The sequence below is a fragment of the Mesotoga sp. B105.6.4 genome (assembly GCF_002896535.1).
GTDB lineage: Bacteria > Thermotogota > Thermotogae > Petrotogales > Kosmotogaceae > Mesotoga.
Genome location: NZ_JWIM01000066.1, coordinates 1 through 57,671 on the forward strand (window position 1 = coordinate 1; position 57,671 = coordinate 57,671).

The following is a 57,671-nucleotide window of genomic DNA, read 5'->3' on the forward strand; positions in this document are numbered from 1 at the left end:
GTTTCGTATCATCAGGTTTATACCAGTTCCACCTCTTCCTACAACTGTGGCACTGTGAACGATACCGATAAATATCAAATCGCCAATTGGTGGATAATTCACAGATAAGAACAGTCGTGTCTTGAACAGATGGCCAGTCAAAAGCAGATAGTATCTGATAAATCGCAGGAGCCTTCCGGTATTTTGCTGACGGCAGTGTTCGGCAAAGCCCGGGGGTTCTTGCGATTGTTTTGTGACGACTATTTCTGCTGTCTCTGAAGGAACTCTCTTTCTTGTTGCTGGTTATGCAATAAGTTTCTCCGGGGTTTACTGTTCAACAAGGACCAACCAAAAGCCGGATAAAACAATAGAACCATCGAGAGAAGGAGCGGGCTTTTTTGATGCCCATGATCCACAGCCGCAAAAAGATTAAAATTCAAGTTACCCGGTGAGGAATGCTGGTCCGTTTGCTCACCTCAGCAAGTCCTTAGGGCTAATGACAGAGTATAGTCAGTTCAGGTAACGACAGTCTATACTCGCCTGCACGGCTTGATCTGAGGATGAGTTGATCGTTGTCGATGTCCCTGCTGTCTCCGAACGTTACCTTTCTTTCCTATTAACTGACACTACACTCATCAGAACTTCGTTCTTGCAGCCAAACTACTTATCCACTATACTGCTTTCAGATGGTTGAGGAATCTCGACTGATAGACCAGATAAGAGAGTTCACCATTTCATCACAACGAGAAGTGGTTTCATCGAGCGATTTCACGTTCCTTCCACTTATTGATTTCTATAATTGTTTTAGTTTCATATGGAGGTGACAAGAATGAAAAAGATACTGGTTGTTTCGGTAATGGTATTGATCTTCGGGGTCGTCGCTACTGCAGCTCCAAATTTCGGAAACAGAGTAGATAAAGATATTCTGAAACTGCAGCGCCAGATTCAGATAGCAAATGTGCTAAACGCAGTTGAACTTTCTCCTGAGCAGCTTCAGGAGATTTACGATCTTGCGAAATCCACTCGCGAGGAACTCGAAGGCCTCAAAGAGAGGATTACTAATACTCTTGAGAGCACTCTCGAGGAGGCAATTTCAGGTGAAATTGCTCCTCTTCCAGAAAGAGAAGCTTTTGCGACTAGAACGCAATCCATAATGGAGAATTATCTAACAGGTTTAAAATCAATAATCTCTATCAAGCAGGGTGAAAATCTTGCCGAGTACTTGCAGCAACGGGTAGCTTCGAACCGCGTAGGCACAAGCAGAGTAAATGAAATGAGAGAAAGAATTGAGGAGAAGCTTCCCGATGTAGCGGAACAGATGAGACATCGTCTGGAGAATCTCCCGCCCGAAGCTCAGAAGCGATTGAAGAATCTTGATGTTCAGGAAAGAATGAAAGTTGTCAAAGAGCAGGTTTCTGAAAGAATTACCGACAGGAGACCTGAGACACTGCAGAATAATTTGCAGAACAGAATCACACCTCAAAGATTGGCCATGATTCTACTTTCTGACGAGGCACTTGAAGTAATGGAGAAGATGTTAGCCAAGTAGTTGTCTTCGAAAACCGCTTACTTAAGCCGGAGAGTGAACTTGACTCCGGCTTCTTGCTTTCTTGCAAATGAATGAGAAGGATAACGGCAGTTGGGCTGCCAGTAACACTTACAGTAGTCGGGTTCATTGCGATTAAGGCCGGCGTAGTGATTACTAGTTATCGGAGGCGAACATATTTGTAGTGAGATTACCGGCTCTTTGTAAACACCATAGCGCTCGTCAAGTATGCGAAGCCCTTCTGTCTGTTAAGAGTGAACGAAAAAAAAGGTATCGACCTCAAGCAAGAGATATTCTTCGGCTTGGACTATCATTGCAGTTCAATAATGTAAAGCTAATAAGTTTTCCGGTAATGATCCCTCTGTTCCTGAAATGCATCAGTTGTACTGTTTTGTCTTTTATTTAGGAAGTAGGCGAACCATCTGATTTCGGTGCTGTTATTCGTCCAACCATAGGAGCTGGTCCACTGATTGCGATAAATTTCACCTTGTCTCTTCGCGAAAGTCTTTTCTTGCTTCAGAATACTCAAGTCATAGTTGTTGACAACAACATTTTTCTCGGTAAAGATGGAATTCGTTTTCTTAGATAATCCCCTGCAAATAAACCTAACGAAACGCAGGCAGCTATAGTACGTCTGAAGTATTCAATGGTTGAGGTAATAAAATATGATTAATAACTTGTCTGGTGAGTAGACAACAAATCAAGTTGAGGTAGGTCAATTGGCTATGAAAGCAAGAAGACGAACCGCGACAGATGTAGTAAACAAGCTCAAGAAAATGATAGTCCTCGAGGATCTAGAGAGACTTCCGGGGGAACTCGAACTTACTGAACGATTGGGCGTAAGTCGAACCGTTGTGCGTGAAGCGCTCAGGGTTCTCGAATATGAAGGCATAACCAGAACCGTTCACGGAAGCGGAACTTTTGTTCTAAAGAGAACGAAGTTAAGAATTCAGTTCAATGTCAATTTTGAGATTGAGACAGACAGCGCAAGAGATATATTTGACTTGATAGAAGTCAGAAGCACTTTAGAGAAATCTGCGATAGCTCTCGCAATATCCAATTCAAGTCAGAGTGATATTGAAGAGTTTTCTCGCTGTATGGAAAAACTTCTAGAGGCTATAAGAGACAAGCATGACCTCGCAAATACAGACGCTGCCTTCCACAAGAAGATATTTGAGATCTCTCACAATCGATTCCTCAAGGAGGTTTTCGACGTGGTCTTTGATGGACTTGAGATCTTGTGGAAGTCGCCACTCGGATTGGATACTTTCGGAGATGCCGGACTGCCTCTTCATGAGGACCTCTATGAGGCAATAGCATCCAGAGATGTTAAGGGCGCACTGAGAGTCTACGATCAGATCATCGAGATTGACAAGAAGGACATAGTTGACCTAACTGGTTATGGTCGGGAACTGCTTCATAACTGCCAGGAAGTTGATAGGAGTGACTCATATGAAGATTGATGTACTGAAGATTCTTGAAAGAGATGACAAATGGTACTTAGGAGGGGGGAACAGGCTCCTATGGGCTCCTCCATTTCCGGTGTTTCTCGATAGTCCGGGAGCATGGGATTTTCTGAGTTACTTTGACATGAGAATTGATCCAGGTTATGCGATCAGCACAATGAAGAATGGAATCCCAATCGATTTCAGGTGCGTAGACAGGACATGGAACCCGGCGGTTCTTAAGAGCAGGTTTTCGGCTGAGAATATTGAGTTGATCGAAGAGAAAACTTTGCTAGAAGAGGACTTTCTTCTCTCAAAAGTAACGCTCAAGAACATGGGCGAGGAACTGATCGAGTTGGATGTTGTGGTTTGGACAGCCCAGCAGTGCTCTGAGAGTGATCTAGAGACAGATATAACGCATGCAGAACCTGCGAAAAACGGAATTCTCTTCGGAAAGAAACTCATCAAACCAAACAGAAGACCAATCGAGTCAGAGGTGATGTTAGTACTTGAAGCCATGGAGAACTACAACATCACCTTTTCAGAGAGAACGGCCAACATCCCGAATTTCAGATTGACTCCATTCTACGAGAAACTTAGCAAGAAAGGGCTCTTGGCCGGAATCGTTAATAATGGCATTAACAGAAACGGACTACTCTACATGGGCGTTCACAGAAGAATCACTATCGATCCGATGGACGAGTCTGTATTTGTCTGTGGTCTTGGTGCTGCGCAAAGTGGAGAAGAGGTTATTGAGAGAGGAGAAAGGCTGCTCAGTATAGATCCTGTTAAAAAGAGCACGGAAACCTGGGAACGGTATTTTGCATCGTTGCCTCAGTTTCGCGTTAGTGATCCATTCATGCAGACATATTACTACTACAGGTGGTATGGACTAAAACTGTTCACAAGCGAGGTTAGCGAGTCATTTATGAAGCATCCGGCAATTGCCGAAGGCCTCGACTACTTCAGAGCACTGATCACTTACAGCGCACAATGCCATATCCTGGAAACTCGCTGGTCCAACAGTCCGAGTATTGGTCAAGGGAGTCTGCTGAACTTCTTGGAGAATCAGAAAGAAGATGGGGCGTTCGTAGGTCATATCTATGTTAACCAGATTCAGGAGAACGGTTTCTACCACGCCGACTGGGGGAGGGCGATTCGGGATCTACATAGTGTTCACCCAGATATTGATTTCATAAGCAGGATTTATGAACCACTAAAGAAGTATCTAGCCTACTTCGATTCATCTAGAGATCAGGAGAACTCCGGACTCTATGATGTAGTCGATCAGTTCGAGACAGGACAGGAGTTTATGAGCAGATACACTGCCGTTGATCCAATGTCTGATAGGTACGGCTGGACAAATAATATAAGGCTTAAAGGCGTAGATGCAACAGTCTATGTATACAACCTCAAGAAGGCACTCTCCTGGATGGCGGGAATTCTCGGTCTTGATGAAGAAAGCAGCCGTTTCAAATTGAGCGCCGAGAAGACGAAGAAGGCCGTTCTTGAAACAATGTGGGATCCGGATTACGAAATCTTCTCAGATGTCAATCCAGCCAATTTCAAGAGAACCGGAGTGAAGGCAGCAGTATGCTTCTATCCCTATCTAACGGATATCGTAGATGAGTCTCACATTCCTGGTCTCAAGAAGCATCTGCTCAATCCAGCAGAGTTCTGGACCGAGTTCCCAGTACCAGCCACAAGTCTAGATGATCACTCCTTCAGTCAATGGGCCGAATGGAAAGGAAAAAGACACAACTGCCCCTGGAACGGAAGAGTATGGCCAATGACAAACAGCCATATCGTAGACGTTCTAGGAATATGTGCAAGAAGATTCAAAGACCCACTCCTTCGCGAAAAGACTGTTGAGATTATCGAGAAGTTCATCAAAATGATGTTCTTTGACGGTGATCCAAGAAGACCGAATTGCTTTGAACACTATAACCCTTTCAACGGAAGGCCGAGTATCTACAGAGGTGTCGATGATTACCAGCATTCATGGGTAATCGATCTTCTGATCAGATACGTTGTAGGCATTGATATCTCTGAGAATGGAATCGAATTTGATCCATTTCCCTTCGACCTTGATTTCGAGATCGATAATCTGGAGGTGGCAGGAAGGCAAGTTAGAGTTGTTTCGAATAGTGGCGCGGTTGAAGTTCAGCTTGCGGGAAAACAACTGTAATCAATTAATCGCCCGCATTCTAGCGGACAGGTAATCAAAATGGAGGTGGGAGTATGCAAAAGGTAAGATATCTGAAAGGTTCTCTTGTAATTGCTCTGATTTTGCTTTCTTCACTTGTACTGGGAGCAACCAAGCTCAGAGTCACGACCTGGGCAGGCGCTGAAGAAGCAGCTCTTGACGAGGCAATCATTGCCGAATTCATGAGGCTGAATCCGGAGTATGAGGTAGTCTACGAACCGGTTCCAGGCGACTATTACCAGAAAATCCTGACCGACATCGGAGCGGGAACTCCACCCGATGTCATTCTGCTTGATGCCGAGATGATTCCTGCATTTGTCGAAGGCAACTACTTGACAGACATCAATCCTTTCATCAGCAGGCTGAGCAGAGAAGGTGCAAGCGGCACCAACTTGGACGAGTATTTCCCAGTACTTGTCGACATCTTCAGATCAGGTAGGAGTCTGTACGCCCTTCCAAAGGACACGAGCCCAATTGGGATATTCTACAACAAGAAGGTCTTTGATGAACTTGGCGTGCCTTATCCTGCTCAAGATGGCTGGACAATGGAGGAATTTGCAGAGACCGCTCGTCTCTTGAGCAAGGACACTACTGGTGATGGAAAGAACGACGTTTGGGGCTTCGCTTTCCCGTCATGGGTCGGTGTTGTTGTACCACTCCTTTGGGCAGGCGGCGGAGAGGTCTTCAGCCCGGACTTCACTCAGACATCTGGTTATCTCAACAGCGATCTGAACGTGAATAATTACGGCTTCTACATCGACCTCCTCTCAAAGGGATATGCACCTTCTCCTCAGGAGGCTAGCTCTTTGGGCGGAACTTCTGCACTCTTCTATACAGGGAAAGTGGGGATGGTAATCACAGGTAGATGGTTCAACGTGTCAATCAGAGGTCAGATTGCCAAGGGGGCTGACCTGGTTGTTGGAGCTGCACCAATACCTTACGCAAGTCCTGAAAGCAAAGCAACCGTAACCTACGCTTCCGGTTGGGCGGTCCCTGTCAACGCTCCCGACAAAGCAGGCGCGACAAAGCTTGCTGCGTTTCTCTCAAGCGAATTTGCTCAAACCAAACGTTGTTTAGAAGGCGGACTGGCAATATCTGCAATAAAGGACATCGCAGAGCTACAGGCAGCTCAGGACGAACTCGACGCAGCTTTCATCAAAATGCTTGATTTTGCAAGAGTCCCGGTTGGTTCTCAGACGAAATACTATAGACCGCAGTTCGAAGACACATGGGCAGAGGCATTTGACAGGATGAACGTAGGTGGAGAGACCGTCAAGCAGGCAATGGATTGGGCTGCAGCAACAATGGACACGTATATCGAAAAGGGTGAAAACTAATTTCTTCATCTGAGGGGCAGTCTGCACTGCCCCTCGTTTTCCGGGAGGGATGACTTTGAGGCACTACAAGATCATTGTCGGGTTACTGGTGTTTGTTGGCCTTCTGATGATATCGGCATTTGCCATTTTGGGTTTCTATGCCAGAAATGCCCTCAATGACTTCTTGGTCGAGAGTGAGGCTTCTTTGCTAAGAAGCTTCAAACTCAACTACCAAAACCTGACGGCATACATCGACCTGGAGATGAATCCTTTGATTGAGAGGCCAGAATTAGTCACTGCCGTACTCGAGAGTTTTTCAGATGACGTTGTCTTTGCTGGCTTGTTCGATTACTCAGGCAACCTGATTGATGACTTTGGTTATTTTGCGCCGGATAGTCTATCTTCCTCTCTGTTTTTCGAAAATCTTACCTTTTCGATTGGATATCCGAAGACTGAGCTCGTCGTTTATGGTGATGAAACATACATTCAGACTGGGATACGCCTACTTGACGACAATATCCTTCTGGTTGTTCTCGACAGATTTGACGATCTTCTCGACAAAGCAAGTGAAACGTATGAAAGAGATTTCGTCGTTTACTTCGGTGACGAAAATGATTTCGCTGTTTCCAGAGATTCGCCCAGAATAGAAGACGACTTGATTCGTAGTCTCTTCAGAAAAACGATAAATAGCCAAAGACCAGAATCTGCGGAGATCTCATTTGAAGGAAGCAAAGCGTCGATAAACGCAATTGCGGTCTATGATTCCGACAACTGGGATGTAATTGGATTCTTCTCAACTCTCACAACCGATGCGGATTGGGAAGACAAATACACCTCTTTGTCGCTTTTTCTGTGGATCTCTGCTCTTGCTTCATTCGCTTTTGCCGTTTTCGTCTTGCTCTCATTCTACAGGAAGGCAGCATCCCACGCCGCTCTGAATAAGCGTACTCGTATGATATTTGGGCTGACAGCATATCTGCCTGCGATCGTACTGATCGCTTCATTCGCCTTCTTTGTCTTTGGTGAAGCTCTTGGAGAGATTAGCGAAGGCGTTGGGTTGAAGAGATCAAAGGCCTGGTTCAATGATGTTGAACATTTAGTATTGAAGGGGGACGAAGGATTCTTCGTTGATTTCGTTGACACATCGAGACGAAGTACGGGAGCAAACTTCATTGTCCAGCACGAAGGCGAAGTGGTCGCCTCTAATCTGACTGCCAGAAGAATCTCGAATCTCGAGATAGACACATCTTCTCAAGTAAATGGAATAGAAACCGGTTCTGCGAAAGTCAATGATGTGATTCACACATATGCAAGCCGGAATATTGGCGGATACGATTTCACTGTGTTGTTCGAGGAGACTCATAGAGAAAACTCTATCTTGTCTATTCAGTTTTTCTCCATAGGGGCAATTCTAGTACTTCTGGTAATGGTAATAGTAAGCGTCTTTATAGTGACAAACATTGAGTCTCACAAACTGATAAGACGAACTTTCATTGGTTATGGTTTTCTACTGCCGGCTCTTGTCCACCTTATCTGGTGGGCGGTCGGTCCTATGGGTTTTGCGCTGTTCCTCGCGTTCAGAAGATGGAGTATCGTTGATGCAGCTAAGCCGTTTGTTGGACTCGAGAACTTCATTGAGCTCTTCGGAGATCTGAAGTTCTGGAATGCAATGAAGAATACGGCAGTTTATTCGATTTACGTTCCAATAGGGATGTTCATTTCTCTCCTCCTGGCAATTGCCGTAAACAAGCTGGGAAAGCTATCTATTGTCTTGAGAGTTCTCTACTATCTTCCCGTTGTAACTGCAGGGGTCGCAACTACAATCGTGTGGCGCTGGATTTTCAATCGAGACTTCGGGGTCCTGAATTTCATTCTTGGCCTTGTCGGAATAAAGCCAATAGCCTGGCTTGAATCACCTCAGTTCGCACTGATATCAATGATGATAATCGGTATTTGGTCTGCTATTGGCAGTCAACTACTCATATTCCTGGCTGGGCTCCAGGGCATTCCAAAGGACTTCTATGACGCGGCTGCAGTTGATGGAGCGAGCAAACCAAGAATTTTTTGGAAGATAACGCTCCCACTGCTCAAACCGACGAGTCTCTTCGTTCTTGTGACCAGCGTCATTGGGTCATTCCAGGTCTTCACTCCAATTTATGTCTTGACCCAGGGAGGACCTCTTAGGTCAACAGATGTCGTCTTCTATCATATCTGGCAGTCTGCCTGGGTGGATATGAGAATGGGGTACGCCGCAGCACAATCGTGGATCTTGTTCCTGTTGCTGGCCGCGCTGACTCTGGTGGAGTTCAAGCTCTTTGGCAAAGAGAGCTGGCAGGCTTACTTCTAGAGAGGAGATGATGAGATGAATAACAGATTCTTCCCGATTTTCGTCAAAGTAATAATTATGGCTTTGCTAATTCTTCTCGGACTATCCACACTACTTCCTTATATTCTCATGATCTCTTTCTCATTCATGGCAGAGTTTGAAATGTACAGACTTCCACCAAAGCTGATCCCGGATGTTCTTCGTTGGGAGAACTACGTGGAAATGTGGCAATCGCAACCATGGGGAAGATATATCTTCAACACTTTATTCATAACAATTGCAGTGCTTATTGGCCAGATAATCCTGGTAGCGATGGGCGGTTACGCTCTCTCTCGCTTACACTTCCCGGGTCGAGATTTCATGTTTAAACTATTCATTACTTTCATGCTTCTCCCTGGAGTTGTTACTCTCATTCCGGGATTCATCATCCTGCACTCGATGAACTGGGTTGATACCTATTGGGCGATGATAGTTCCAGCGCTTGGAAATATCTGGGGAATGTTCCTCATGAGACAGTATATGCTTAGCCTTCCAAGCAGCATAGAAGATGCCGCGAGAATAGATGGAGCGTCTTCCTGGCAGATATTCTGGAAAGTAATCATGCCTCTTTGCAAACCGGTGATTGCAACAGTTGGGACCTTCACTTTTCTTTCACAGTGGAGATCTTTCTTCTGGCCATTGATAGTTACGAGAAGCAAAGAGATGCGAGTTATTGAAGTCGGCGTAGCGATGTTCTCCTCTCAATACGTAACAAACTACCCTGCACAGATGGCCGCTGCAGCTCTTTCGTCTATTCCGATGATATTGGTCTATATTTTCGCCCAGAAATGGATCGTTCAGGGAATAAGACTTACATCGGGCTACGACAAGTAGCCAGTCGCTGGCAGAATAGAAGAAAGGGGTGATCAACTTGTCATTCTTTGGTGACATATGTGAGATCAAAAACGAATGCTCACGATCGATTTCTGCGGAGAATCCCGACGGAAGTGTTTCCGGAGGAGCTCTTGAACGTCCTGAAGGGAAGGGGCCTGCAAGAAAGCTGGGACAGGGGTGGAAAGTCAGACCTTGTATCGAGCTTCCAGCAACGGGAAGAGTCGAACTGGCAAGAATTGAGGGACCCGGTACTATAAGGCACATCTGGATAACCGTTGACAGTAACGCATACAGAAGCTGCCTGATAAGGTTCTACTGGGATGGGGAACAATCTCCTTCAGTTGAAGCTCCGCTAGGAGACTTCTTTGGTTGCACTCACGGATTGAGATACAATATTAACTCGCTTCCTGTGGCGGTAAATCCATCAGGCGGATTCAACTGCTACTGGCCGATGCCTTTCGAAAACTGCGCGAGAATTGAAGTCGAGAACCTCTCTCCAAAGCCTTTTCAAAACTTTTTCTATCAGATTGACTACTCACTGGGGAGTATACCTGAATCAGCCGCATACTTCCATGCAGAATGGAGAAGATCGATGACCACTCGAGAGTGTCCGGAACACGTAATCCTGGACTGTGTTAGCGGCATAGGTCATTATGTGGGCACGGTTGCCTCCTGGACTCAGTTCTCAAATGGCTGGTGGGGAGAGGGAGAAGTCAAGTTCTTCATTGACGGTGAAGAAGACCCAAGTATCTGTACAACGGGAACCGAAGATTACTTTGGAGGTGCATGGTGTTTTGGTGAGTCCTTCTCCGCTCCTTTCTGCGGTTACCCCCTATGGAAAAGAGATGAGGGACAGGTTCCCAGGCACGGCCTCTATCGCTGGCATATTCCTGATCCCATACGGTTCAACAACTCAATCAGAGTAACAGTGCAAGCGCTTGGCTGGTATCCCGACGGGGCATTCCAGCCCTTGACGGACGATATTGCCACAGTAGCTTACTGGTATCAAAGGGAGCCTCACTTGGACTTTTCAAAGAGATATTCTCAGGATGAACTGTGGTCGAGGTAAGAAACTGCAGATGATCTGTGTCATTGAAGAGAAAGTGAACCACCTCGCTGAGATTATTCAGAAAGCTGGATACCAAACCAGTGCGAGAGTTGATTGCGATAAGAATGAACTGATAATGCTGAACAACATCGTACCGGATCTGAAATCTCTATTGCCCTCAATAGGCGCCAAACCCATAATTCTGATAGGAAAGGCCGTCAGAATGATTGAAACGATTGGGGTAGAGGATGCCGGCACTATTGAAGAGCGAAGAGTGTTTATGGACAGCTCCCCGTGGGACAAAAGGGGATTTCAATGCTATAAGAACCACCCTCTATTTGAAGGATTGTTTGGAGGCTTCTACAGCACCCATCTCAACGGCCTTGAAAAGATACCGAATGTCTTCTACTATCTTGGCAGTAGAGCAAAGGTAGTGGCCGTTGAGAAAAGATATATAAGCTATATTAGGGAGAGAAAACTGATTTGGCTTCATGATATTGGAGGCTTTCCAGTTCTCTCTATAGGAGGTTATCTTTCATTTGAGGAACCCGATAATCCGTATAATGCCGAAGCACGAAGGTTCATCGAGAACAGCATCCTCTGGCTGCTTTCTCCTAACAGACAAGGCAAATACTGGATAGAATCGGACTCGGTATTTGTTCAGACTTCAGAGACTTCAGATCAAAGACTTCCATCAGTCTTGTCAGTGACTAACTGGCCAGTTCCGTCTATGGAAATCGAAAACGCAAGAGGTTACATCAATTCCACAGGCCGACGCATTCTTGCAAATCTCTCTGTCCATAGAATTGAAGAAGTGTGGGTGCATCCCTTCCGAATCTTTAGATCCATGGAGTTCTCTATAGATGGAGAACACTTGTCAGAAGCGCTCAATAGGGTTCTCTACACACCCGAAAGAGTCGTATATAAGCTTTGCTGCGGAGAGATAACTGTCTTCTGTAGTCTAGAGAACCCCTATCTGTTCTTGCAGTTCGATTTCTACGACTACATAGAACACAGCATTGATATTCGTATCGAATCTGATCTCAGGATAATGTGGCCAATGGATGATGCTTTCAATGGAGAAAAACGGTTCACCAAACTTGATAACGGGTTCATTCTTAAGACCGAGGACGGCCAGATCAAGAGCCTGTTCATCTTCTCGAGTCCATCATCACTATCTTTGGATAGGATTGACAAAGAGATCTCAGTGACGATTGGTAGCAAAGTGACAGGAACGGCCGTGCTCTCGGTGATCTCATGTATCGAAGACGAAGAGCTCCCGAAGCAAATCGATATGCAAGATGAGATACTCAAGGCCAACGAATTCTACCTGAAGTACCTCGAGAAGGGGCGGATCATAACAGATGACTCAAGACTCAATGAGGCTCTTGACATGGCAAGAATTGGAGCAATCAAGTTCAGAGTGACCGTACCGAATCTTGGAACTGGCCTTGTAGCTGGATATGCTTCAAGTAGACCGGGCTGGTTCAGTGCGAGGCCCGGCTACGCCTGGTACTTCGGCCGAGACAGCCTCTGGTGCTCACTGGCATTTCTCGACAGTGGAGACTTCACCACCGTCAAAGAGAATCTAGAACTTCTAATGAAATTCCAGAGAATCGATGGAAAGATCTATCATGAACTCACTACCAGCAATGTTGTTCACTATGACGCTGCCGACTCCACTCCCCTCTATCTTTACGCGATGTATAGGTACTGCTTGCAGAGCGGCGACATAGAATTCGCAAGGAAAAACTGGGGCAGAATAGAGAAAGCTCTAGACTACTGCTCAGAAACCGATTCAGATGGTGACGGTCTTATTGAAAACACTATTGCTGGCCACGGCTGGGTCGAAGGGGGAAAACTGTACGGCGCAAAGGCCTCATTCTATTTGAACTGCATATGGATTGCAGCTCTCAGGGGCATAGAAATGCTTTCCAGTTATCTTGGAGAGGAAAGGGTTAAGTCTCATTTGTCAAATCTACAAGAACGATGCTTGATTGGCCTCGAAAAACTATACGATCCTGAGACGGGTTTTGTCCTGGGAATAGATGAAGCGGGAAAGCAAATGAAATTCAGAACGATTATGTCTTCAATGGGTTTGATCTTCAACTGTGTGCCTCACGAAAGAATCTCCGCCCAGATCGAAGATCTGGCTAGTGATGACTTTTCCACTGACTGGGGGGTAAGAATAATAGGAAAGAGCTCAGGGATATTCAATCCCAAAGGCTATCACGAGGGAAGCGTCTGGCCTCTATTTACCGGTTGGGCTGCTTTGGCTCAGTTCAGACTTGGGGCGGATCTTGACGCTCACAATCACATGCTTGCCAATCTATACACAAATAAGGACTTTTCATCAGGGTATATCCCGGAAGTTCTTCATGGAAATACCTACGAACTTTCCGGGATATGTCCTCATCAGGCCTGGTCTGAAACAATGGGATTTCAACCATTCTACGAAGGTGTGCTTGGCTTCGCTCCAAACATGATCGAGGGTATCATTGACTTTCAGCCTTCAATACCGGTGAACCTCAGGAGAGTAGAAGCTCCCTGTCTAGCATTGGGGAGCAACTGTCTGGCGTTGTCATATGAATGTACGACACTGATTAGTGACTGGATAGAAGTGACACAGCACTTTAGAATACATATGGAGAAGGAATTGTCTGTACGTTTCACACCGTGGATACCCAAACAATCAAGTGATGTTGGGATTTCTGTCAACAACGAACCGCTTCATGTAAGAACCCTCGACGGAATCACATCAAAGAGAGTTGAACTTGACACAAGTATATCGGGAAAGAAGCTGGACATTTTTATTACTTATACAGCCCCGTTCTTGATCCTTCCAGTTGAACCACAGCTCACCAAAGGCAAAAAGAGTTCACAACCCAGGATAATATCAATTAGGAGAATATCGGAATCTGACTGCTGGCAGCTGATTGTTAGATCACCGGGAAAGATTACTTCCATTCCTATTATGGTATCCAGGAAGATCGAAGCCGAGAACGCCGATATTATGGGCAACGAACTCATCGTGAAGGGTAATAAGAGCAATTCATACAAAACGGTGACTGTTCTTCTAAAGGCTTATTCACGAAATGCTTAGACTGTACCGTGAAAAGGCGACAACTGTAGATTCACCTCTGCTGAGAAAGAGAAGTCTGATAGTATGTAGTTGTGGCGTCGACAAGAAATCGACTATTTGCTGAAGTCTGCAGTGTTTTCAATTCATTTAATTCCCCACTAGATTTTCTTTTGGCGCATAGCCAGATACAATTTGCTTGATCATAGTTCTGAGATCTACCCGACAAGACGTTCTCGAATTGATGCACTCACTTGTTTGGCGTTGCTGTAGTTAGAATTTGGCCTGTGAAGTGAAGAGAGGCACTTCGTGAGTTGGCAACTGCCTCTTCCACAGGTTTGGCCTATCTCAGTACAAGCACTTCATGGAGGTGGAAACACAATGAAACTTAAACTGTTTTTCTTTGCCCTTTTCCTATCAATTGTACTTTCTTGACAACCTCATGCATCTTCAGGAGTAATCAACCACCTTTGATCGAGAAAGAATCCTCCGGACCTTCTGGCGACACTCTTGATGTCTGCATTACATTTGAGTGGATCGGTTATGACGACGATGGCAACGTCTCTGTGCATCAGTATAGGGCAGACGGCGGAGAATGGGTTGATCACGGTACAAAGACCAGTTATACATGGTGCGGTTATAAAGAAGGTGATCATACTTCTAGGCTAGGACCAAAGACGACAAAGGACTCGCTTCTGAACCGATAATCTGGACTTTCACTTTCCTCTCATTTGAATCCTATTTGGGAGACTTCGTCTTTGTGAGTGGGGGTTCTTTCACCATGGGAGATACCTGGGGAGACGGGTTCAACATGGAGAAACCAACCCATCAGGTCGAACTCACGTACGGTTTTTTTGTTGGGAAGCATCCAGTCACTTTCAACGAGTACAATGAGTTCTGTGTAGATAAGGGAGCCGTAATCCCCTCCGATGAAGGCTGGGGAATGGGCAGCAGGCCCGTAATCAATGTGCCATGGTGGATGGCAATAGAATACTGCAACTGGTTGAGTGAAAAGGATGGCCTGCCTCCTGCCTACATAAGACATTGCGAAGTCAACGAAGGTCAGTTGCTTGATTCTGAAGGAAAGCTAACAACGGACATTACAGAAGTACTGGGATACAGATTGTTGACAGAAGCCGAGTGGGAATATGTCGCACGGGGAGGCAAACACAACTCCGAATACAAGTGGTCTGGAAGCGACAATCCTTCACTGGTAGCCTGGTACGATTACAACTCCAACGATAAGACCCACCCGGTTGGCCAGCTCGAACCAAACGCTCTTGGTGTTTATGACATGAGCGGTACGTATTCGAGTGGTGCACCGACTTCTACTCTGAATATACCGCTTCTCAAAAAACAAATCCGTACGTTTCCAGCGGAACTCACCGGATTTGTCGAGGCGGTTGCTGGGCCTTCCCCGAAGAGAATATCCGTGTATCTTATCGGTTTGCTGCCCTTCCCACGGATTTCGCAAGCTTAGCCGGGTTCAGAATCGGTAGAATCGCTCAGTAGCGATACTTCTGAACTCACATTAGAAGATGATAGAGTAAAGAGAAACAATATGATGAGTATAATATGTTCTCAATCGATTACCGAAAGAAAAGGGGGTTAGGAAGAAATGAAGAGACTCTTGATACTACTGCTGATATTTGTGTTTGCAGTGATGCTTGCAGGGTGTAAGAAGCCCAGGGAAAACCAGCCGCCAGTTCTCCAGAAGATCGGTGGATCTGAAGGAGTAATAGATCATTCAGATAATATTCTCGAGTGGAGCGCATCGGATCCAGACGGCACGATTGCGAAGTACTACGTCAACGTCGATGAAGCAGGTTGGGATGACTATGGACTTGAAACAGAATACGTCTGGAATGATTACGGAACCGGGGTTCATTCATTTGAAGTGAAGGCCGAAGACAACGAAGGTACATTCTCAAATATCATCTCCTGGAATTTCGTTGCAATTGAAGAGATGATATTAGTTGAAGGCGGAAAGTTCACAATGGGAGACTCTTGGGGAGACGGATACGAGAATGAATTACCCCTCCACGAAGTAACTATAGATTACGACTACTTCATCGGGAAGTATGAGGTCACCTTTGATGAATTCGATGCTTTCTGCGACGACTTGGGCAGAACAAAACCCAAAGATTTCTCCTGGGGCAGAGAAAGGAGACCAGTGATTTCCGTTTCCTGGTATGACGCAATTGCCTACTGCAACTGGTTAAGCGACAAGGCGGGACTGGCAAGAGCGTATGACGACAACGGTAATCTGCTCGATCTTTCAGGCGGCATGGCAGATGACCCGTCTGAGGTAATTGGATTCCGCTTGCCCACGGAAGCTGAGTGGGAATTCGCCGCAAGAGGCGGAGATTCAGAGTCATTGTTTAAGTACTCGGGAAGCAACGACCCGGATGAAGTCGCATGGTACCGAGAGAATGCTCACAATGACATTGTGGATAGTATCTCAACATGGCCCGTCGGAGAGAAGGAGCCCAATGGGTTGGGAATACACGACATGAGTGGCAATGTGTTCGAGTGGTGTACTGAACCCTTCCAGGAATACACTGCTGACTCAACTACAAATCCCTACGTCCCAATAAACGGAAGCACGGACTTCATAATTAGAGGAGGCAGCTACTTCAATATTGCAAGACTTTTAAGGGTTCCTTATCGAGAGGAAGTAAGTGGGGAAATTGGAATATATGTTGTTGGTTTCAGGATCGTAAGAACCGACAAGTAACAAAGAAGCCCTCTGCGATCTATTCTCAACACAAGGCATCCGAATTTACAAATCAGCCAAAGGCGTTGCTCGCTTACCATGAGATTTTGAAATGGTAGGCAGCTATAATTCCCTGCTTCATGGGCATACTCTTGAAGAAGGTGGAATTATTGTGAAATGACATTGGGTCTTTAGTCTCAACAGAAGTCGGTAAGGCTTCAGGAGAAATTCATGACTCTTATTTCTTATTGGTTATTTCTCAAGAACGTCAGCTTCTTGACTTGGGGGACTTGGAATATCAGTTGATGGATTCACATCTCGTGGTTGGCAGAGCGATACGAACCCACGAACTTGAAGTAGCTGCAACGGTCACTGATTGCCTTGATTCCCTCTTTCACTCGTTTGTCAGCTGCCGTTCCTTCAAAGTCTACAAAGAATATATAGTGCCACATCTCCCTCTTGAAAGGCCTTGATTCGATTTTCGTCAGATTCAGATTGCGATCTGACAACTCTCCGAGGACACTGAACAAGGCTCCGGGCTTATGTTCCGTCGTGAATATAATAGATGTCTTGCATTTTCCAATACATGGCATGGACTCTCTACCCATTAAGAAGAATCTGGTTGTATTTGTATCGAGATCTTCAAAATTCCTCCTTAAGATATCAAGCCCATATGTTTTGGCCGCGAGTTCGCTAGCAATTGCAGCTGTTGACTCCATCTCGCAAACCGCCAGGTCCCTCGCTGCGCCAGCAGTGTCATAGTATTCTTTCGCCATAAGGCCCTCTTTTTCCAGGTGTTCCGAGCACTGTGCCAACGCCTGATGGTGAGAAATCACGTATTTTATGTCACAAATCGCTTTACCCTTGGGAGCCATAAGGCAGTGCTCAATTCGAAGCATAACCTCTGCCTGGACAAGAAGATCACTATCCATCAAAGCATCGTAGGCGGGAATCACTGTACCAGCCAGAGAGTTTTCCACGGGGAGAATTGCGTAGTCTGCTTTTCCATCCTGGAACAAGATTCAGCATCTCCTGGAACGACCTACACGGAATTGTGACAGGGGATTCTCCTAGAAGCTTTCTTATAGCCTGTTCTGAATAAGCACCGTGTTCACCTTGAAAAGCAACAACTTTCCCGTTCAAATAATCTCCCCACCCTTTCAGAAACTGCTTGGATCAATAGCGGTCAGTCCTTTCATCAGATCTGATCCGGACTCTGGCCCTAATAATATGCCGCTTACGAGAGACAACCATATAATTAGCTATGCATCTGAATTATAGCTTACCACAATGATGTCGATAACGACCGCTCCGGAAATCAGGACCGTCCACGACCGATAAGGAATAGCCAATTCAGTTGACCTGAGTCTTGGAGAGAATATCTGCAACTCAATGCGTCTAAACGCGAAAATGAATACAAGAAATAACTCCGGATTATGTGGAAAAAACTGCAGGTCCCAATTTCAGGACCTGTTCTAGGAAATCGCGCAATGTCCGTTTGGAATCTGACGATACTCAAATAGTCTTCGGCCTCAAAATCATCTAGTCTGAGTTTCTATTGCTCTCGACCGCTTTCAAGGCGCCGATCGGCGAATCTCTGCATTGCCCTGGAAAAAAACTCTGAAAGGCCGTCACCGAATTTATCTATGTTCACTTTGAACCGCTCATCTATCACGTACATCTGTCCCAAGGCGGCAAACGACTCAATGGTGTAGTAATGTCCAAAGCTTTCGTTGAACGTATTATACATCTTCTCGATTGCTTCCTGGGCGCGGGCTAAATCGGGATCTTCGTCCCTAATCTCCGCTAGCCCTCTAAATAGCTCATCTAGTGTCTTCTCCATGTCATTCCTCTCCCGATCGCTCTTCGATGCGATAAAATCGTTGCTTTTTTCGACTGTCTCGTCACCCCAAAGTTGTCTAGCTTCTTCTTCATATGGGTTGTAAGAGAAATCAAATCCTTTGAACTTTTCTCTTTGACTCATCGAATCTTCCCCTCTCATAGTTTTGAGCGTCCTTTCCAGTGTGATTAGCATAGCTTCGATTCTCTCTTTCTCAAGAATCAAGTTCTTCTTCTGAAGTTCTAAGGCCTTCTCTCTATCGAACCTTGGATTGCTAGAAGCTTCTCGATCCTCTCCAGAGAAAAGCTACACTGTTTGAAAAAGAGAATCTGCTGAAGTTTATCTAGATCTCCTTCGGAATACTCCCTGTATCCATTTGCCAAATTGCGCTTAGGACTTAGAAGTCCTATCTTGTCATAGTGCTGAAGCGCCCGAACGGAGAGACGGGTGAGCTCTGCAACTCCCTTCACATTGATGTGATCCTTCCAACATTCATCAAATATTATTACCGTGCGTTACAGTCAAGGGCGCATCTTCTGATCAGTGTAGAACGATGTTAGCTCAGCCAGAGCGAATGCTTCCCCTATCTCATTCGAGTCAAACCACACAGTTATGGACATAACTTGTATCACTTTCAGGGGGTAAAGCCAAAGCAATTAACAGTTGATTACTCCGATCTGTTACTTGCCCAAACAATTTCGTCCATTATACAGTCAGATAAGCGGGAGAATCTATGTCCCGTTTTCTGTATCTTATACAGGTATAATGTGATTAGCATAAAGTGATGTGAAAACAGACCATTCATAGAGCTCATAATCGTACTTGGTATGACCACTTCCATTTGCAACACCAGGTAGTTCACATGGGGGATTCGAAGATGGATCTTAAGAAGTTACTTACCCTGCTGTCTGTGGTTGTGTTCTTGTTCGCTTTCTTAGGCGCAGGATCGACTCCGGCAACGAACAACTGCGACGAAGCAAGGGAAATCGCACGACAGGCGTATATTTTCGCTTATCCAATGCTTGAGAATTTCCGAACAATGACTCTGCAGGCCGTGATACCAGATGCGTTCAACCGGTTCAAGCATAGCAAAGGGTTGCTTGGACCTGAATTCAGAGAGATTGTCCGCCCGAACAACGATACAGTGTTCTCGGCTGCATGGCTTGATTTGAGAGCTGAACCAATCATAATTCAGATACCTGCTATTTGCGAAAGATACTACTCCTTACAGTTTGTCGACATGTATACTCATAACTTCGCATATGCAGGAACGAGAACCACCGGTTGCGGGGCAAGGACTTTCTTGATCACCGGTCCGAAGTCATTAGTAGAAGTTCCCGAGAGCATTGATGAAGTATTCACCAGCGAAGGAAACTTTGTCTTGTGTCTAGCAAGGATTTCAATAAACCCAGAGATATCCGGTGAGCTTGATGCAATACGCAAAATTCAAAAAAGCTTTCTAATCCAGCCCCTGAGTTCCTTTCTTGGTTATGAAGCCCCTAAATCTGTAAGAACAGACACTTTTCCGGTCTTCAGACAGGAACGAGCCGAGTCGGCCGGTTTTATCTACTATCTGAACTTCCTTCTAGGCCAGCTAGAAATTCATCCATCTGAGAAAGCCTTGATCGAAAGATTCAGCCTTATTGGAATCGGACCGAATCTTCCGTTTGACGAAGCAGATCTTGATTCCGAAATACGGGTTGCAATTGAGCAAGGGATTGAAGATGCCATGGAAGTTATTCTCAGACCGGGTGAACTGCTGGGAACTACTAAGAATGGCTGGAGTCTCACAAAGCGAGTCTTCGGTAATCGAAACCAGATGCAGGGTAAGTATGAGATTCGAGCTTCGGCCGCTTACATGGGTCTCTATGGTAGCGATCTTGAGGAAACCTACTATCCAATAAGTTATGCAGATGCCGATGGAGAATCTTATGATGGCTCAAGGTACAATTACCTGATCCATTTTGAAAGCAACGAAATTCCACCCGTTGGACCGGGTGGATTCTGGTCCATCACAATCTACGATGAAGACCAGTTCATGGTGCCTAATCCAATTAACAGATACTCAATAGGTGATCGGTCGAGATTGTCATACAACGATGACGGGTCTCTTGACATCTATATCCAGCATGATTCGCCAGGCCCTGATCTCGGAAGCAACTGGCTCCCCGCGCCCAATGGACCTTTTTCTTTGTCCTTGAGAATGTACCTGCCTTCACCAAGAGCCCTTGATCCTCTATACTGTCCTCCTGGAGTAATAAAGTCAGAATATAGGGAATGAATGCCAGCCCGACTATCATAATTAGCTTTTGCTATTAAGTGAGCCAATCTCTGAGTTGAGACCGTACAAACGCAGTAATGATTTTTCGGAGCGTTAAACTAAATAGAATTATACGTGCTATCATTAATCAGTATGCTTCTAACATCTTATGTAGCGTTTTCAAAGCCCCGGGGCGAGTCAATTGGATAGAGCTGGACTTTGCATAGGCTCAAGTACTATTTCCTGGTATGATGGTCAAACTCCCAGAAGGCTTTTGCATGAAGGAAATCCGCTAAGAGTACTCAAAAGCTTTCTTCCAGAAATCCTTGAAAGAGGAGTAGTCGTAGTAACTGGAAAGAAAGGAAGAAGGCTGTTGAATCTTCCGCAAATCCCCGAAGTTGAAGCCACTGAATTTGCCTACAAAGAACTGAAAAGCAAGTACGGAGATCATGAGGCAATTGTGAGCGTGGGCGGAGAGAATTTCACGCTGTATAAGCTAAACGATAAGGGAAACATCACAGCCGTCTTCACAGGAAGCAAATGCGCTTCAGGAACTGGAGAGTTCTTTCTCCAGCAACTAAAGCGAATGGATGTCGAACTGGATACAGCAAACGCAGTGGAAACAAACGAGATTTACGAGCTTTCTTCCAGGTGTACCGTGTTTTGCAAGAGCGATTGTACTCATGCTCTTAACAAGGGAACACCTAAAGAATCGGTTCTCAATGGTCTTGGAAAGGTCATGTCCGACAAGATCGGTGAGCTCATGCACAGGGCTGGTGTAAAGAAGATACTTCTAGTTGGTGGAGTAACAAAAAACCGGCTTGTGCTGAATCACTTGAAAGAAATCGCGGAAATTACCATACCTGATGAGGCTCTCTTCTTTGAGGCCTTCGGCGCTTATCTACATGCCAGTGCTCTCGAAGAAATCGAGATAGATAAAGAGACTGTCTTCAAGGAAGGTATAATGACTTTCCCCAAGAATGAGCCCCTTTCAAAGTTTGTAGACATGGTCGATTTCAAGGAGATGCCTTTCGAGACAGCTGAAGACGGTGATTCTTGCATTCTCGGTATAGACGTTGGCTCAACTACAACCAAGGCGGTTGTTATGAGAACCAAGGACAATACCATTCTTGCTAGTTCATATCTCAGGACTATGGGAGATCCAATAAACGCTACACGCCAGTGTCTTGAAGAGATTCGTGCTTCGCTCGATGTTCCTGTCGAAATAATTGGTCTCGGGGTTACAGGTTCTGGAAGAAAGATAGTTGGCCTTTTCTGCGAGACGAGTGCTGTTTACAATGAGATCATGGCTCACGCAAGGGCTGCCTCATTCTTTGATAGAGAAGTCGACACGATATTTGAGATTGGCGGTCAGGATGCCAAATACACTTTCTTATCCAATGGCGTTGCCCTGGATTATGCAATGAACGAAGCCTGTTCTGCTGGTACAGGCTCATTTCTCGAAGAATCCGCAAAGGAATCTCTGAACATAGATTACAGAGAGATTGGAGACTATGCGCTTAAAGGTCAATCTCCGCCAAACTTCAGCGATCAGTGTGCGGCCTTTATCAGCAGCGATATAAAGACTGCGATCAACGAAGGCATCTCCAGAGAAGATATCTGCGCCGGCTTGGTTTACTCTATCTGTCTGAACTACACAAACAGAGTGAAAGCCATGAGACCGGTTGGGAAAAAGGTCTTTATGCAGGGAGGCGTATGTCTCAATCGTGCTGTCCCCGTGGCAATGGCGGCAGTTACTGGAAAGGAGATAATCGTTCCACCTCATCCCGGACTCATGGGCGCATTTGGTGTATCACTCATGGTTAAGGAAAAGCTTGAACAAGGCCAATTGGAAGAAGAACGCTTTGAGCTGGTTGACTTGATCTCAAAAGAAGTGCGCTATCTCAATACCTTCATTTGTGACGGTGGGGCAGAGAAATGCGACAGAAAGTGTCCGATCCGCATAATTGAAGTTGGAGGGAAGAAGTTTCCCTTCGGCGGTGCTTGCAACAAGTATGAAAATGTTCGTCTTAACCTTCCGATAAACAGAAACGAATACATATATACTACCGATAGAGAGAAGATAGTCTTTGAACGGTCAGACGAAAAGGGCATCGAGACTATAGGAATCAGCAAGTCTCTCTCTATGAATACTCTCTTCCCTCTCTTCTCAAATTTCTTCAGAAGTCTAGGGTTTAAAATCGTCGTACCGGAAAAGTCCGACCCCAGAGGCTGGGATAGAAAGAAATCGGAATTCTGTTTTCCAGTCGAACTGTCACATGGTTATATGTATGATCTTTTGGAGATGAATCCCGACTATTTCTTCATTCCAGCAGTCAAGGGTTTAGAGGTTGCGAACTCCGTTGAAAACTCGGTGTTCTGCCCATTTGTGCAGAGCGAACCGGACTGGCTAATGGGGAGTTTTGAGGAGCTCGGGTCGAAAAGAATTTTGACAGATTTCTTCGATTTTTCGCAGGGCTTCGAAAAAGAGAAAGAGAAGTTCGTCTTACTTGCGAAGTCACTGGGAAGGAACCGCGAAGAAGCTTTGACCGCTTTTTCCAATGGAGTAAAATCCTACGAAGATAGCGTTATAAGGATAAAGGAGATCGGGAACAGGTTTCTTGAAAACGTCGCGAGATCGGATTTCGGTGTCGTGATCTTCGGCCGATCATACAATGCCTTTTCCAGTGACGCCAACATGGGAATCCCGGAAAAACTTGCTTCACGCGGAATTCCTGTAGTGACTTTTGACGCTCTCCCTTATGAAAACGAAAGGTCACATGAGAAAATGTACTGGGCATGGGGTGAGATGAACCTAAAGGCGGCCAGATATGTAAAAAATAATCCAAAGCTCTTCGCACTCTACATAACCAACTTCAGCTGCGGACCTGACTCATTTTTGATCTCCTTCTTTAGAGACATTATGGGGAAAAAGCCATCCCTGATTCTGGAACTGGATAGTCATACATCGGATGCCGGAGTGGAGACCAGGATCGAAGCCTTCGCCGATGTAGTTAGAAGCTCCATAGAAAGGAAGACGGAGCCAGTAGAAAGCAAACGGGCGAAGAGACCGAAACTGATAACGAATAACGGGACATTCAGCATAGAGTTGCAGGACGGAAGACACATTCCCATTACAGATCCTTCGGTCAAAGTAATCGTCCCTACCATGGGCGAGTTTGCAGCTCAGCTCATGGCTGCTGCCTTCGAAAAGGTCGGCATCAACACTCACGTTCTCCCGAGACCGACAGAATTAGAGTTTCAGCTGGGAAAATCCAACTCATTATCCAAGGAATGTTTGCCTTTTCACCTGACTCTAGGAAGCCTTATTCGCTACCTTGAGGAAAACAAGGACGACAAAAGCGTAATAATGTACTTCATGCCTGATACTCGCGGCCCCTGCCGATTTGGTCAGTACAGTACTTACATAGATCTTTGGCTGGACAAGAACAATGCGAGCAATGTTCTACTGTTCTCCCTCAATTCTGAGAACGGTTATGCGGGCATGGGCCTGCAAACTAAACTGAGAATATGGACAAGCATGATCATGGCTGACGAGTTCTGTAATGTTGAAAATGCCCTTCTTACGCTAGCCTCAAATAGAGACGAGGCTATCGAAGCATCTAGAGAAGCTCGCGAGATTCTTCGTGAGAGCTTGAGACGCGATTCATATGGTGAAGTAATCAGAAAATTGGAGACAATCTGCGAGAAGATCTCAAGGATCCCTCTAAAGAGCGATTTCGAAACGACACCAAAAGTTCTGCTTTCAGGGGAGATATACGTTAGAAACGACGAGTTCTCCAGAAAATCACTCGAGTTGTTCTTTGCAGATAATGGAATAATTATGCATGCTTCACCAATTGAAGAGTGGATCTACTATCTGGACTACATATTGCTGAAGAAATATGTACCAACAGAGCTTGGACCGTTGAAGAGAGGGTTGAAACATGTTGAAATTGTTGTAAAGCGATCTATAGAAAAGCGAGTCAAAAAAGTCCTCGAAACAAGCGGGCTTTACAGAGCGCACTTAGTTGATATTGAAGGTATGGTAGATGTCTCAAAGGACTTTCTGAACCCCAAGCTTACAGGAGAAGCAGTCCTCACTCTAGGAGCCGTCTTGTTCGAATCGATAGACAGATATGACGGAGTCATTTCTATAGGCCCATTTGGATGTATGCCGACCAGGATTGCAGAAGCCATTGCAGAAAGAGGACTAGATCACCAAAGGAGAAACTCGAACAAGCTCAAAAGAGAGGTCTTTGATCTTGCCGGCAATATCCCGACACTCTTCTTTGAGTCTGACGGAAACCCATTCACTCCGACCGTCGAAAGCAGACTTGAGTCCTTCGTGGTTCAAGTGAAGAGGGTGAAATCGTTATTGCTTCGACTGAGGGAAGAAAAAGCCTCAACCCCAGATTAGACAGAGGATTCTTGGAGCAAGCAACTGCGATAAACGAAGACCTGTGAAGTACACAGAATCCGGCTCCCAAAATCCTTTCAATGATCAGGTCAGCTCTCAGTGAAGACTTGTTTTCAGAAACAGTCATAGTAAATAGGTGGCGTTTCTCAGCGTTTGTCTGTGGATTTGATCCAAACTATGTCGATTTTCCGGGTTCCACCTCCTTTTGTATTCTATCTATAACGAACAGAACGTGAAGTAAGTACAGAAGCACAGCTCCATTAGCCGCCAAGACCACGCCAATAACCAATCCCGGCAAGAGATGAGAAATCAGCATTGATAATCCAAATGTGATTGCAAGAACATTAAGAGTGAGCTGGGCGACGGTCAGCTTAACAAGTATACCGGGTATCTTACTGCCTCCTCCAACCGTTCCGCTCGCCTGCCGACCAAGGAACTTGCCTATTGAAATCGCCCCTCCCAAAATATTCAGGACACCGACAAGCAGGGTGAGCGGATAGACCAAGATCTCCGGGATAATGCACGATACGGTTCCAAGAGCTGCAAATACAAGACCGATAAGGATCACCGGCAGAGATCTTGGAAAGACTCCTATCGGGGTGCTTCCCGAGGCAATCATCTGGATTGCGAAAATCATCATCAGCAAACCAAGCTGGGCACTTCCCGAAAAAGGCAGAAGCCCGAGATTTACAGGAATCAACAGCACACCAAGAATTATCATGAAGACACTTGTGAATAGAATCATCGCCCTGTCCATAGGTAGTTCTACTTCTTTGTCTTTCCTTTTCTGTTCTTGTGGGTAAGTGCTGTATATCTTTCTCAGAACAAAAGAAAGATATACAATGGCGGCTCCATAGATCAGAACCAAGATCGCCGTCATCTGAACACTTAGAAGACTCTGGTTCCACAGGAGTATCGATATGAGAATTGATGAAACGTATGCCACCGTACATCCAGCTATCAAATGTCGGAAGATCCCCCCATATTCGGACCATGCTCTGAGCTTATCCTTTGACAGAACCATCTGAACAAGCAGAAAAGCTCCTCCGGGGCCAAAGAAAAGGAATAGCAGAAGCCTGGGAATATCGTTGAAGGCATCTGGAATGAAACAAGTTATCGTTCCAATTCCACCAATGATAATTCCTGCAGCCACGACGAGTTTTGATCGTTTCAAGTCTCCAAAGGGCGTTTTCCCCATTGAAATTATCTGCAGCGAGAACATCACCAACAGAAGACCGTAAAGACCATTCTCATAGTAGGGTAGGCCGCCTGTAGCAACAGGGAAGAGCAGCATGCCAGTAATAAGAAGAATGAGCCCGGCTATCATCAATATTACAACTTCCAGAGAAAGCTCCGATTCGCTAAATACTTTTGTCAGTTTCATGGGCACTCATCCCGATCAATAGTAGGTTCCTTTGGTTCTGTAGTTCTCAAGGCGTTCTGCGGCCATATCAAACGCGAGCTTGTCGAACTTCTCTCGGTCTGTTCTGTAGGCCAGTTCGGCATCTCGGATGCTCTGCGGGAAGACAATCAGCAAATCTCCCTTTTCCATCTTCTCAAATATGTAGTTCACCGCATCTTCAACGGACACTGAATCCGGCGGGGGAGTCAGCTCGCCAAATATAGCCGTACGCACATTTCCCGGGCATACAACACTGAATTTAAGACCCTCGTAAGAGAGCTCGTAATAAAGGCTTTCCGTCATGGTTTTCACTGCGCTCTTTGTACTTGCATACAGTGCTTGATATGGAAGCGGAACCAACCCTGCTATAGAAGCTGTGTTTACAATATGGCCGGATTTTTGTTCTCTCATGATCGGTATGGCATGGTAGGTCCCGTAGATCACTCCCCAGAGATTGATATCCACAACCTTTTTCCAGATTTCGAGAGTCACCATCTCGGTCGGGATTGTCATTCCGATCCCTGCGTTGTTGAAGACGAAGTCAAGATGTCCTGCATTCTTCTTGGCAGACATGATTAGCTTCTCAACTTGATCTTCCTTTGTGACGTCAGTAAGAAAAGGTACAGCTTCACCGGCGTATTTCGAATTCAATCTCTTAGCTTCTCTATCGAGATTGTCCTGATTAACGTCGGCCATAAAAACAGTCGTTGCCCCCCTGGAAAGCATCTCTTCGGTCATACCAAGCCCTATTCCTGAAGCCGCTCCGGTAACCACAGCCACTTTCTTCTCAAAGTATCCGTTCATTTCCTCCTCCTCTCATATCCTATGGAAGTATCCTGGAATCGCCAACATTCAACTTAATTATTCCTTTTGCCATTGCCGCGGATGTAACCCTTTTGATCGGCAAAGCCTTCAGTGACCTTATGATTCTTGACTGCAATGGGTGCTGCTCATATGTTAGGCCGATCCATTCGACCGTGCCGGTACCATTCCACATCTGTTTGAAAACGGCCTCCTGAGGATAGAGAGTTGCATGACTCAAGGTAGCTCCGCCCTTTCCGAGATTAGGCAAATACCTCCACCCAAAGAGATTGATCTTAGGATTCTTGTTCAACTCCGCCAAATCTTCTTCACTTACCTCATCGCCTCTCTGGAGGTCTATTTTCAGGAATGTAAACTGCTCGTAGCTGGCCGCCACAAACCAATGATTTTTTAGATGGCGCTCAGACGAGATATCTGCGAACACCTTCGGTACTCCGTCCTCTTCACGGCCCCCGATTATCGGGCAGGTCTTGTTCTCCCATACGACAAGCGCATAGACTCCTTCGAGACCATCTGAGTTTCCCACATACTTTACAGGTGCCGTTACCTGAATTAGCCTGTATTCTCCCCCAATCATCCAGTCTACATCCCGGCAATTGGTGTACTGAACGGTAACGATAGGTTCTTTGAGCTCGAAATCTTCAGGGATGTGGTTCAGTAGAGCTTCTTCGTCCGTCTCATACTCCACCGTAATAACGGTATTGTCTCCGTAGAGAACCCTTACCGGGTAGAAAGGATCGCCACCAAAGTGCACAGGCATCTTGTAGATAAAGTCATGGTTGAAAACGAATTTCCCTTTTTTCCCAGACACTTCATTTCCTCCTCTCTGCATCATGATGATTTAATTGGGGATTTTGATTAACGCCAAATCCTCCAGACTCGTAAAACTTCGTGTATGATTCTTGCAACTCTGCTTCCTTATTGATGTTTGAATGAATCCATAATTATCCAAAAAAGTCGGTAAGTCTCTTGAAAAAGTCAGGATGAATGAAGACTGTACGAGAAACCCGGCCTCTACTTCAAGATTATTAGAACACAAACCCTCATGAACTTCCAAGTAAAAATGAATCAGCAAGAACAGAAGGAATAAGCTTCATTTCTGCGCAGTATTTCCGTAAACTCTGTCGCCATACTCAACGCTGGGCTTGATTCTAGAGATGATCTCTTCCAAGTTCTATTCTTCTGAATTGACCTGGCCTGCAATTCTCTTATCGGTACGGCTTGGCTTATGTTATCCTGGAGCTCTTACTATTCAGAAACTGTCGAAAGACGCTCTTCAAAAGCATCCAATCCCTGTATAATTAGAATAAATTCTCGCTTCTGAGGAGATTTTGTAACCGACTTGCCAAAAGGCATGATGCTCTTGACGCGGAGTGGATAGAGAATGGCTAAACGCTTTCTAATTGTACTCTTGACAATCTCGATTGTTTTTCTTGCATCCGGATGCCTCTTTTTTGGACTACCCAACTTAAATGGCAGCTGGGATGTCATCATAATTTATTCCGGCGGGGCTTCTGAAACCGCAACTTTTAATATTGAGCAACACATAGTATACAACTACAGGGGAAGTTTCTGTCTTGATTCATCTTGCAGAGAACTTTTCGGAATGATCTCAAACGATCGCGAAGTACATATAAACACCTGGACTTCTGAAAGAAGAATAGATTTCGCTGGATCGGTAACCAAGGACACGATGTCGGGAACGTTCACGATCTTCGATCTGGACGAAGGAACCTGGGAGGCGACGAAACGTTAGTTCGTGACCTCTCCGATAATCCGTGAATCTTTCAGATTTATCAGTTGTAACTTGCTGAGAGTTAGGATCTAGATCCCTTGCATAGGCTGTAGAAGATTGTGTTCATTCAGGTAAGACAGAATAGATATTCTCCACAGGCGCAAAGGATCAGATTACAATAGATCATCGGATTCATCAAACACTATCTCTTGAAAGCAGGTTTTTGGAGGGCGGAATGACAACAATATATCTAATGCGGCATGGACAGAGTCAGGCAAATGTAGAGGGGATATTTGCAAATGGCGATAATGGTTTTCCCCTAACCGATGAGGGAAGGATACAAGCGAAAATGGCCGCGCGCTATTTGAAGCTTAGGAACATTCGCAAGATCTACACCTCACCGATTCTGAGAGCAAGGGAGACCTCACGCATAGTCTCATCTGATCTTGAAATCGAACCTCAACTACTTGATGAGATCCGTGAATTTCACGTTGGCGAGCTTGAGGGCGAGCTCATTGAAGGGGAAGCAGAAAGAGCGTTTCTTGAACTTGTAAGAAGTTGGATTGATGGCAAGGTAGATAAGAGAATCCCCAACGGAGAGAGCCACAGAGAAGTTATCGATCGATTTTGGAAGGCTATGAATACAGTTGTTAGTGAATGTCCCGAAGGAGAAGTCCTTGCGGTAAGTCACGGAGGCTTTCTGTCAATGACCCTTCCCTTCGTTTGCAACGGAATCGACCCGAAGAGATTCTTCTCGAGATCAGGCATTTCGATAAACAACTGCGCTATAACCACCGTGAAAGCCTACAGAGAAAACGACTCTTTTTCGCTCGAGCTTGTGGACTGGGCGAATACTTCGCATATGGAACTGGATTTCGAAAAGGAACCAGTAGAGACTATCTGGAACTCAGAAGATTGATGGAAAGATGATTTAGGAAGGAGGCAACAGTCGTGAAGATTGGAATAATCGCCTATTCGAAGACCGGAAATACACTGTACGTTGCCGAAAAACTGAGAGATGAGTTGATCTCTGCGGGAAAAGAAGCATCTGTGGTAAGGCTGAGATCGGAGACTCCCGATCTCGAAAGATATGAGGGACTGGTCTTCTGCACTCCGGTGAATGGCGGAGCACCCGCCGATACTATGAAGAGCTACCTTGCCAAAATGAAGTCCCTTGAAGGCAAGAAGGTTGCCCTTATGGCTACGGGTCTCTTTCCAGCCGCTTTGGGAAGGAGACAGACGCTTGCCTACATGAAGAAGATCTGTAGAGAGAAAGGGGCAGAGATCTGCGGGGAGGCCAGCGTTGGATGGTGGAGTTTTGGACGAGAGAGAAAGATAGAGAGGTTGGTAGATGATCTCGCTTCTTGTTTCAAGTGACGGATGATTACAGTCAGTGTGTGCAAATCAGAATTACAACTGCCGGCCAAATTCACCTTCATATCATTCACTAATGAGTTCAACCAGATTTCTACAGGCCGCTTTTTGAAGATATTCCTTGTTGCAGAGGCAGAAGGCATTGGTTTTGAGAAAATCATAATCTCCCGCTAAACCGGGACAAAGTCTGCCGAAAACGCATCAATTTCCACGTACGATACCCGACAGTGCTAACAGCTCGGGCCTTTCGGAAAGCTCTTCGCGTCTTCTCGACTGATATACTTGTTGCGAAAGCGAAATCATCGCTGATCTCGACAGTGATTTGTTTTTAGAGACTATCATCAAAGGAGGACTTTTCAATGCGCAAATTGCTTTCAATGACTGCAATAGTTCTTCTAGTTTCTTCACTCTTTGCTTCAACACCGGAAGAGATTCTCGTCAAAAGCGGGAGTTTTTTAATGGGAACCACCTGGAGAGAGGAAGGCGTGGATAATGAAGCGGTTCGACGGATCCATCTGAATTACGATTACTACATCGGAAAGTACGAAGTTACCTTCGACGAGTACGGTTTTTTCAGTGCGGAGACTGGAAGGAGCCTTCCAGACGATGCGGGTTGGGGAAGAGGGTCTAGACCTGTAATCAACGTGAGCTGGTGGGACGCAATTGATTACTGCAACTGGCTTAGCCTTAAGGAAGGGTTGACCCTTGCCTACGACTTTGAAGGCAATCTGCTTGACGCATTGGGCAACAAAACCACAGACCCCTCAGAAGTTGAAGGTTACCGGCTTCCGACAGACGCAGAGTGGGAATTTGCAGCGAGGGGCGGTAACTTGAGCAAGGGCTATACAAGATCAGGTGGAAACTCGGTTGACTCAATAGCCTGGTATAAGTCGAACTCCGAAAACATGACCCATCCTGTGGGAACTAAAGCACCGAACGAACTGGGAATATACGATATGTCTGGAAACGTCTGGGAATGGGTAAGCGACTATCACATCAACTACTCCGTCTCGGAAGAGATAAATCCCTATACAGACACCTTTTCAGCATATAGAGTGAAGCGTGGAGGGAGCTGGATAGACTGCGTAATGGGCGTATGCGTAGATGTCAGGACTAAGGGCTTGCCAGATCACACTATCACAAATCTCGGATTCAGAATCTGTAGATCAGCAAAGTAAAGGCTTCTGCAATAATCTTAATTCCATCATAGAACCGTGTCTGGAATCATCTGGTGTCAAAGCTAACCCAGAACTTAATCATCTCCTGCAGTAGAAAGCAACGGAAATTAACAGTAGAACAACTTTATTGGCCCAATCGCCGAAACCGATTTTCACTCCTATTCCTAATTGCTCACCCAAAAATCAAACTGCCAAATCATTTGCTTCAGTTTTGTTTTTCGGAAAGAATGTACTATAATCTAGGCACATATGTTCTGAACAAATGATAGGAGAGATGTTATGACGGGAAAATTGATTAGAATGAACCGGATACTTAAAGAAGACGGAAAGACGGTAATCGTAGCGATGGACCACGGACAGTTTCAGGGTCCGATAAACGGCATCAGGAATGTCAGGGAGACTCTGAGTAACATAATTATCGGCCGGCCCGATGCAATAATCCTTAATCCGGGCGTTATCGAAAAGAACGGAGATTTGCTTGGAGGAAAAGTTTCGATTCTATGCAGAATAACCGGTGCATCTACTAACTACTCCACTATGTTTGATTATCACAGAATTACTACTTCTGTTGAACATGCGCTATCAATAGGAGCAGACGGAGTCGTTGTTATGGGATTCATAGGAGGCGATGGCGAAAATGCGTCACTGGAGATTATTGGCAGGGTGGCTGAGCAATGCAGCAGACTGGGAATGCCACTGATTGCTGAAATGCTTCCGCAAGCCATGGATCACTTCACTGACCCCGAATATATTGCTCTCGGAGCCAGGGTCGCATATGAACTTGGCGCCGATCTGATAAAGGTGTATTACACTGGCTTAGAATCTTTTTCAAAGGTTCTGGAATCGGTCCCTGTGCCGGTTGTGATTGCCGGCGGGCCGAAGGGAAAGGATGCCTTTGAAATGGCGAGAGAGGCTCTTGAACTTGGCGCGATGGGAGTTGCTTATGGAAGAAATGTATTCCAGGCCGACGACCAGACCGAATACGTAAGAAAGCTGCTGAAAACGGTCCACGGCTAGTCCGAAATGAGGTGGCGTTTATGAAAAAAACACTCTTGTTGGTTTTCGTATTGCTTGTTGTTAGCTTGGTGATCGGAATTGAAGGGTATGTCTTTGTTGACCTTAATTCAAACGGAATACTCGACGCAGAGGATCAGGTTGTTCAGGGTTGTCTTATTTCAAATGGAATTGAGATAGTACCTTCAGACAGTGGCGGGTTCTACAACATCTCTGATTCAAATGGCTTCGTATTCCTGATCAAACCAGATGGTTATGTATGCAACGAGTGGTATGCTAGAGGAGTCGAGAATCACGACTTCTTGCTGACGCCGATTGTGGAGAACGGCGTCTTCGCGGTTGTCAACGACATTCACTATGCCGATGATCCTGATCTCTTCTATGAGTCCCTGGGCGACAGAGAGATGATCGACAACCCAGATGAATACATGACTAAACTAGTTTCGATTCTTGAGACAATTAGTCCCGATTTCATTGTCTGCAACGGCGACATGGGAGCAAGCATCAAGGACATCGACGACGAGACTGCAACCAGATGGGCTACTAAGGTGAGAGACTATCTCACAGTCGGAGACATCCCAGTTTACTACTCAGTCGGAAATCATGAGACAAACAAAAAGAAGGAAGATCCGTACGACATTTTTCACAACGCATACGGACCTAAGTATTACTCTTTCAACAGCTGCGGAACGCACTACATTGTACTCAATACCCACAATGTTGTAGATGGCAGTTTCATCTACGAGATCGACTCCGTGCAGCTCGAATGGCTAAGAAGAGATATAGAATCTGTCGCTCTCAATACCAGAATAATTGTTTTCTCTCATGAACCGATATTCAATCTGGCAAAGACCGACAATTATTATGAGATGATGCAGATCTTTGCAGACGAGTGCTCATATCACATCAGCGGCCATAGACATACTATGATAGAGTACTTCGATGCCCCGTTTGTTGAGCTAACCTGCGGCGCCATATCGGGAGCGTGGTGGGAAGGCCCTTCCCCAACGGGTGACGAATATGGATTCACGCTTTTCGAAATGAAGAGAAATGATCTCAACTATTGTTTCGTTACTCTTACAGAAGATTATTCCGGGTGGTTCGACATGAGCAGAGAGACTCCCTATTCCGGAGTGGAGTATGTTCGATTCTGCACGTTTCCTTCAGTATCGGACGATATTGAAGTACTTCTCAATGATCGTGTCTTCGAATGCGATGTCTTGAAGAGAGAGATGAGCTATTGGTGCGAGTACTATTTCAACGTTAATCTTTCTTCATGTGGCGATGGCCTAAATGAAATAGTTGTACGCGTCGGAGATAAAGAATTCAGAAAGAAGCTCTTCGTCAGAAGCGCTCCGGTAGATATCAAATCTATGAAAACCAATCCAGAATACTTTGAGGGAGCTCTTGTGCTCGTCTCGAATTGCTCCAATACCGGTCAGTGGGGTACAACCTACACATTTAACGATGGCAGCGATACTTTTATGGTTCAAATAACCAATCTGGACATTCCATTTGCCATTTCCAAAGATGAGAAGTACTCTCTCTACGGAATCTTTAGAAACAACGAGAGAGTGGTCGATCCACTGAAGCTGTTGGTGGCCGAGGGAATTGTTCAGGAAGAATAAGGAGGGGAAATAAGTATGAAGAAAACCTTAGTGGTTGTTCTTGCGGCAATGCTTCTGTTTTCTGCTGCGGTAATCGCGAATCCCGTACTAAAGATCAGTGGTGTGATCGCGTTGAGAAATGAGGAAGGCGTCTGGCAACTCACACTTGACGAGTTCAAAGAACTGCCCCAAACCGAGTTCTTTGTCACCGATCCCTGGATGGGTGACAAAACATATGTAGGAGTGACTCTCGCCGATCTGCTGAAGTTCGTAGGGGTTCCTTCGGGCGCGAAAAAAGTCGTGATGGTCTGCTCCGATGAGAAAGAATTCGCAGTAACTTATGAAGATGCGTTGAAGTATCCGATAATGCTGACTCACTCAACCAGATCGGGCGAAAGCTTGAGGGCTCTTCCAGCAAGCCAGGGCGGCCCTATAAAGCTCGCGTATCCGATCAACGACTTCCCTGAAATCACCGACAAGTATCCATCAGATAACTGGGCATGGTACGTTGTCGAAGTCAGGGTTGAGATGTGATTTTCGTAATGGGGGAGGCCAACTCCCCCATTATCTGTTAGAAGAGGTGGCTGATTTGAAAGCAGCAATTTACAAGGGCATTGGGAAGATCGAAATCGAAGATATTGATACTCCCACAATTCAGGTAAACGAAGGCCTTGTCAAGATAGGGATGGTCGGTGTCTGCGGCACAGATATCAAGACATTCAACAAAGGTCACCACATGTTCAAACCGCCTTGCATTCTAGGGCATGAATTCACGGGAAGGATTGTTGAAAAAGGCGCATCGGTAGATCGCGATTTCGGTGATTCTAGATATGTTATTGCCCCCTACATAGAGTGCGGTAAATGTGAGATGTGTCAAAAGGGAGTTCCCGAGCTCTGCTCAAAGAAATTCTGGGTCGAAGGGGCCTTTACCGAGTATGTGAAAGTGCCGTCGGAGATCCTGGAAAGGGCGACTCTGAAAATACCCGATGATGTTCCTGAAAGTACCGCGACCCTTACAGAACCGCTTGCCTGTGCGATTCATGGCATTGATAAGGCAAGAATAAAACCTGAAGACAGGGTCCTGGTTGTTGGAAGCGGGCCAATGGGGCTGCTTCTTGGAAACGCTCTGAAGAACATGAGATGCGAGACATACATTTCCGATGTTGATAATAACAGGCTGTCCATGGCAGCAAACTGCGGTCTCAAAACTATAGACTTCAGTGATTCGAGTTTCGAAAGCTTCAAGAAGAGTCAATCTCGTTTCGATTCAATTATCCTTGCAAATGATAAAAAGGAACTTGTCAATCAGCTTCTACCTTTTGTTTGTCCGGGCGGAACATTTGAACTGTTTGGTGGAATGTCGAGAGACACGATCCTGGAAATAGATCCTTACTTTATTCACTATAAAGAGGTAGATCTCGTCGGCACTTTTGGTTTCTCCGAGAAGGATTTCAAGAAGGCTTTCGGCTTCATCACTGGCGATCCAGATTCTTTCTCGAGATTGATTTCCAGAGTTTGGGATCTGGAGAATATTGACGAAGCCTTTAAAGATGCTATTGACAAGACCAAAATCAAGATTGTCGTTAAGGTCTCCCACTAGGAGGGATTTAAGTGAAGAAGGTATTTCTCTTTTCGTTACTTCTCATAGTCAGCACGGTTGTATTCGCTGTTACCCTCGATTTCTACTGTCTTGCCTGGCAACCTGCAGCGGTCGACAAAATATACGATCTGGTCGATATCTGGAACATGGAGAATCCGGACATTCAGGTCAATATCATCTGGGGTACATGGGAGTCTTCAGATCAGTACCTGTTGACGAGTTTTCAGGGCGGAAATGCACCGGACGTCTTTCATACTGATGCAGAGAAGTTCCGAGAGTATGGGATGATGGGATACGCTGCACCGCTCAACACTTGCGTCACAGACGACATGATTGCAGACATCCCTGCCCACATATTCGAAGATTGCTACGATTTCACCGGCAATCTATATGGTATTCCGTGGTGTCAGGAAACGCAGGTGATCTTCTACAACAAAGACATATTCGAAGAAAGCGGAATCAGATTACCTCTCGACAGAATGATTTCGTGGGAACAGCTCCTCGATATTGCTCAAAGCGTTACAAAGAAAGATGAAAGCGGGAATGTAATAACCTGGGGAATCCTTGCTCCGCTAATGGAGAGGTTTCACTGGACGTTGATCGCTCAGAATGACGGAACGATACTTACTAAGGACAGCAATCATAAATGGAAGGTCGAGATCAATGAGGGGGCAAAAGAAGCTATTGAATTCTACCTTTCGCTAATAACGGAGCACAGGGTGATGCCGAGAGATGTTATAAGCATAGACTACACCTCTCTAATGCAGGGATTCATAAACGGAAAGTACGCAATGGTTACCTTCGGCTGCTGGAACAGACGGTTCTTGCTTCAGAACAAGAACTTCAACTGGGGTATGCTTCTTGTCAAGAACGGTGACAACAAGATCAATGCGTCCGACCCCCAGGCTTTCGGTATCTCAAAGCTGTCCAAGCACAAGGATGAGGCCTTTGCCTTTATAGAATTCATGACAAATACTGAAAACTCAGCCGAGATAAGCTACAGCGACTATCTCTTCCCTGTCAGAGAGTCATCTCTCGAGGATCCGAGATTCAGCTCTCCGGAAAACGAATGGAACATCGCAAAAGCCTGGCTCCAATACTCGGACAACGTGAAGCCGGGGATGCCCGGATTCTACTCCTTCGAATGGAAGCTGTTTGTTCCGAATCTCGAAAAAGTCATCCTCGGAAGCGTGAGCCTCGATGCCGCCCTTAAGGATACTGTCACTGAAGGAAACAAGATGCTGAAGAAACTCGGGCTTCAATAATCAGTTATAGCTTGAGGAGAGTGAAAGGACTCTGCAGAGGTTGTGTGTACTGTTTGATCTAAGCTCTTTTGAGAGACTCCTTTCATTATTTCCTTATTAAGAGCTTGTATTCGCCAGTATAAGGTGATACTGGCAGTCTGTGAAAAACATGCTACCGATTAACTCGGTAACTGTCGGGAGTGATGATAAATCAGAAAGAGCGAAACGGCCAAGGCGCTGCCGTATATTCTACCGGTATTGATCGTAGTAGCGCTCATAAGTGTATACCCATTTGTTAACGGGATATACAACAGTTTCTTTTCCGATGCTGTCTTCGGAGGTGGAAAGTACTTTTCAGGCCTTGAGAATTTTAGAGACCTGATGTCTGACAGCCTCTTCTGGACCGGACTGAAGAACAACTTTATATGGTCGGCCGCATGTGTGGGATTTGAGCTTGCAATAGGTATGCTGATAGCGCTGTTGCTCAATCTTCCGTACATAAGGCTCAGAGGGCTATACAGAGCACTCATCCTTCTTCCCTGGGCAACAACTCCCGTTGTCGCGGCACTGATCTGGAGATACATCTTTGGGGTAATGGGACCGCTGAATTCCTTTCTGAATGCTGTGGGATTTGCAAATCCTCCCAACTGGTTGGTAACCCCCGGCTATTCTCTGTTCGCCTGTATAGTCGCAAACATCTGGATAGGCCTCCCATTCGTTATTGTGACTCTTCTGGCGGGACTGCAGTCCCTTCCGTCTGATGTATACGAGGCCGCTGAAATAGATGGTGCCGGTGTATTGAAGAGGTTCTTTCATCTCACTCTGCCTCTAATGAAGAGCTTGATTCTGATCCTTGTTACCTTGAACACTATCTGGACTTTCAACATGTTCGATATCGTCTACTCAATGACAAACGGTGGACCTGGAAACTCTTCAATGTTGCTGTCGCTGTACTCCTATCAGAACGCTTTCGCCTACTTTCAGCAGGGTTATGCTTCTGCAATCGGCGTAATCTGTCTGCTTATTCTCCTTCTACCAGTAACCTTTTACATTAGGGAGGTAAGAAATGAGGCCTAAGAGAAGCGTAGTAATTACAATGAACATCGTTGCCTTTGTAGTAGTTCTCCTAATCCTCTCTCCTCTCTTGATGCTAGTACTAAACTCTTTCAGAGAGACTATGGATATTTATCAGAATCCCCTAAAGCTTCCCGAGAAGTTATATACTGGAAATTACTCAAAGATCTTCCAGGACACCAGTTTTCGCAGGAACTTTGCGAACAGCATGACAGTTACCCTCGTCACCGTTCTGCTTTGCATAGTCATAACAATGCTGGCAGGTTACGCCATGTCTAGATTCAAGTTCAAGGGCAAGAATCCCTTGATACTTTGGTTGCTAGCTTCCCAGGCTTTTCCGGGAATTCTTATGATTATTGGCCTCTTTTCTCTTTTGAACCGATATTCTCTTCAGAACAATCCCATAGGTTTGATTATTCTGTACACTACCTTTACTATCCCTTTCTGCAGCTGGCTTCTTAAGGGGTACTTCGATGAGATTCCTCAGGCACTTGAAGAAGCTGCAATGATAGACGGCTGTACTCGCTTTCAGGCAATGAGGAAGATAATCGTACCGATGGCCGTTCCGGGGATTGTTGCTGTCGGAACGTTTGCCTTTCTTCTCTCGTGGAATGAGTTCTTTTTCGCACTTGTAATCATGAGAGAGAATGCGAATTACACCCTTCCAGTATTTCTCTCAAGGTTTGTTGGAACTGGAGGCGCCGTTGAGTGGGGTGCGCTTTCGGCCGGAGCTCTCATCACTGCTCTTCCTCCTATCCTTCTATTTCTTCTCTCGCAGAAGTATTTGATCGGAGGCTTAACGAGAGGTGCTGTCAAATGAGAGCTGCGGTTATTGGTGCGGCCTCAATCGACAGATACTTGATTCTCGATTCATATCCTGAAAGAGATTCCATGGTATTTGCAAAAGGCACACACAATTTCATCGGGGGATCGGGAGCAAATATCGCGCTGAATCTCTCGAAATATGTTAAGACGGACTTCTACTTTGGTACGGGAAATGATTTAACTTCGGAGTGGATTCTCAAGAGGCTTTCTTCTTCGGAACTGAACCTAAGCTACAAAATCGAGGATGGACCTGGTGCTGAGACGATAGTGATGTTGGATTCTCACGGAGAGAGAAGAATCATATCGCTTGGAGGCCACGCCCTCTTTAGCGGCGTAATCGATGAAAAGAGATACGATGCGATTTGCGTAGCCGACTGTTTCAAGGAAGTAGCTGTCGATGCTTTCCGAAAGGCCTCTGAATCTCTGAAGGTCTATGTGCCTGGTGGTTGTGGTCTGTATTTCGGCGTAGATGCCGTTATTGAGGTATCCTGTCTGTCGGATTTCACTATACTCTCGGAGGGCGAAGCGCAGACCATTCAAGACAGAATAAATGAGATAACCTCAAACGTAATCATAACCAGAGGATCATCCGAGACACTCTGGATAGATGGAAACAAGAGCCGTCGTTCATTTGAAGTCGAGAAGACTGGAGGAAAGCTCGCGGACACTACAGGTGCCGGTGACGCTTTTGCCGCAGGATTTATAGAGAAGTTCATAGAGTGCGGGGATCCGGTCCAAAGCATCTACCATGCTCACAGGAAGGCTGCGGAAGTGATCTCGGTGATTGGGCCGAACCTCGTGGAAGGGAGGAAAGACCTACGATGAAAGGACTGATGGCCGATAGAGACACAATGATAAAGGTGTGCAAACTCTATTATCTTGAAGACCTGACACAGAGTGAAATAGCAAAACTGGTCGGAATATCCAGGCCTCAAGTGAGCAGGTTACTCACAAAAGCCAAGAACGAGGGGATCGTGAGGATCGAAATCGATTCGGGAAGCCTGGGAAATTCTGAAGAGATCTCAATGGAGATGAAAGAGAGATTCGGCCTGAAGAACGTTATCGTTGCGGATGAAGGAACGGAGGTAGGAACAATAACCTCGATCGCTAAATCTGCAGCTAAATTTCTTCCCGATTACGTGAAGAATGGACAGCTTGTGGGGATCTCCTGGGGTCGAACTCTGTACGAGACAGTTGAAAGAGTCGTGTTCAACGGGGAGCTTCCAAACACAACATTCATACCCTTAATCGGCGGCGTTGGCCAGTTGCGCCATGAGTATCAAATGAATTCAATAGTTGAGAAGATCGCAAATTCCTTTCACAGTAATCGTTACTACCTTTTCGCTCCGGCCTTCATAGAGAACTCGAAGACTCTGAATATGATGCTCGAAGACGGCTCAATAAGATTCATGTCGGAGATGTGGAAGAGGCTGGATCTGGCAATTGTAGGTATAGGTGAACCCATATCTTTATCCAATGCCTTCAAGAACATCTACGACAAGGAGTTCCTTGCTAATCTTATGAAACACGCAGCGGTTGGCGACATAGCAGCGAGGTTCTTTGATGCCAGCGGAATACCTTGTGTTTCCGGAAACGAAAACATTCTGGGGATTTCTCTTGAGCAGCTGAAGGAAGTCCCCGAGGTAATTGGAATTGCCGGTGGAAAGGAAAAGGCTCTGGCGATTCACGCGGCAATTAAGGCCGGATACATCAATTCAATCGTCACGGATCGGAGTACCGCTCTCCAGATACTCCGGATGGAGAGGTAATATGAGAATCGGATTAGTTTACAATCCAAACTCCGGTAAGAGAGAGAATGATCGCAGTCTCATGAAGGCACTCGCCTCAAAGCTTCAGGGAATGCATCTTTTCTGCACCAGATCTACTCATTTCCACCTGAAAGAGTATTTCGATCTGGAAGTAATAGGATCGGAGCCAATATTCAGCGACTACAGGGACACCGTAAACGCCGGCAAAGTCCTTTCAGAGACAGATCTAGTGATCTCAATCGGGGGAGACGGAACTGCATCCGATATCATTGCGGGTATGCGCAAGATCGGAAGGCTTGTGCCTGTTGTAGGCGTAGCTCTAGGAACGTCAAATTGCGGACCCTTCATCGTTCTGAGATCGGTCAGCGATATACATGAATTTGACTTCCTGAATATTGAGCCCATATGGGTAACGGGACTGGATGTCTTTGAAGAAAGGTACGTGGGTTCGGCATTCAACGATATCGTCATTTCCCAGACACTAATTTCGACAGTTGAGGGAGAGACCTGCACTATCGATGCTTCGGATTTCTTCTACAGAAACAAGAGAACACGTAGAGAACCTACATCAATTGCTTCAGCCGCAAGCAGATTGGAGATCAATGGCGAAGAGATCACGCCGAGGTTTCAACCCTCTCAGATAATCATCTCTCCATTCTCTGAAGACATGAAGTCTCTATATGCATACAGGGCAGTTAATGGGCTCCTTTGCTGGCTGCCGTATTTACTATGCAACTCGGCAATGATTGTCTCTTCGAGGCCGATAATAACTATGGTGGAACCGGGCGAGACCGTTTCCGCGGACCTCAAGCAGTTTATCCTTGCCAGCACTGATACAGTGCGGCTATCAGGCTTCAATGCCTTCTGCGTAATAGATGGCAATCCAAGAGTGGATCTTTCAGTGAGTGTCGGGATTGAAGTGATAACAAATGAAAGAGCAGGACTCTGTCTACGAAGAAGTGATGGAAAGTGAGCAGGATTCTCCGGGCACTTGAAGCATTCGCAGTTGGCGATGCGATGGGAATGGTAACGGAATTCATGACCCGACGACAAATCTATACCAGGTTCAGTTTTGTAAGTGATCTGCTGGAACCAAACCAATCGCTCATCCACAGAAACCTAGTAAGAGGTCAGATAACGGACGATACGGAGCAGGTCATTTATTTAACCAGACTTTATCATGAGAAAGGGAACTTCTCACAGGAGACAGTCAAAGAAGCTCTTTGCAGGTGGGAGGACGAGTGCGACCCTGTTGCGAAAGGCTACATAGGACCGAACACTAAGAGAGCTATCGAAGCCTTCAAAAATAGGCAGGACTTCGAAAGCCTTGGTACAACCAGCGGAGCACCAATGAGAGTGCTAGCTCCAGTGTTATGTAATCTAGACAGAAGCGAGAAACATCTTGTCGAAGCAATAAGAAACTGTACTGTCCCTACTCACAACACGAATCTTGCTCTTGAAGCTTCTCTGGCAGTCGGATTTGCCTATTACTACGCTGCGAGAGGATTGAATGCCAACGGGATCGTCGAGGCCGCAATAAGAGGCTCTAAAGTATGCGAAAAACTCACCTGTGCAGAATTTGTAGGACCTTCGGCCGGCGAAAGACTTGCTGCCATCAAAGGTCTCATCGGTGGGCAACATCCTGACGATTTCTTGGACAGGCTTTACTATGTATTCGGAACAACTATGGAGGCCGTGGATGTCGCCGTGGCAGCGATCGCCATAGGCCTTTTCTGCAGAGATGATGTCTGGTTGGCAATAAGAATGGGCGCTTCGATAGGTGGTGATACCGATACTATAGCCGCAATAGCTGGAGCACTGTCTTCTCTTCAGGGCGATGCAAACAACATCCCTCACTTCATAACCCAGAGAGTCCTGAAGGCAAATGAAGATCTTGATCTTGAGAAGCATGCGAGATACATCGAAAAGATGAGTGACATAGATGATTAAACTCCTCTCCGGAAGCGCCTCCGTTGGAATTATCTACGGAATCTTCAATTTCGTTCTCATACCCTATCTCAACGGCAAGTTTCACTCGACTGCTCTGGCTGGGAACCTGGTTTCAGCAGGCATGATTATAACGATCTTCACAGGGATGCTTATCGGCTATCTTGGTGACCGAAGCAAAAAGTATCTTGCCTTCATTAAAGGACTCTTCATCATTACGATTATCAGTATGTTCATACTCAGCACTAACAACGAGATCCTGTTGGGTATTGCGGCTGTAGTTTTCACCATGTCGATTTTCAGTTTGCTTACACCATACTCTGCCCTTGTCAGCAACGTAAGTAAACCGGGCAGAAAGGACAGAAACTATGGATTCATGATGGGTATTATGAACATCGCCACCTTTCTCTCCTCTCTCTTTATAGGAGTCACCCTTTCAAGAAGCGGTGAGACAGCCTTTGTGGTTTTCTCAATAGCCGCTGCAGTTCTCGTTGTTCCGCTTTTCTTCTATAGAGCCGAGTCCCACATAGTTGATTCTGCTGTGGGCATCAAAGAAGAAGATTTGAGGTTCAGAGTTGACAGGAAGATAGTATTTGTGATGATCTCACAGTTTGGCCTGTGGTTTTCAATGGGCGGGATACTTCCCTACCTGACATCTTTCATAAGCAGTGATATTGGTGTTTCTCTTGGCACTGCATCATCGATAATGGGAATATCAACTCTTGTGAGTGGCGTGACTTCTCTCATGACTGGCACTCTGAGCAAAACGCTCGGGCAGAAAAGGCTGCACATTACGGCGCTTTCTATCCTGGCCGGCGTTTTCTTGTCAGTTAGTATCTTCTACTCTGGATTCCTAGATCTTGACCCATTTCTGATGCTTATCGTGTTGATTCTCTTTAGCTTTGCTTTAGGAATAGTTCTCGCCCTCAACGTGACGATCGTTTCAGATACAGTCTCCCTTGCAAATCAGGGGAAAATCTTCGGTCTCAATAACATAGTAATGGTGCTCTCTCAATCGCTTGCCTTAAGTCTCATAGGTTCTTTGATAACGCTGAGTGGCTACAATCTGGCATTTGCTTTCGTAGCAGGAGGTTTTGCTGCTGCAATATTATTCTTCGTAATGAGCACGCTTAATTATCAAAGGCCCCTCACCGAGCATAAGGCAGGCAAAACCTAGAAGCAAACCCAGTGATAAAGCTAAACTAATTATCCGAGAGGAGTATTCTCTACATGCTGCTTCGCTTAAGCTTCAGCTCTTCGTGAAGACGTTCGCATCTTTCGTACCAAAGCACTTCATAATCATCGTGATTGATAATTCTTTCGACAAGGTCGTACGGAGTGAAAACTCCTTCCTCTACACACCAATTCACACATTCCTTGTATTCCTCAAGGTCCAGCTTCTCGTCTGTTATCTCGATGAAGATCGAGTCATAACCTTCGATAATCGCCGCTATGGCTCGTGTATGCCCATCGGCCATAACGAACTTACCGTCTAAATCGATAACCGGAACCGGAACGCTCTTGAGAGTCTCCTTTTTCCGAATCGCTCTCAGCTTTTCCTTTGATATATATAGCTGGCTTGGCTGGAGATCCTCAATTCGGACTTTGAATCTTTCTGACATCCACTTAGCTCCTCCAAGAACCTTGACTACAGATTTTCAAATGCTCATCAAATAAAGAAGCGTCTGAATGAACGATCCACTTCTCGTAGACTAACCTACCATACATTATGAAGAACGCAAGTGCTATAATTTCACTGTTGAAGGGCTTTCCCTACTTAGTCTAGCCAAACATTATGAACAGGCGGGCCTTGATTCAGTCCCAGAGACCGCAAAGGGCTAAGGCCAGAAAAGTGCCGATGATTATCTTCAAAGAATGGAACGAAGTTCTCATAAACCTTGTATAAAGGAGGAAACGATGATGAAGAGAAGTCTGATTTGGACTACAAGTCTTCTTTTAGTCGTGTTTGCCATCACCAGCTGTATACCCTTTCCGAAAGTGAAAACCTACCGCGCATGGGTAGTGGGGCAGACAGACACAAACGGAATCGCAATGCTTTACTTCTCGGACGATTCCGGTGAAACCTGGACGCGCCAGGCCATGGACATCCTGCCTGAAGGTAAGAGTTTGGAGGATGTTCTTTCCGTAGATCAGAATAGAGTCTGGGCTTGCGGTTCAGACGGGCTATTAATGAAAACGGTCAATGGTGGCTCCGACTGGAAAATAGTTGAAGTTTCGGAAGTTGCCAATGATTCATTTTTCGCTTCAATCTCCGTTTATGGAGATAGAATTTGGGTCAGCGGCGACAGCGGACTTGTCATCTTCTCTGAGGACAATGGCCATAGCTGGACGGTTTGCGACCTTCCCGAAAACGGAGCAGATTACTTGATTCAGGGAATCCACGCAATAAACCAGAATGTGATCTATGCGGTTGGAAACAAATCAACACCCAGAGCTGGCATAGTTCTCAAAAGCGAAAATGGTGGCCAAAACTGGGACGAGATTGATCTCCCCAACAACTACAACGATAATGGGTGGATTGGCGTTAAGGCTACGGATGAAAATCATATAGTCATCCACGGTGGCCAAGGCCACTATGCCGTGACTGCCAATGGTGGGAAACAATGGGTCACGGGAGGCCCGCTCTTTCCAAAAGACCTGAACTCTCTGTTAATGATGGACTGTTCAACTTACTGGGCAGCCTGCGATTTTGATACGATAATCCTTACTGAGAACAGTGGTATAAGCTGGGAAGAACAGCCGTCGGCAGGAACAAGCAACTCCTTTTTGGTAGGGATAGATGCGCTCGACAGAAACAACGCGTTAGTCGTCGGTTCTTCGGCGGGAGACCCGCGATTCGGCAAGATCTTGCGCACAACAGACGGAGGAAAAAACTGGGAAGTAGTTCTTAGTGCAGAGGAATGTCCAGTTTCCCTCAGTGATGTTTCGATTGCTGAGAAGAGTATGTGAAACCGGAGTCGGAAAGAGCGGAATAAGACGCAAGGCGCCGGAAAGCATCGGCGGAAGTGATGCCACCTTCGGTGGGACGCATTGCACTGAAAAGCATCAGTGGACGCAAGGCTGGCGAAGACCACGCCAGGTCGCAATGCCCGGAGAAGCATACGGGGACGCAAGGCCCGCTTCGCGGGGATGAAAACTCTTGGAGAGCAAAAGAGACTCTTTCTCCGTTGAATGGTTCTCCGTTCTCCGAAAAAACCTGTTCTTCGTTCCAGAGCGAGGATCTGTTCTTCGTTCTTGGAATTCGCTGATCGCTTGTAAAAGCTCAGCTGCAAGTGACAAGTTGCGATTTGTATGTTGTTAGAGCATAAGCTAGGAAGGCAGTTCTCGAGTTTGATTCCAACGAAGGACGCCTCTTTAAAGCGGAAGTGGTTCTTCACAGCGCTCAGCATGTTTTCGGAAACGTTTTTCAAAGAACTAGATCCCGATCAGTTACCCTGAACAGGAGATTATCAGGGCAGGCTCCTCGGGATGACAGTCTTTTCTTGATTCGTGTCATCTGGCGTGCTTCTGGCCAGAGCAGCTTTCATATCCTATCGGTGAACGGGTCTCTGTCGGTCCCGGAGGACGGCGGAGCGGTGCCGGTCAACGTTCTACTCAGCAGCGTTCAGAGATTAGTGGCTCTTAGCCCGGCGCAGCCGGAACTGGCCTCGCCGAAGGCGAGACTGGCCAGGCGAAGCCTGACTGGCCTGCGTAAGCAGACTGGCTTCTCTTCTCCTATTCTCGTAACGAAGCTCTCGACAATGATCTTTCTCGGCCGATTTTTCGGTGGACGGCCATGCTCTTTGACGAAGAACGGTTTTTCACAGCGCTCAGCGGGTTTTTGCTCTTAAGAGCACAGCGGCTCTTATCCTTGCAACTTGCAACAGGCAACTCACAACTGCTCTTCGAAGGACGGGTTCGTGATCTGGGACGAAGGACCAAGGACGTCTCCTCAAAGCTTACAGCATCTCTTCTCGCCCGCGAAGCGGAACTGGCCTCGCCGAAGGCGAGACTGGCCAGGCAAAGCCTGACTGGCCTGCGTAAGCAGACTGGCTTCTCTTATTTTCTCGAAGAACAAGCCCGCATTCATGAAGTCTTAACCGACACCATAGTATATCGTTATACTAATACTGGGTATCATACAGTACAATAATATCAACATAGTACCGAGGTGATGTTATGGATATAGGGAAACTGGCAACGGAAATGAACAGAGGCTTTATACAACTACTGATAATGGTAATGCTGGATGAACCTATGTACGGGTACGATATCGTTAAGACGCTGGGAGATAAGAGTTTCTCAATCGATGAGAACACTTTATACCCGCTTCTGAGAAGACTTGAAGAGAGGGAGATCCTTTTAAGCGAGTGGAGAGTCGAGGAGAACAAACCGAGGAAGTATTATTTCGTATCCGACACCGGACGCAGAGTCAGAGAAGAACTCCTTCGGATCTGGCGTGAACAGGAGCAGCTATTGAAGAGCTTTATTGGGGAGGTATGAAAATGGTGAGACTGAAGAAGTATCTTGATGATGTAAGAACCTTTCTGCCTGGAACTGATCCGGATAAGGTAGATGAGATTCTAAAAGAAATCGAAAGCCACGTTCTAGAAAGGGCAGAGCGAGAACACGGCGAAATCAACGACACCACGGTCGCTATGTCCATAAAGGAATACGGTTCACCCGAAGAGGTTGCAGCAAGGTATTACGAGGGCGGTCCGATAATTGCCCCTCATCTTAAGAACTATCTCTTCATGTACACGGGAATCCTGTTCGCGATTCACCTCGGACTGCATCTTATCGCTTTTGTTTTTGGCGAGAATGGCGCGATCTTTGATTTCAGGGGAACCGATCTACTGAGCCTTCTCTCACAACTTCCAGTGACTTTCGTATTTGACTTCGGACTTGTGAGCTTGATTCTTTATTTCGTGACGCAGGCAAAGGGTACTGCAAAGCTCCCCCATTTCACATATTTCATCAGAGAAGAAAAGGCGCCTTCCATTGGCAAGAGGATTGGATCTCTTATAGGAACCTCTGCTGTCGCCGTGATAACCTTCCTGGCCTTCACATACGGACCGTTCTATCTTGGAAACGGTGAGTTGACAGAGATCGCGATTGTTGCACTTGACTCATTCAAGTTCGGTCTCTTCCTGGCTTTTGGATTGCTGATAATAGATTCAGTATCAAATCTGATCAACATTTTCAATTACTCGAGGTTCAGCAAAATCGTTTCAAATACTCTTGGCCTTCTGTTTCTCTTTCTTGCAGTCTCGCCCGATTACAAACCAGATATCGCATCTTATCTGAGTCTTAACCCTTCAAGTGTCGATCACCCCATGCTTGTCGCAATACTATTCTTAATGGCTATAGTATTAATCGTGGATCTGGTGTTCGAAACCATAAAGTTCTGGGCTAGCAGAATTGTAAGAACTAATTGAGACTGTCCGATGCAAATCCTGAGGGGCGTTGCCCCTCTTTTTCTTGCAGATAAGACCTTCATCACAATAGTAAAGTTGAGAATTTCAGATCAATTTGTTGTTCTTTTGGAGGCTGTTTGTTTCAATAACTAGCTTACTCCGTTGATTAGTCAAGGGGGTAGAGTAAATCAACAATCTCTATCGCATTTTCACTGGCCAATCTCTCACCCGGAATCTACTTGGTAATACAATTCATTAGGCAGTCCTCATAAGGTCTTGAAGAACTCCCTTTGTTGGAGTCTGACTTTGGAATTCTGCTTCCGGGTGAGTTGTTCTCACGAATTTGGGGGTTTGAAATGGTGGCTTATATTCTTTAGGAGGCTTCTGTTCTTAACACTTGTCTCCTTCATTGTCACTCTGGTCGTATTTGCAGTAGTTTGGTCGATGGGACCGGATGTGCTATTGAGAGCATATATGACGGGAAACGCTTCGAAGTCCCCGAATGCTGAACAGAGGATAATCGAGAAGTACGGGCTCGACAAACCGGCAGTTGTCATGTACTTCAAGTGGCTTGGGAACACTATTAAGGGTGACATGGGATACTCATTGACTGCCAGCTCATCGGTTTCTGAAGCCATTATCTCAAGACTTCCGGCAAGCCTCGAACTGCTCGTGCTTGCACTTATCCCAATAATCTTAGTAGGTTCAAGGCTTGGTATTAGAGCTGCGATGCATCCAGATGGGGTTTCAGATTCTATCTTTGGATTCTTTTCGATAGTAGGCTGGGCAACCCCAGATTATGTAATGGCTCTGCTCATTCTCGTGGGCAGCTTCACCATATTCGGCTGGCTTCCTATCGGCAGCCTGACCACCGGGTTAATTACGAATTGGACCTCCTACACTAACTCCCTAATAATCGATTCAGTTCTCAATCTGCGCTTCGATATCCTTTTGTCTCAGCTAATCAATCTTGTGCAACCTGTATTGACCCTCTTCATTGTGCATTCGGCTTATGTTTTTCAGATAAGCAGGGCAACTGCTCTCGATGTCAAGAAAAGAGATTATGTTAGGGCAGCAAGATCAAGAGGTGTGAGCGAAAGAACGATAATGCTAAAACATGTTAGAAAGAATGTACTGATTCCTGTCGCAACTGTTGGAGGCGAGCTCTTTGCATCGCTTTTCGCAGGACTTGCCTTTGTTGAAACCATCTTTGCGAGACCGGGTATAGGAAGGCTGCTAACTGACGCAGCAATAAGCGTTGAAGTGCTGACACTCTCAGGCTGTGTACTTCTGATAGCCGCCATGATGATTATCGTGAATATCGTTGTAGATATTATCTATTCCTTAATCGACCCACGAATTCTTCTCTGGGATAATGGGAAGGGATCTAGAGCAGATTAACGTTTTCTGGCTGCTCACAGAATTCAATTGACGATTGAGCAAACAGTCTGGAAAGTAGATCGCTTTTGGATGTTGCAGACGTACAATGAACGTTAGGGGGTGAAACCCATGAAGAAGTCCGTTCTAGTACTTTTCATTCTGCTTGTTGCTTCGCTCTCACTCGGCAGCCTTTCTCTGGGACTGATCAATGCAGCTGCAAAGACCGAGTCTCTTTCGAACACTCCACTTTCCGGCTTCGTTGGAATAGACGTGCTGGGCATAGATCTGCGGTACGATCTTGGACCTTTATCGTTCGGAGTGGCAACTCCATTTCTAATGTTTACTCTCTCTGAAGACACCGGCGTTAAGACCTCTTTTGTGATCCCTGGAGTTGCCTGGTTAGGATATGCCGGGCTGAAGCTTGATATGGGAGTCTTCTATTTCAGGGGAGACATCGGTCACACATTCGCTTTTGGAGAGCAGTTGCAGCTGGGCTTTTCTCCTCTCAGACTGGGAGTTGGAATGAATATCATTCCCAATTACTACATAGAGTTCAACACAGCTGTAATTCTCCAGAAATTCAGCGAGACTGTAGGCAAGATCTATGACTTCAAGATCGGCTACAGATTCTGATAGAAAAAAGAGGTGGTAAAGATGAAGAAATTGCTTGCAACGGCCATTGTGGCAACAGTGCTGGCAATGTCTTGTCTTTCGAGGAATCCCACGATTGAGGTGTACAGAAATCGTTTCAACTCAGTCACCTACTACGATATAGAGAAATTCAGCGAGAATTTGAAAACAGAGAGTATCAATATTTCGCGTAATGAGAAGCGTATGCTGGAAGACGGAGACATTCTTGTTTATCTCACAGACCAGAATAGACTCAGAAAGATGCTTATACTAGAGCTCGACAGGGACAATCGAGGTTTCATGTTCTTTGACTTTGTTACGTATGACGAGAACGGCCTAGTATTCATCGAGAAGAAGTATGTGAAGCTTCAGGCTTCGGATATTTTCGACTTCGACAAAGGAATCAGCCCCGAAAAGATTGAGGGAGTCAAACTGTGGTGTCACAATCTGGATGATGTCGAGATGTATCTCGTTCCATGGAATCCAGCGAAGCTCGGAAAATACCCGACCGCAGGGCTGAATTGACAAGCAGCGAACTCGTTCCAAGAAAGCAGAGTTTTCACTGAAGGGATTTCAGAACAACCTTGAATCAAAGATTGCTCTCTGTTAACAAGCCGGAACTTGAACGACTCTAGAAGCGAAATCCATTCTCTAGAACTCAAGCTGAACGAGAAATGTGGGAACTATCTTCAGGCTAGTATCGACAAAAAACTCCCCAGGCAGATTAACGGGAAATCCCAGTTCTGCACCGATAAAAAGCCTTCCAAAATCAGTGGCGAACCCGTAGCTCGCACCTGCTCGTGCAAGAAGGAGGCCTTCCATTTCACCGAGGTGAAAAAGGATCTCAGTTCCACCGTGAACTCTCCAGGAGGCGATATCTTTGTAAAGATACAGACCCGGAACCAATACGATTGAATCTGTATCAAAGATTACTCCCGCCTTGGCCTGAAATCCAAGAAGCCACGTATCAAAATTGATTGCGGCAAAAGGCTCGAAATGACCGTGTATCTTGACGCCGACACCGAAACCAATTCCAATGGCAGATGCAGAAATAACAAGTACCAAAGCAATACAGACAAACCTCATGAAAGCATACACCTCCTTGAATAGTCCAATTCTATCTCAAGTCGAGTCAATAATCCCTAGAAAGTGCTCAATAGTCTAGTACATAACTCGCTTAGCGAACAGACACCTTCAAGAGTGATAGAATTAACTCGTAATTACCACTTCTCTCATCTGTTCTCTGTTACATTCGGTGGGAGGGCTTTCCAATCGTCCAATTAAGAGTTTAAGGAGGCTAAGATGACAAAGATTGTTATCATCGGAGGTGGAATCGGCGGACTGGCCGCGGGGTGTTTTGCCAGAATGAACAGATTCGACCCGATTATACTTGAGAAGTCAAGCAAATTGGGCGGTCTATGCACCTCATAGGATAGCGGCGGATATGTTTTCGATGGCTTTATTTGCCATCTTGCTGGGCTACTTCCGAATACCCCCCTCTACAACATGTGGAAGGATTTGGGCGCCATGCCTTCAGAAGTTCACTTCCCCGAAGAGTTGGTGAAAGCAGAAGATCAATCGGGCAATAAGTTCACGGTTCACTACGATCTCGAAAGACTTGAAACCGAAATGAAGAGAATCGCTCCTGAAGATTCTCATACAATAGAGGACTATATCAACGGAATCCGCAGACTTTCCGATATGGATCTTCTGGAAGTGGGATTCTGGAAATTCAGAGACTGGATCAAGAACATCTTTGTTCTCATAAAGAACAGAAAGGTCACGAAGTACACAATGATTGCTTTTGCTCAGAGATTCAAGAATCCTGCCTTAAGGATGTTCTTTCCAGTCATTCAATATGGTTGGGCAAATATCCCCATGACTCTCAATCTTGGAGTAATGGCAGGCTCCAACGCGAAGAGATACGGAAGGTATTCCGGAGGTTCCGGCAAGTTCATCGAGTCAATCGTGAAGAGATACGCTTTCCTCGGGGGCGAGATACTGTACGATTCGTCAGCAGTTAAGGTCATTGAAAGGGAGGGAAGGGCAGTCGGGGTAAGGCTCGAAAGTGGTCAGGAGCTTAACGCCGACTATGTGGTTTCAGATGTTTACGGCTATGATACTTTTAAGAAACTGATAGATGAGAGACACCTCACCGATCGGCTGCGCTCGATGTATTCAAAGCCCATCGACAGAATGATGATGACTCTGCACGTGTCTTTTGGCATTAACATGGACCTGTCACAATTGCCGAATGCAATGTCTTTCTTTCTGGATAAACCGATTGAGATTGCAGGTGACGGATGTTCCATAGTAAACCTTCTGAATTACAGTTATGATCGAACAATGGCACCAAAGGAAAAGATTGCCAGTAACACTATCAGTGCAATTGAGAGAGTTAATCCCGGCATCACAGATGAAGTTGAAGTAACTGATGTTGCAACGCCAATGACCACAGAGAAGTTCAAATGGACGTGGCTATGGGAGCAATGAGGACTTTCGAATGAAAGACACTCTCAAAGGCTTCCTCAACAAGTCGTTGGTATTGAAGACTCTGAAGAACTTCTACGTGATCGAGCACTCCATAGGAGGAACCAACCTCTACGGCTGTGCCACGATGGGCAGGAACACCGTCAAAAAGATCTGCAAGAAAGAGAAGAAGAGTTTTGTGGGTTTCTGAGATATAGATTCAATACGATTACTCTCTGAAGTAGCATGGAGAGGAATACTTCAAGATCCCTCTCCCAAATAAGCATTGCCTCTACTCTGTCAACTTCAAAGAGCCTGCTCCTATCTTATTCTTTGTAGCTTTGTCGAAAAGCAAGTAGTTGACTGAAGGAAAGGAGATCTCCATCTTCGAATCAACTACGAAATCGACTCTTCCAAAGACGACTATTGAGAACATCGTGTTCTTGATCTTTGCCCTCACCACTGTCTCCATTCCAGAAGGAAGCGTTGAGTAGATAACACAACTATTTGCTCCGCTGTACGGGTTTAGCGTGATGTCCTCCGGTCTCAAACCAATTATTACTTCGTCACCGTTCTTAACTTCTGCCTCTTTGCTCTTGAAAATCATCTCCATAGTGAGTTCGGCGGTTTCAAGAGAGACTCCATCTTTCTCAGCACCCTTAACTGTGGCATCCAGGAAATTCATTGAAGGATTCCCGATGAAATCTCCGACGAAAACGTTGGACGGTTGATCGTATATTACGAGTGGGGGTGCATATTGCTGGAGAACCCCTTCCTCAAGGAGACAAACCTTTGTGGCCAGTGTCATTGCTTCCAGCTGATCATGAGTGACGTAGACTACCGTCGATTCGATCTCCCTGTGAAGCCGCTTCAGTTCGGCTCGCATTTCCATTCTCAGTTTGGCATCAAGGTTAGAAAGCGGCTCATCCATCAAGAGGACCTTAGGATTTGGAGCAAGTGTTCTTGCGATGGCAACTCTTTGCTGTTGACCGCCCGAAAGTTCTGAAGGATACCTGTCAAGAAGATCGCTTATCTTGACGAGATCGCCCATCTCTCTTACTCGCTTTCTTATTTCCTCTTTGCTCCACTTCATGTTTTCAAGACCGAAAGCTATGTTCTGATAAACTGTCATGTGAGGCCAAAGTGCGTAATTCTGGAACAAGAGGCCGACATCCCGCTTATCCGGAGATAGGTTAATCTGCTTCTCACCTGAAAAAACCACCTTACCGCCGATGCTTATCTCACCGATTGTTGGCGTTTCAAGCCCGGATATCATTCGAAGTGTCGTGGTTTTACCGCATCCGGAGGGACCGAGAAGCGTCACAAAATCGCGGTCTTCAATCGTAAGATCAAGCTTGTCAACCGCGTTGACACTTCCGAAAGTCTTTGTCAGGTTCTTCAATATAATTTCAGGCATCAGGTCAACCTCCTATTCCTTTATCCAGACTTGCGCCGGTGACTTTATTGATCACGAAATTGAACACAAGAACTATTCCGATTATCAGCAGTACAATCGCATTTGCGTATTGATTCCAGCCCTTTTCGTTGTACTTGAAAAGCATTGTCGTCAAAATGCTGGTTGACGGTGTAACAAGCAATATATAAAGGGCTAGTTCTCTCATGCTCGATATGAAAGGAAGAAGATAACCGGATATTACCGTGGGCTTCTGAATTGGGATGATTATCTTCACCATTCTCTTCCACCATCTGATGCCCAGTATTATTGCGGCCTCTTCAATTTCCTTGCCAAGCTGCAGAATCGCGTTAATACCCGCTCTCGATGCAAAAGGCAGATACTTCACCGAACCAACAAGGGCAAGTATCGCAAAAGTACCGTAAAGAGGTGGTATGAAACCTCGCTGAACCGAGAACATCGATAGATAGATCGCACCGAAAGCCATGCTAGGAATCAAATATGGAAAGAAGGCCAACCTGTCAACCATATTGGAGCCGAATCTTCCTCTGGTTTTGGCAACGGAATACCCGACCAGTATACCAACTGTGCCTGCTATCAGCGCTACTACGATAGAAAGAGAGAAACTATTGAACAAGCCTTGATACACGTACTTATTCTTTAAGATACCCGGCTCACCGTTTGCTATGTTCGGACTACCCTCTCCCGTCCAGAATATCGTAGATAGATTGCTAAGAGAGTAATTCCCGGGCTCCACAAAGAACGACTGAGCCGCAAAGGTAAGCAGCGGGATTACCGCCACTGCTACCAGGAGTACCAGCATAATTGAGGAAATCGGTGTACGAAGCTTTCTCAAATTCACAAGCGAGATGTTTCCGCTCTTTCCCGTTACCGTAGTGAACCCTTTTCTCTTGCCGATAATCAACTGATTTATCGTGAGAATTGCCACTCCAACAACTATCATGAATGAAGCGATAATGTATCCGGCACCGGGATTAACTCCGTTGATCGTTCTGTACAGCTGCGTTGTAAGCACCTGAAACCTCACCGGACCTCCAAGGAATGAAGGCACGGCAAACGCACTCATAGCGCTGGAGAACACAAGCAAGAACGTAGACAGAATGGCTGGCATGACTATTGGCACAGTTATCTTCCATATTATCCGAAATCTCGTTGCCTTGAGAATCACTGCGGCCTCTTCAAGGTTTGCGTCCATGTTTCTCAAGATCCCACCGATTAGTATGAATGCAAAGGGCGCATAATGCATTCCCAGAACGAGAACTATCGGAATGAATCCATATGCAAACCAGTCTGAAGTCTCAATGCCCGTTAAGGCCGTGAATATGCCAGGTACGCCACCAATGCTCTTGTTCTTGAAGAAGTTCAGCCAGGCCATAGCCAGTGTCCAGGAGGGCATAATATATGGAAACAACATCATCGTGGATATCGGCTTCTTGAATCTGAGATTTGTTCTGGTTACCATCCAGGCGAAGAAGCCTCCGACTATGAGCGCGAAAGCGCAGGTAGCTATTGAAACCAGCAAAGTGTTTATGAGGGGTTTATAAAACAAGTTGTCGCTTGCAGCACTTTTAAACACGTACTCCCAGTGGTAAGTCGTGAAATCTCCAACACTTGAACCCCTAATTCTTCTCACTTCTGCAGAATGAACAGTGAAAGTGTCTACTCCTATGTAGAATAGAGGAACTATCGTCAAATATATCAGGATAATGAGCAGGAGAATCAGAATCGCGTGCTCTGGCTTCGACAAATACCCGAGTAACTTGTTCAGCAACTTCTTCATAGCAACCACCTTTGAAGAGACTAAGACTCCCCCGATCGGGGGAGTCTAGAGAATGTGATCAATATGCGTACATATTCCAGAAGTCTTCTACATCAAGTCTGTGATTGAAAAGGAACTCAGGATCTTCACCAATCAATACCTTCTCCCAAACATCGAAGGCATTGTCGCCAGGATACGGAAGGATATTTGGATTAGACGAGTAAGTTCCTTCAGACCCAGCCCAAGGAGCAAAGCCTTCCTCCGTCAGTAGATACTCGATAAAGAGCTTTGCAGCATTAGGATGAGCGGCATTGTTCGTCAGCATCATGTAGCTGGGATAATAGAAACCGGCAAAGGGTTCCATTCCCATAATCGGCAGCAGGGCGAGATTCTTGGTGTCTCTGTATCTTACCTTTGAATAGGTGCATAGACCGACCTTGTCAATCCCCTGTCCTCTTATTCCCAGAGACTCGGCCATCGTTGTGTCACTGTTGATGAAGACCAGTCCATTCTCGAGAACTCCTTTCATCCACTCATAACCGGCGTTTTCTGTTGTAAGCTTAATTGGTTCCCCAAAATACCTTTCATAAGCGATTTCCAGATCTTCAACAACTTCAGGAGTTGTGAGCATCGTAAGGAAATTCATGTTTACGCCTTCCTGGAAGGGGTCCTTGAAGAAGAACCTACCTTTGTAAGCAGGATCCGTAAGCGCCCAAACATTAGTTACGGGCGGGAAAGTGAATGTCTCGGAGTTGTAAAGGAAGACCTTAGTGATAACCGATAGAACAAGCGGATTCTGCATCGACTCGGGAATTAGATCCTTCATGTCTTCCGGAACATAGTTTATCAAGTATCCCGGCTCGATAAGCTCCCCGAATACTCTACCACCGTCCTGGGCAATTACAAAGTCCGCGCCGACGATTCCGTTTCCCACTTCTCTGGAAACCTTTTCAATCATCTCGAAGTCTTTCAGGTTATAGGCTTCTACGGCGATTCCATACTTCGCTGTGAAGGCCTCTGCCGCATTGGATATTCTGCTGGTTATAGAATATACAACGACCTTCCCTTCCTTCTTGGCCGCCTCGAGCAGCTCCGGGGAAACAGCAAGGATAGAAATACCTAACATAATGACTAGCACGAGCAAGAACGACCTCAATTTCATAAAACACCTCCTAAATCAGTTAAGAATTTGGATCAGGAGTTCTCTTTATGTATCTTTTGCTCTCTGTGATCAAGCGAAAGCCTTACGCTATCTACCTTGAGCGCTTCGTACAGACGTTCGGCGATATACACAGACCTATGCTTGCCTCCGGTACAGCCAACAGCTATCTTGATGAAGTTTCTTCCGCTTCCCGCGAATCCCTCTATCGTTATCCTGCATAGTCTCAGAACAGTGTCGAAATAGCTTTCGATCTCCGGATAGGTCTCCAAATAATCCTTAACTTGCTTGTCCATTCCTGTAAGCTCTATGAGATCCTCGTAATAATAGGGGTTGGGAAGGAATCTCACATCGAAAATCAGGTTGGCATCATGAGGCACTCCTTCATTATAAGAAAAGCTCTCTATTTCTATTCTCATAGGTGGAAGCGAATATCCCTTGCCGCTAATTATCGAAACAATTGCCTCTTTCATCTCTTTCATATCCATTCTTGAAGTATCGATAACATGATCACAGTGCAGTTTCAGCGGCTCCATGATACTTCTTTCCTTCTGAATCGCTTCTTCAAGTCCTATCTCTTCCTGGAGAGGATGTGCTCTTCGCGTCTTCTGATATCTGTAGTATAGAACCTCGTCTTCAGCATCGAGGAAAATCGTTGTTACTCCCAACCCTCTCTCTTTAAGCAATTCAATGCCCTCAATTACCTTATCCATTCCGCCGAACTTCTTGGCCGTACGAATATCGATTACGACGGCACTCTTGTCGATTTCCTGCTCG

Annotated in this window: 48 protein-coding genes and 3 pseudogenes (1 of these 51 running past the window's edge); 39 read left to right on the forward strand and 12 right to left on the reverse strand. The window is 45.8% G+C overall.

Annotated features, from left to right (window positions below; genetic code table 11):
• Positions 1-808: 808 nt before the first annotated feature.
• The 12 genes and pseudogenes from RJ60_RS12100 to RJ60_RS12150 all read left to right on the forward strand — a co-directional run bounded on the left by RJ60_RS12100 (position 809) and on the right by RJ60_RS12150 (position 16,555).
• Positions 809-1,528 (forward strand): hypothetical protein, encoded by a 720-nt coding sequence (locus RJ60_RS12100; RefSeq protein WP_099828436.1) that lies wholly within the window; start codon positions 809-811, stop codon positions 1,526-1,528.
• A 722-nt stretch (positions 1,529-2,250) separates the two neighbouring features.
• Positions 2,251-2,988: a FadR/GntR family transcriptional regulator gene (locus tag RJ60_RS12105; RefSeq protein ID WP_180979948.1), complete on the forward strand. Its 738-nt coding sequence runs from the start codon at positions 2,251-2,253 to the stop codon at positions 2,986-2,988.
• On the forward strand, positions 2,978-5,158 hold the full coding sequence (locus RJ60_RS12110) for a hypothetical protein (protein ID WP_103134858.1): 2,181 nt from the start codon (positions 2,978-2,980) through the stop codon (positions 5,156-5,158). The genes RJ60_RS12105 and RJ60_RS12110 overlap by 11 nt, the downstream gene beginning before the upstream one ends.
• 53 nt (positions 5,159-5,211) lie before the next feature.
• The gene (locus tag RJ60_RS12115) at positions 5,212-6,513 is read left to right on the forward strand and encodes a sugar ABC transporter substrate-binding protein (RefSeq protein ID WP_099828439.1); all 1,302 of its coding nucleotides are present in this window, start codon (positions 5,212-5,214) and stop codon (positions 6,511-6,513) included.
• A 55-nt stretch (positions 6,514-6,568) separates the two neighbouring features.
• Positions 6,569-8,839 carry a carbohydrate ABC transporter permease gene (locus RJ60_RS12120; RefSeq protein WP_165775306.1) on the forward strand — a complete coding sequence of 757 codons (2,271 nt, stop codon included), beginning with the start codon at positions 6,569-6,571 and terminating at the stop codon, positions 8,837-8,839.
• 15 nt (positions 8,840-8,854) lie between these two features.
• Complete coding sequence (locus tag RJ60_RS12125) at positions 8,855-9,691, forward strand: carbohydrate ABC transporter permease (protein ID WP_099828441.1); 837 nt, start codon at positions 8,855-8,857, stop codon at positions 9,689-9,691.
• A gap of 37 nt (positions 9,692-9,728) precedes the next feature.
• Positions 9,729-10,760, forward strand: coding sequence for a glycoside hydrolase family 172 protein (locus tag RJ60_RS12130; RefSeq protein ID WP_207759723.1), 1,032 nt, complete (start codon positions 9,729-9,731; stop codon positions 10,758-10,760).
• A gap of 10 nt (positions 10,761-10,770) precedes the next feature.
• The gene (locus tag RJ60_RS12135; RefSeq protein ID WP_180979949.1) at positions 10,771-13,842 is read left to right on the forward strand and encodes an amylo-alpha-1,6-glucosidase; all 3,072 of its coding nucleotides are present in this window, start codon (positions 10,771-10,773) and stop codon (positions 13,840-13,842) included.
• 446 nt (positions 13,843-14,288) lie between these two features.
• Entirely contained in the window at positions 14,289-14,525 is a 237-nt protein-coding gene (locus tag RJ60_RS12140) for a hypothetical protein (protein WP_103134859.1), read from the forward strand.
• A gap of 53 nt (positions 14,526-14,578) precedes the next feature.
• A pseudogene (locus RJ60_RS12145) lies at positions 14,579-15,109 on the forward strand (formylglycine-generating enzyme family protein); the annotation flags it as partial.
• Between the two features lie 74 nt (positions 15,110-15,183).
• Positions 15,184-15,330, forward strand: a pseudogene (locus RJ60_RS16570) (formylglycine-generating enzyme family protein); the annotation flags it as partial.
• Positions 15,331-15,436: 106 nt separating this feature from the next.
• A complete protein-coding gene (locus RJ60_RS12150) occupies positions 15,437-16,555 on the forward strand; it encodes an SUMF1/EgtB/PvdO family nonheme iron enzyme (RefSeq protein WP_103134861.1) in 1,119 nt (372 codons plus the stop codon).
• A 290-nt stretch (positions 16,556-16,845) separates the two neighbouring features.
• Here the strand turns inward: RJ60_RS12150 and RJ60_RS12155 are convergent, their stop codons facing one another.
• From RJ60_RS12155 to RJ60_RS16575, 3 genes and pseudogenes are all read right to left on the reverse strand, one after another.
• Positions 16,846-17,553 carry a prephenate dehydratase domain-containing protein gene (locus RJ60_RS12155; RefSeq protein ID WP_258006307.1) on the reverse strand — a complete coding sequence of 236 codons (708 nt, stop codon included), beginning with the start codon at positions 17,551-17,553 and terminating at the stop codon, positions 16,846-16,848.
• Positions 17,459-17,677 (reverse strand): prephenate dehydratase domain-containing protein, encoded by a 219-nt coding sequence (locus RJ60_RS16305; RefSeq protein WP_258006308.1) that lies wholly within the window; start codon positions 17,675-17,677, stop codon positions 17,459-17,461. The genes RJ60_RS12155 and RJ60_RS16305 overlap by 95 nt, the downstream gene beginning before the upstream one ends.
• Positions 17,678-18,089: 412 nt before the next feature.
• Positions 18,090-18,850 (reverse strand): annotated as a pseudogene (locus RJ60_RS16575) (MerR family transcriptional regulator).
• A 401-nt stretch (positions 18,851-19,251) separates the two neighbouring features.
• Between RJ60_RS16575 and RJ60_RS12165 the strand changes: the two are divergent.
• Both RJ60_RS12165 and RJ60_RS12170 read left to right on the forward strand, forming a co-directional pair.
• A complete protein-coding gene (locus RJ60_RS12165; protein ID WP_103134862.1) occupies positions 19,252-20,655 on the forward strand; it encodes a DUF1254 domain-containing protein in 1,404 nt (467 codons plus the stop codon).
• 181 nt (positions 20,656-20,836) lie between these two features.
• Entirely contained in the window at positions 20,837-25,054 is a 4,218-nt protein-coding gene (locus tag RJ60_RS12170) for an acyl-CoA dehydratase activase (RefSeq protein WP_103134863.1), read from the forward strand.
• Positions 25,055-25,229: 175 nt separating this feature from the next.
• Here the strand turns inward: RJ60_RS12170 and RJ60_RS12175 are convergent, their stop codons facing one another.
• The 3 genes from RJ60_RS12175 to RJ60_RS12185 are packed head-to-tail and all read right to left on the reverse strand — an operon-like array spanning position 25,230 to position 28,089.
• A complete protein-coding gene (locus RJ60_RS12175; protein WP_103134864.1) occupies positions 25,230-26,438 on the reverse strand; it encodes a hypothetical protein in 1,209 nt (402 codons plus the stop codon).
• A 15-nt stretch (positions 26,439-26,453) separates the two neighbouring features.
• Positions 26,454-27,260 (reverse strand): SDR family oxidoreductase, encoded by an 807-nt coding sequence (locus tag RJ60_RS12180; RefSeq protein ID WP_103134865.1) that lies wholly within the window; start codon positions 27,258-27,260, stop codon positions 26,454-26,456.
• A gap of 19 nt (positions 27,261-27,279) precedes the next feature.
• Positions 27,280-28,089 (reverse strand): acetoacetate decarboxylase family protein, encoded by an 810-nt coding sequence (locus RJ60_RS12185; RefSeq protein WP_103134913.1) that lies wholly within the window; start codon positions 28,087-28,089, stop codon positions 27,280-27,282.
• 573 nt (positions 28,090-28,662) lie between these two features.
• Between RJ60_RS12185 and RJ60_RS12190 the strand changes: the two genes are divergently transcribed.
• The 16 genes from RJ60_RS12190 (at position 28,663) to RJ60_RS12265 (ending at position 43,822) form a co-directional block, all read left to right on the forward strand.
• A complete protein-coding gene (locus RJ60_RS12190; protein ID WP_103134866.1) occupies positions 28,663-29,034 on the forward strand; it encodes a hypothetical protein in 372 nt (123 codons plus the stop codon).
• Between the two features lie 214 nt (positions 29,035-29,248).
• Entirely contained in the window at positions 29,249-29,932 is a 684-nt protein-coding gene (locus RJ60_RS12195; RefSeq protein WP_103134867.1) for a histidine phosphatase family protein, read from the forward strand.
• A gap of 32 nt (positions 29,933-29,964) precedes the next feature.
• Positions 29,965-30,390 (forward strand): flavodoxin domain-containing protein, encoded by a 426-nt coding sequence (locus RJ60_RS12200; protein ID WP_103134868.1) that lies wholly within the window; start codon positions 29,965-29,967, stop codon positions 30,388-30,390.
• 356 nt (positions 30,391-30,746) lie between these two features.
• Positions 30,747-31,565, forward strand: a complete 819-nt coding sequence (locus RJ60_RS12205; RefSeq protein ID WP_258006309.1) for a formylglycine-generating enzyme family protein — start codon at positions 30,747-30,749, stop codon at positions 31,563-31,565.
• A 279-nt stretch (positions 31,566-31,844) separates the two neighbouring features.
• A complete protein-coding gene (locus RJ60_RS12210; protein ID WP_099828453.1) occupies positions 31,845-32,582 on the forward strand; it encodes a class I fructose-bisphosphate aldolase in 738 nt (245 codons plus the stop codon).
• A gap of 20 nt (positions 32,583-32,602) precedes the next feature.
• Positions 32,603-34,207, forward strand: a complete 1,605-nt coding sequence (locus tag RJ60_RS12215) for a metallophosphoesterase (protein ID WP_103134869.1) — start codon at positions 32,603-32,605, stop codon at positions 34,205-34,207.
• Positions 34,208-34,222: 15 nt separating this feature from the next.
• A complete protein-coding gene (locus RJ60_RS12220; protein ID WP_102818738.1) occupies positions 34,223-34,720 on the forward strand; it encodes a molybdopterin-dependent oxidoreductase in 498 nt (165 codons plus the stop codon).
• 55 nt (positions 34,721-34,775) lie between these two features.
• A complete protein-coding gene (locus RJ60_RS12225; RefSeq protein WP_099828456.1) occupies positions 34,776-35,786 on the forward strand; it encodes an alcohol dehydrogenase catalytic domain-containing protein in 1,011 nt (336 codons plus the stop codon).
• An 11-nt stretch (positions 35,787-35,797) separates the two neighbouring features.
• Positions 35,798-37,051, forward strand: coding sequence for a sugar ABC transporter substrate-binding protein (locus tag RJ60_RS12230; RefSeq protein ID WP_103134870.1), 1,254 nt, complete (start codon positions 35,798-35,800; stop codon positions 37,049-37,051).
• 237 nt (positions 37,052-37,288) lie between these two features.
• Positions 37,289-38,107 carry a carbohydrate ABC transporter permease gene (locus tag RJ60_RS12235; protein WP_099828458.1) on the forward strand — a complete coding sequence of 273 codons (819 nt, stop codon included), beginning with the start codon at positions 37,289-37,291 and terminating at the stop codon, positions 38,105-38,107.
• The gene (locus RJ60_RS12240; protein WP_103134871.1) at positions 38,097-38,924 is read left to right on the forward strand and encodes a carbohydrate ABC transporter permease; all 828 of its coding nucleotides are present in this window, start codon (positions 38,097-38,099) and stop codon (positions 38,922-38,924) included. Before RJ60_RS12235 ends, RJ60_RS12240 begins: the two co-directional genes overlap by 11 nt.
• Complete coding sequence (locus RJ60_RS12245) at positions 38,921-39,754, forward strand: carbohydrate kinase family protein (protein ID WP_103134872.1); 834 nt, start codon at positions 38,921-38,923, stop codon at positions 39,752-39,754. Before RJ60_RS12240 ends, RJ60_RS12245 begins: the two co-directional genes overlap by 4 nt.
• Positions 39,751-40,698, forward strand: a complete 948-nt coding sequence (locus tag RJ60_RS12250; RefSeq protein WP_103134873.1) for a sugar-binding transcriptional regulator — start codon at positions 39,751-39,753, stop codon at positions 40,696-40,698. Before RJ60_RS12245 ends, RJ60_RS12250 begins: the two co-directional genes overlap by 4 nt.
• A gap of 1 nt (position 40,699) precedes the next feature.
• Positions 40,700-41,671 carry a diacylglycerol kinase family protein gene (locus RJ60_RS12255; protein WP_103134874.1) on the forward strand — a complete coding sequence of 324 codons (972 nt, stop codon included), beginning with the start codon at positions 40,700-40,702 and terminating at the stop codon, positions 41,669-41,671.
• Positions 41,668-42,648, forward strand: a complete 981-nt coding sequence (locus tag RJ60_RS12260; RefSeq protein ID WP_099828463.1) for an ADP-ribosylglycohydrolase family protein — start codon at positions 41,668-41,670, stop codon at positions 42,646-42,648. The genes RJ60_RS12255 and RJ60_RS12260 overlap by 4 nt, the downstream gene beginning before the upstream one ends.
• Entirely contained in the window at positions 42,641-43,822 is a 1,182-nt protein-coding gene (locus tag RJ60_RS12265; protein ID WP_103134875.1) for an MFS transporter, read from the forward strand. Before RJ60_RS12260 ends, RJ60_RS12265 begins: the two co-directional genes overlap by 8 nt.
• A 49-nt stretch (positions 43,823-43,871) precedes the next feature.
• On the opposite strand, the gene RJ60_RS12270 is transcribed toward RJ60_RS12265, so the two are convergent.
• Positions 43,872-44,267 (reverse strand): hypothetical protein, encoded by a 396-nt coding sequence (locus RJ60_RS12270; RefSeq protein WP_103134876.1) that lies wholly within the window; start codon positions 44,265-44,267, stop codon positions 43,872-43,874.
• Positions 44,268-44,562: 295 nt separating this feature from the next.
• Between RJ60_RS12270 and RJ60_RS12275 the strand changes: the two genes are divergently transcribed.
• The 6 genes from RJ60_RS12275 (at position 44,563) to RJ60_RS12310 (ending at position 50,597) form a co-directional block, all read left to right on the forward strand.
• A complete protein-coding gene (locus RJ60_RS12275) occupies positions 44,563-45,615 on the forward strand; it encodes a YCF48-related protein (RefSeq protein WP_103134877.1) in 1,053 nt (350 codons plus the stop codon).
• 1,209 nt (positions 45,616-46,824) lie between these two features.
• Positions 46,825-47,148, forward strand: coding sequence for a PadR family transcriptional regulator (locus RJ60_RS12290; protein WP_103134880.1), 324 nt, complete (start codon positions 46,825-46,827; stop codon positions 47,146-47,148).
• A gap of 2 nt (positions 47,149-47,150) precedes the next feature.
• The gene (locus RJ60_RS12295; RefSeq protein ID WP_258006310.1) at positions 47,151-48,083 is read left to right on the forward strand and encodes a hypothetical protein; all 933 of its coding nucleotides are present in this window, start codon (positions 47,151-47,153) and stop codon (positions 48,081-48,083) included.
• A 330-nt stretch (positions 48,084-48,413) separates the two neighbouring features.
• Entirely contained in the window at positions 48,414-49,463 is a 1,050-nt protein-coding gene (locus RJ60_RS12300) for an ABC transporter permease (protein WP_258006311.1), read from the forward strand.
• Positions 49,464-49,571: 108 nt separating this feature from the next.
• Positions 49,572-50,075 carry a hypothetical protein gene (locus RJ60_RS12305; protein WP_103134882.1) on the forward strand — a complete coding sequence of 168 codons (504 nt, stop codon included), beginning with the start codon at positions 49,572-49,574 and terminating at the stop codon, positions 50,073-50,075.
• A gap of 21 nt (positions 50,076-50,096) precedes the next feature.
• A complete protein-coding gene (locus tag RJ60_RS12310) occupies positions 50,097-50,597 on the forward strand; it encodes a hypothetical protein (protein WP_103134883.1) in 501 nt (166 codons plus the stop codon).
• Between the two features lie 126 nt (positions 50,598-50,723).
• Here RJ60_RS12310 and RJ60_RS12315 read toward each other — a convergent pair whose 3' ends face one another.
• The gene (locus RJ60_RS12315; RefSeq protein ID WP_103134884.1) at positions 50,724-51,158 is read right to left on the reverse strand and encodes a hypothetical protein; all 435 of its coding nucleotides are present in this window, start codon (positions 51,156-51,158) and stop codon (positions 50,724-50,726) included.
• 216 nt (positions 51,159-51,374) lie between these two features.
• On the opposite strand from RJ60_RS12315, the gene RJ60_RS16310 reads away from it, so the two are divergent.
• From RJ60_RS16310 to RJ60_RS16315, 3 genes are all read left to right on the forward strand, one after another.
• Positions 51,375-51,503 carry an NAD(P)-binding protein gene (locus RJ60_RS16310; protein ID WP_258006312.1) on the forward strand — a complete coding sequence of 43 codons (129 nt, stop codon included), beginning with the start codon at positions 51,375-51,377 and terminating at the stop codon, positions 51,501-51,503.
• 96 nt (positions 51,504-51,599) lie between these two features.
• Positions 51,600-52,565, forward strand: coding sequence for an NAD(P)/FAD-dependent oxidoreductase (locus tag RJ60_RS12320; RefSeq protein WP_258006313.1), 966 nt, complete (start codon positions 51,600-51,602; stop codon positions 52,563-52,565).
• 10 nt (positions 52,566-52,575) lie between these two features.
• The gene (locus RJ60_RS16315) at positions 52,576-52,752 is read left to right on the forward strand and encodes a hypothetical protein (protein WP_258006314.1); all 177 of its coding nucleotides are present in this window, start codon (positions 52,576-52,578) and stop codon (positions 52,750-52,752) included.
• An 81-nt stretch (positions 52,753-52,833) separates the two neighbouring features.
• Here RJ60_RS16315 and RJ60_RS12325 read toward each other — a convergent pair whose 3' ends face one another.
• The 4 genes in view from RJ60_RS12325 to rapZ are tightly spaced (at most 58 nt apart) and all read right to left on the reverse strand, a layout consistent with a single transcriptional unit that may run on beyond the window.
• Positions 52,834-53,958 carry an ABC transporter ATP-binding protein gene (locus tag RJ60_RS12325; RefSeq protein ID WP_099828470.1) on the reverse strand — a complete coding sequence of 375 codons (1,125 nt, stop codon included), beginning with the start codon at positions 53,956-53,958 and terminating at the stop codon, positions 52,834-52,836.
• A 4-nt stretch (positions 53,959-53,962) separates the two neighbouring features.
• Positions 53,963-55,756 (reverse strand): iron ABC transporter permease, encoded by a 1,794-nt coding sequence (locus RJ60_RS12330; RefSeq protein ID WP_103134885.1) that lies wholly within the window; start codon positions 55,754-55,756, stop codon positions 53,963-53,965.
• A gap of 58 nt (positions 55,757-55,814) precedes the next feature.
• Positions 55,815-56,897 carry an ABC transporter substrate-binding protein gene (locus tag RJ60_RS12335; RefSeq protein ID WP_103134886.1) on the reverse strand — a complete coding sequence of 361 codons (1,083 nt, stop codon included), beginning with the start codon at positions 56,895-56,897 and terminating at the stop codon, positions 55,815-55,817.
• Between the two features lie 32 nt (positions 56,898-56,929).
• Positions 56,930-57,671, reverse strand: partial view of an RNase adapter RapZ gene (gene rapZ, locus RJ60_RS12340; RefSeq protein WP_103134887.1) — the 3' portion only. Its footprint extends 140 nt past the window's final position; 742 of the gene's 882 nt are visible here — the last part of the coding sequence; the start codon falls outside the window, past its right edge — the gene reads right to left on this strand; the stop codon is at positions 56,930-56,932.

Coding starts and splice junctions, on each gene's coding strand:
- RJ60_RS12325 (WP_099828470.1), bottom strand. CDS start 53,958: ATGCCTGAAATTATATTGAAGAACCTGACAAAGACTTTCGGAAGTGTC.
- RJ60_RS12255 (WP_103134874.1), top strand. CDS start 40,700: ATGAGAATCGGATTAGTTTACAATCCAAACTCCGGTAAGAGAGAGAAT.
- RJ60_RS12210 (WP_099828453.1), top strand. CDS start 31,845: ATGACGGGAAAATTGATTAGAATGAACCGGATACTTAAAGAAGACGGA.
- RJ60_RS12220 (WP_102818738.1), top strand. CDS start 34,223: ATGAAGAAAACCTTAGTGGTTGTTCTTGCGGCAATGCTTCTGTTTTCT.
- RJ60_RS12295 (WP_258006310.1), top strand. CDS start 47,151: ATGGTGAGACTGAAGAAGTATCTTGATGATGTAAGAACCTTTCTGCCT.
- RJ60_RS12205 (WP_258006309.1), top strand. CDS start 30,747: ATGCGCAAATTGCTTTCAATGACTGCAATAGTTCTTCTAGTTTCTTCA.
- RJ60_RS12240 (WP_103134871.1), top strand. CDS start 38,097: ATGAGGCCTAAGAGAAGCGTAGTAATTACAATGAACATCGTTGCCTTT.
- RJ60_RS12335 (WP_103134886.1), bottom strand. CDS start 56,897: ATGAAATTGAGGTCGTTCTTGCTCGTGCTAGTCATTATGTTAGGTATT.
- RJ60_RS12275 (WP_103134877.1), top strand. CDS start 44,563: ATGATGAAGAGAAGTCTGATTTGGACTACAAGTCTTCTTTTAGTCGTG.
- RJ60_RS12265 (WP_103134875.1), top strand. CDS start 42,641: ATGATTAAACTCCTCTCCGGAAGCGCCTCCGTTGGAATTATCTACGGA.
- RJ60_RS12320 (WP_258006313.1), top strand. CDS start 51,600: ATGCCTTCAGAAGTTCACTTCCCCGAAGAGTTGGTGAAAGCAGAAGAT.
- RJ60_RS12100 (WP_099828436.1), top strand. CDS start 809: ATGAAAAAGATACTGGTTGTTTCGGTAATGGTATTGATCTTCGGGGTC.
- RJ60_RS12250 (WP_103134873.1), top strand. CDS start 39,751: ATGAAAGGACTGATGGCCGATAGAGACACAATGATAAAGGTGTGCAAA.
- RJ60_RS12105 (WP_180979948.1), top strand. CDS start 2,251: ATGAAAGCAAGAAGACGAACCGCGACAGATGTAGTAAACAAGCTCAAG.
- RJ60_RS12315 (WP_103134884.1), bottom strand. CDS start 51,158: ATGAGGTTTGTCTGTATTGCTTTGGTACTTGTTATTTCTGCATCTGCC.
- RJ60_RS12195 (WP_103134867.1), top strand. CDS start 29,249: ATGACAACAATATATCTAATGCGGCATGGACAGAGTCAGGCAAATGTA.
- RJ60_RS12215 (WP_103134869.1), top strand. CDS start 32,603: ATGAAAAAAACACTCTTGTTGGTTTTCGTATTGCTTGTTGTTAGCTTG.
- RJ60_RS12290 (WP_103134880.1), top strand. CDS start 46,825: ATGGATATAGGGAAACTGGCAACGGAAATGAACAGAGGCTTTATACAA.
- RJ60_RS12270 (WP_103134876.1), bottom strand. CDS start 44,267: ATGTCAGAAAGATTCAAAGTCCGAATTGAGGATCTCCAGCCAAGCCAG.
- RJ60_RS12165 (WP_103134862.1), top strand. CDS start 19,252: ATGGATCTTAAGAAGTTACTTACCCTGCTGTCTGTGGTTGTGTTCTTG.
- RJ60_RS12245 (WP_103134872.1), top strand. CDS start 38,921: ATGAGAGCTGCGGTTATTGGTGCGGCCTCAATCGACAGATACTTGATT.
- RJ60_RS12180 (WP_103134865.1), bottom strand. CDS start 27,260: ATGAACGGATACTTTGAGAAGAAAGTGGCTGTGGTTACCGGAGCGGCT.
- RJ60_RS12310 (WP_103134883.1), top strand. CDS start 50,097: ATGAAGAAATTGCTTGCAACGGCCATTGTGGCAACAGTGCTGGCAATG.
- RJ60_RS12330 (WP_103134885.1), bottom strand. CDS start 55,756: ATGAAGAAGTTGCTGAACAAGTTACTCGGGTATTTGTCGAAGCCAGAG.
- RJ60_RS12150 (WP_103134861.1), top strand. CDS start 15,437: ATGAAGAGACTCTTGATACTACTGCTGATATTTGTGTTTGCAGTGATG.
- RJ60_RS12135 (WP_180979949.1), top strand. CDS start 10,771: ATGATCTGTGTCATTGAAGAGAAAGTGAACCACCTCGCTGAGATTATT.
- RJ60_RS12175 (WP_103134864.1), bottom strand. CDS start 26,438: ATGAAACTGACAAAAGTATTTAGCGAATCGGAGCTTTCTCTGGAAGTT.
- RJ60_RS12305 (WP_103134882.1), top strand. CDS start 49,572: ATGAAGAAGTCCGTTCTAGTACTTTTCATTCTGCTTGTTGCTTCGCTC.
- RJ60_RS12115 (WP_099828439.1), top strand. CDS start 5,212: ATGCAAAAGGTAAGATATCTGAAAGGTTCTCTTGTAATTGCTCTGATT.
- RJ60_RS16315 (WP_258006314.1), top strand. CDS start 52,576: ATGAAAGACACTCTCAAAGGCTTCCTCAACAAGTCGTTGGTATTGAAG.
- RJ60_RS12110 (WP_103134858.1), top strand. CDS start 2,978: ATGAAGATTGATGTACTGAAGATTCTTGAAAGAGATGACAAATGGTAC.
- RJ60_RS16310 (WP_258006312.1), top strand. CDS start 51,375: ATGACAAAGATTGTTATCATCGGAGGTGGAATCGGCGGACTGGCCGCG.
- RJ60_RS12125 (WP_099828441.1), top strand. CDS start 8,855: ATGAATAACAGATTCTTCCCGATTTTCGTCAAAGTAATAATTATGGCT.
- RJ60_RS12190 (WP_103134866.1), top strand. CDS start 28,663: ATGGCTAAACGCTTTCTAATTGTACTCTTGACAATCTCGATTGTTTTT.